At 64.0% G+C, this 56103-nt stretch carries 53 protein-coding genes (2 of these 53 only partly in view); 23 read left to right on the top strand and 30 right to left on the bottom strand.

Going from position 1 to position 56103, the window contains the following annotated elements:
* Nucleotides 1–18, bottom strand: partial view of a DUF3509 domain-containing protein gene (locus tag ACIPZC_RS20705; RefSeq protein ID WP_400629225.1) — the start only. Its footprint begins 273 nt before the window's first position; only the first 18 of its 291 coding nucleotides appear in the window; its start codon is at nt 16–18; its stop codon lies off the left edge, out of view.
* Between the two features lie 173 nt (nt 19–191).
* Here ACIPZC_RS20705 and ACIPZC_RS20710 point away from each other — a divergent pair, with 173 nt between their 5' ends.
* The gene (locus ACIPZC_RS20710; RefSeq protein ID WP_400629227.1) at nt 192–2147 is read left to right on the top strand and encodes a pilus assembly protein TadG-related protein; all 1956 of its coding nucleotides are present in this window, start codon (nt 192–194) and stop codon (nt 2145–2147) included.
* Here ACIPZC_RS20710 and ACIPZC_RS20715 read toward each other — a convergent pair.
* Together ACIPZC_RS20715 and ACIPZC_RS20720 are read right to left on the bottom strand one after the other, a co-directional pair.
* A complete protein-coding gene (locus ACIPZC_RS20715; RefSeq protein ID WP_400629229.1) occupies nt 2132–4777 on the bottom strand; it encodes an ATP-binding protein in 2646 nt (881 codons plus the stop codon). The two genes, ACIPZC_RS20710 and ACIPZC_RS20715, sit on opposite strands and share 16 nt — an antisense overlap.
* On the bottom strand, nt 4774–5214 hold the full coding sequence (locus ACIPZC_RS20720) for a TadE/TadG family type IV pilus assembly protein (protein WP_241806575.1): 441 nt from the start codon (nt 5212–5214) through the stop codon (nt 4774–4776). Before ACIPZC_RS20720 ends, ACIPZC_RS20715 begins: the two co-directional genes overlap by 4 nt.
* A gap of 75 nt (nt 5215–5289) precedes the next feature.
* Here ACIPZC_RS20720 and ACIPZC_RS20725 point away from each other — a divergent pair, with 75 nt between their 5' ends.
* The gene (locus tag ACIPZC_RS20725; RefSeq protein WP_400629309.1) at nt 5290–5724 is read left to right on the top strand and encodes a prepilin peptidase; all 435 of its coding nucleotides are present in this window, start codon (nt 5290–5292) and stop codon (nt 5722–5724) included.
* Nucleotides 5725–5740: 16 nt separating this feature from the next.
* Here ACIPZC_RS20725 and ACIPZC_RS20730 read toward each other — a convergent pair whose 3' ends face one another.
* Genes ACIPZC_RS20730 through cpaB form a run of 8 tightly spaced genes read right to left on the bottom strand, consistent with a single transcriptional unit; the run spans nt 5741 to nt 13164 of the window.
* Nucleotides 5741–6004 (bottom strand): DUF3613 domain-containing protein, encoded by a 264-nt coding sequence (locus ACIPZC_RS20730; protein ID WP_241806576.1) that lies wholly within the window; start codon nt 6002–6004, stop codon nt 5741–5743.
* A gap of 15 nt (nt 6005–6019) precedes the next feature.
* Complete coding sequence (locus tag ACIPZC_RS20735) at nt 6020–6721, bottom strand: tetratricopeptide repeat protein (RefSeq protein WP_400629232.1); 702 nt, start codon at nt 6719–6721, stop codon at nt 6020–6022.
* Between the two features lie 10 nt (nt 6722–6731).
* Complete coding sequence (locus ACIPZC_RS20740) at nt 6732–7619, bottom strand: type II secretion system F family protein (RefSeq protein WP_400629234.1); 888 nt, start codon at nt 7617–7619, stop codon at nt 6732–6734.
* A 2-nt stretch (nt 7620–7621) separates the two neighbouring features.
* On the bottom strand, nt 7622–8503 hold the full coding sequence (locus tag ACIPZC_RS20745; RefSeq protein WP_400629236.1) for a type II secretion system F family protein: 882 nt from the start codon (nt 8501–8503) through the stop codon (nt 7622–7624).
* Entirely contained in the window at nt 8500–9756 is a 1257-nt protein-coding gene (locus ACIPZC_RS20750) for a CpaF family protein (RefSeq protein ID WP_267821012.1), read from the bottom strand. The genes ACIPZC_RS20745 and ACIPZC_RS20750 overlap by 4 nt, the downstream gene beginning before the upstream one ends.
* Nucleotides 9753–10943, bottom strand: coding sequence for a pilus assembly protein (locus ACIPZC_RS20755; RefSeq protein ID WP_400629238.1), 1191 nt, complete (start codon nt 10941–10943; stop codon nt 9753–9755). The genes ACIPZC_RS20750 and ACIPZC_RS20755 overlap by 4 nt, the downstream gene beginning before the upstream one ends.
* Nucleotides 10940–12199 carry a type II and III secretion system protein family protein gene (locus ACIPZC_RS20760; RefSeq protein WP_400629240.1) on the bottom strand — a complete coding sequence of 420 codons (1260 nt, stop codon included), beginning with the start codon at nt 12197–12199 and terminating at the stop codon, nt 10940–10942. Before ACIPZC_RS20760 ends, ACIPZC_RS20755 begins: the two co-directional genes overlap by 4 nt.
* A gap of 17 nt (nt 12200–12216) precedes the next feature.
* Entirely contained in the window at nt 12217–13164 is a 948-nt protein-coding gene (cpaB, locus tag ACIPZC_RS20765) for a Flp pilus assembly protein CpaB (protein WP_400629242.1), read from the bottom strand.
* A 295-nt stretch (nt 13165–13459) separates the two neighbouring features.
* Between cpaB and ACIPZC_RS20770 the strand changes: the two genes are divergently transcribed.
* Nucleotides 13460–13636, top strand: a complete 177-nt coding sequence (locus ACIPZC_RS20770; protein ID WP_241806583.1) for a Flp family type IVb pilin — start codon at nt 13460–13462, stop codon at nt 13634–13636.
* 55 nt (nt 13637–13691) lie between these two features.
* The gene (locus ACIPZC_RS20775; protein WP_267821020.1) at nt 13692–14102 is read left to right on the top strand and encodes a response regulator; all 411 of its coding nucleotides are present in this window, start codon (nt 13692–13694) and stop codon (nt 14100–14102) included.
* A gap of 68 nt (nt 14103–14170) precedes the next feature.
* On the opposite strand, the gene ACIPZC_RS20780 is transcribed toward ACIPZC_RS20775, so the two are convergent.
* Nucleotides 14171–14518 carry an HPF/RaiA family ribosome-associated protein gene (locus ACIPZC_RS20780; RefSeq protein ID WP_241806585.1) on the bottom strand — a complete coding sequence of 116 codons (348 nt, stop codon included), beginning with the start codon at nt 14516–14518 and terminating at the stop codon, nt 14171–14173.
* A 274-nt stretch (nt 14519–14792) separates the two neighbouring features.
* On the opposite strand from ACIPZC_RS20780, the gene ACIPZC_RS20785 reads away from it, so the two are divergent.
* The 6 genes from ACIPZC_RS20785 (at nt 14793) to ACIPZC_RS20810 (ending at nt 21033) form a co-directional block, all read left to right on the top strand.
* Nucleotides 14793–15098, top strand: a complete 306-nt coding sequence (locus ACIPZC_RS20785; RefSeq protein WP_241806586.1) for a DUF3649 domain-containing protein — start codon at nt 14793–14795, stop codon at nt 15096–15098.
* Nucleotides 15095–16675: a PepSY-associated TM helix domain-containing protein gene (locus ACIPZC_RS20790; protein ID WP_400629245.1), complete on the top strand. Its 1581-nt coding sequence runs from the start codon at nt 15095–15097 to the stop codon at nt 16673–16675. The genes ACIPZC_RS20785 and ACIPZC_RS20790 overlap by 4 nt, the downstream gene beginning before the upstream one ends.
* Nucleotides 16669–16995 (top strand): DUF3325 domain-containing protein, encoded by a 327-nt coding sequence (locus tag ACIPZC_RS20795; protein WP_400629247.1) that lies wholly within the window; start codon nt 16669–16671, stop codon nt 16993–16995. Before ACIPZC_RS20790 ends, ACIPZC_RS20795 begins: the two co-directional genes overlap by 7 nt.
* Before the next feature lie 55 nt (nt 16996–17050).
* Nucleotides 17051–17548 carry an RNA polymerase sigma factor gene (locus ACIPZC_RS20800; RefSeq protein ID WP_400629311.1) on the top strand — a complete coding sequence of 166 codons (498 nt, stop codon included), beginning with the start codon at nt 17051–17053 and terminating at the stop codon, nt 17546–17548.
* Entirely contained in the window at nt 17545–18546 is a 1002-nt protein-coding gene (locus ACIPZC_RS20805) for a FecR family protein (protein WP_400629249.1), read from the top strand. Before ACIPZC_RS20800 ends, ACIPZC_RS20805 begins: the two co-directional genes overlap by 4 nt.
* Nucleotides 18547–18642: 96 nt before the next feature.
* Entirely contained in the window at nt 18643–21033 is a 2391-nt protein-coding gene (locus tag ACIPZC_RS20810; protein WP_400629251.1) for a TonB-dependent siderophore receptor, read from the top strand.
* Here the strand turns inward: ACIPZC_RS20810 and ACIPZC_RS20815 are convergent.
* On the bottom strand, nt 21030–21905 hold the full coding sequence (locus tag ACIPZC_RS20815) for a helix-turn-helix domain-containing protein (RefSeq protein ID WP_400629253.1): 876 nt from the start codon (nt 21903–21905) through the stop codon (nt 21030–21032). The genes ACIPZC_RS20810 and ACIPZC_RS20815 overlap by 4 nt on opposite strands.
* A gap of 263 nt (nt 21906–22168) precedes the next feature.
* Between ACIPZC_RS20815 and ACIPZC_RS20820 the strand changes: the two genes are divergently transcribed.
* The 4 genes from ACIPZC_RS20820 to ACIPZC_RS20835 all read left to right on the top strand — a co-directional run bounded on the left by ACIPZC_RS20820 (nt 22169) and on the right by ACIPZC_RS20835 (nt 25946).
* Nucleotides 22169–23092, top strand: coding sequence for a DMT family transporter (locus tag ACIPZC_RS20820; protein WP_400629255.1), 924 nt, complete (start codon nt 22169–22171; stop codon nt 23090–23092).
* 123 nt (nt 23093–23215) lie between these two features.
* The gene (locus ACIPZC_RS20825) at nt 23216–24649 is read left to right on the top strand and encodes a glucosyltransferase domain-containing protein (protein ID WP_400629257.1); all 1434 of its coding nucleotides are present in this window, start codon (nt 23216–23218) and stop codon (nt 24647–24649) included.
* Nucleotides 24650–24651: 2 nt separating this feature from the next.
* The gene (locus ACIPZC_RS20830) at nt 24652–25011 is read left to right on the top strand and encodes a GtrA family protein (RefSeq protein WP_400629259.1); all 360 of its coding nucleotides are present in this window, start codon (nt 24652–24654) and stop codon (nt 25009–25011) included.
* Nucleotides 25008–25946: a glycosyltransferase family 2 protein gene (locus ACIPZC_RS20835; RefSeq protein WP_400629261.1), complete on the top strand. Its 939-nt coding sequence runs from the start codon at nt 25008–25010 to the stop codon at nt 25944–25946. The genes ACIPZC_RS20830 and ACIPZC_RS20835 overlap by 4 nt, the downstream gene beginning before the upstream one ends.
* 40 nt (nt 25947–25986) lie before the next feature.
* Here the strand turns inward: ACIPZC_RS20835 and ACIPZC_RS20840 are convergent, their stop codons facing one another.
* Together ACIPZC_RS20840 and ACIPZC_RS20845 are read right to left on the bottom strand one after the other, a co-directional pair.
* On the bottom strand, nt 25987–26961 hold the full coding sequence (locus ACIPZC_RS20840) for a D-glycerate dehydrogenase (protein ID WP_241806596.1): 975 nt from the start codon (nt 26959–26961) through the stop codon (nt 25987–25989).
* A 113-nt stretch (nt 26962–27074) separates the two neighbouring features.
* Nucleotides 27075–28022: a LysR family transcriptional regulator gene (locus ACIPZC_RS20845; RefSeq protein WP_241806597.1), complete on the bottom strand. Its 948-nt coding sequence runs from the start codon at nt 28020–28022 to the stop codon at nt 27075–27077.
* A gap of 178 nt (nt 28023–28200) precedes the next feature.
* Here ACIPZC_RS20845 and ACIPZC_RS20850 point away from each other — a divergent pair, with 178 nt between their 5' ends.
* The 4 genes from ACIPZC_RS20850 to ACIPZC_RS20865 are packed head-to-tail and all read left to right on the top strand — an operon-like array spanning nt 28201 to nt 32980.
* Nucleotides 28201–29730, top strand: a complete 1530-nt coding sequence (locus tag ACIPZC_RS20850) for an efflux transporter outer membrane subunit (RefSeq protein ID WP_400629264.1) — start codon at nt 28201–28203, stop codon at nt 29728–29730.
* Nucleotides 29727–31904, top strand: coding sequence for an FUSC family protein (locus ACIPZC_RS20855; RefSeq protein ID WP_349976355.1), 2178 nt, complete (start codon nt 29727–29729; stop codon nt 31902–31904). The genes ACIPZC_RS20850 and ACIPZC_RS20855 overlap by 4 nt, the downstream gene beginning before the upstream one ends.
* A gap of 4 nt (nt 31905–31908) precedes the next feature.
* Nucleotides 31909–32109 carry a DUF1656 domain-containing protein gene (locus ACIPZC_RS20860; RefSeq protein WP_241806649.1) on the top strand — a complete coding sequence of 67 codons (201 nt, stop codon included), beginning with the start codon at nt 31909–31911 and terminating at the stop codon, nt 32107–32109.
* A gap of 10 nt (nt 32110–32119) precedes the next feature.
* The gene (locus ACIPZC_RS20865; RefSeq protein ID WP_241806600.1) at nt 32120–32980 is read left to right on the top strand and encodes an HlyD family secretion protein; all 861 of its coding nucleotides are present in this window, start codon (nt 32120–32122) and stop codon (nt 32978–32980) included.
* 19 nt (nt 32981–32999) lie between these two features.
* On the opposite strand, the gene ACIPZC_RS20870 is transcribed toward ACIPZC_RS20865, so the two are convergent.
* Nucleotides 33000–33449, bottom strand: coding sequence for a universal stress protein (locus tag ACIPZC_RS20870; RefSeq protein WP_400629267.1), 450 nt, complete (start codon nt 33447–33449; stop codon nt 33000–33002).
* A gap of 295 nt (nt 33450–33744) precedes the next feature.
* On the opposite strand from ACIPZC_RS20870, the gene ACIPZC_RS20875 reads away from it, so the two are divergent.
* From ACIPZC_RS20875 to ACIPZC_RS20895, 5 genes are all read left to right on the top strand, one after another.
* Nucleotides 33745–34653: a LysR family transcriptional regulator gene (locus ACIPZC_RS20875; RefSeq protein WP_267821050.1), complete on the top strand. Its 909-nt coding sequence runs from the start codon at nt 33745–33747 to the stop codon at nt 34651–34653.
* Between the two features lie 135 nt (nt 34654–34788).
* Nucleotides 34789–36330, top strand: coding sequence for an MFS transporter (locus ACIPZC_RS20880; protein WP_400629269.1), 1542 nt, complete (start codon nt 34789–34791; stop codon nt 36328–36330).
* Nucleotides 36331–36357: 27 nt separating this feature from the next.
* Complete coding sequence (locus ACIPZC_RS20885) at nt 36358–37419, top strand: HlyD family secretion protein (protein WP_400629314.1); 1062 nt, start codon at nt 36358–36360, stop codon at nt 37417–37419.
* Complete coding sequence (locus ACIPZC_RS20890; RefSeq protein ID WP_400629271.1) at nt 37416–38867, top strand: efflux transporter outer membrane subunit; 1452 nt, start codon at nt 37416–37418, stop codon at nt 38865–38867. Before ACIPZC_RS20885 ends, ACIPZC_RS20890 begins: the two co-directional genes overlap by 4 nt.
* Before the next feature lie 16 nt (nt 38868–38883).
* On the top strand, nt 38884–39294 hold the full coding sequence (locus ACIPZC_RS20895; protein WP_241806605.1) for an SDR family NAD(P)-dependent oxidoreductase: 411 nt from the start codon (nt 38884–38886) through the stop codon (nt 39292–39294).
* Here ACIPZC_RS20895 and ACIPZC_RS20900 read toward each other — a convergent pair.
* The 14 genes from ACIPZC_RS20900 to ACIPZC_RS20965 all read right to left on the bottom strand — a co-directional run.
* On the bottom strand, nt 39244–40068 hold the full coding sequence (locus ACIPZC_RS20900) for an SDR family oxidoreductase (RefSeq protein ID WP_349976349.1): 825 nt from the start codon (nt 40066–40068) through the stop codon (nt 39244–39246). The genes ACIPZC_RS20895 and ACIPZC_RS20900 overlap by 51 nt on opposite strands.
* Before the next feature lie 52 nt (nt 40069–40120).
* The gene (locus tag ACIPZC_RS20905) at nt 40121–40585 is read right to left on the bottom strand and encodes a multidrug transporter (RefSeq protein WP_241806607.1); all 465 of its coding nucleotides are present in this window, start codon (nt 40583–40585) and stop codon (nt 40121–40123) included.
* 367 nt (nt 40586–40952) lie between these two features.
* On the bottom strand, nt 40953–42407 hold the full coding sequence (locus ACIPZC_RS20910; RefSeq protein WP_241806608.1) for a mannose-1-phosphate guanylyltransferase/mannose-6-phosphate isomerase: 1455 nt from the start codon (nt 42405–42407) through the stop codon (nt 40953–40955).
* Between the two features lie 37 nt (nt 42408–42444).
* Nucleotides 42445–43092: an alginate O-acetyltransferase AlgF gene (locus tag ACIPZC_RS20915; protein WP_267821065.1), complete on the bottom strand. Its 648-nt coding sequence runs from the start codon at nt 43090–43092 to the stop codon at nt 42445–42447.
* Between the two features lie 21 nt (nt 43093–43113).
* Complete coding sequence (locus ACIPZC_RS20920; protein WP_400629275.1) at nt 43114–44271, bottom strand: alginate O-acetyltransferase; 1158 nt, start codon at nt 44269–44271, stop codon at nt 43114–43116.
* 11 nt (nt 44272–44282) lie between these two features.
* Nucleotides 44283–45743, bottom strand: a complete 1461-nt coding sequence (locus tag ACIPZC_RS20925) for an MBOAT family protein (RefSeq protein ID WP_241806611.1) — start codon at nt 45741–45743, stop codon at nt 44283–44285.
* A gap of 132 nt (nt 45744–45875) precedes the next feature.
* Entirely contained in the window at nt 45876–46979 is a 1104-nt protein-coding gene (locus ACIPZC_RS20930; protein WP_400629277.1) for a mannuronate-specific alginate lyase, read from the bottom strand.
* Nucleotides 46980–46986: 7 nt separating this feature from the next.
* A complete protein-coding gene (locus ACIPZC_RS20935) occupies nt 46987–48426 on the bottom strand; it encodes an alginate O-acetyltransferase (protein ID WP_400629279.1) in 1440 nt (479 codons plus the stop codon).
* A 13-nt stretch (nt 48427–48439) separates the two neighbouring features.
* Entirely contained in the window at nt 48440–49999 is a 1560-nt protein-coding gene (gene algG, locus ACIPZC_RS20940) for a mannuronan 5-epimerase AlgG (protein WP_241806614.1), read from the bottom strand.
* A 19-nt stretch (nt 50000–50018) separates the two neighbouring features.
* Nucleotides 50019–51497 (bottom strand): alginate export family protein, encoded by a 1479-nt coding sequence (locus ACIPZC_RS20945; protein WP_400629281.1) that lies wholly within the window; start codon nt 51495–51497, stop codon nt 50019–50021.
* Nucleotides 51494–52921, bottom strand: coding sequence for an alginate biosynthesis TPR repeat lipoprotein AlgK (algK, locus tag ACIPZC_RS20950; protein ID WP_400629283.1), 1428 nt, complete (start codon nt 52919–52921; stop codon nt 51494–51496). Before algK ends, ACIPZC_RS20945 begins: the two co-directional genes overlap by 4 nt.
* Nucleotides 52922–52933: 12 nt before the next feature.
* Nucleotides 52934–54100 carry a PilZ domain-containing protein gene (locus tag ACIPZC_RS20955; protein ID WP_267821078.1) on the bottom strand — a complete coding sequence of 389 codons (1167 nt, stop codon included), beginning with the start codon at nt 54098–54100 and terminating at the stop codon, nt 52934–52936.
* Between the two features lie 37 nt (nt 54101–54137).
* Nucleotides 54138–55619, bottom strand: coding sequence for a glycosyltransferase family 2 protein (locus ACIPZC_RS20960; RefSeq protein ID WP_267821080.1), 1482 nt, complete (start codon nt 55617–55619; stop codon nt 54138–54140).
* Between the two features lie 67 nt (nt 55620–55686).
* Nucleotides 55687–56103 carry the end of a nucleotide sugar dehydrogenase gene (locus ACIPZC_RS20965; RefSeq protein ID WP_241806619.1) on the bottom strand. 900 nt of this gene lie beyond the right edge of the window, so only the last 417 of its 1317 coding nucleotides appear in the window; its start codon lies beyond the right edge, outside the window; the stop codon is at nt 55687–55689.

A 56103-nucleotide genomic window follows, 5' to 3' on the forward strand; every position in this document is an offset into this window, starting at 1 on the left:
CTCGAATGGATTGTTCATGGTCTGGGCCTGCAATAGGTGATTGCAGGAATTGACCGGATAGGTGCCGGGTTGGTTCAGGGCATTTGATCGGTAGCCTGGCATCAACAGGGCAAGGCAATTAGCCACTAGTGTGGCTACACTCTTTTGACCAAAGCCGCGATGGCTGGCCTCTGGCCTGCAAAGGAGTGCCCGTGGTTCCCTCTTCCGCTGCCCGGCAGCGTGGCGCGATCGGCCTGATGGCGGTTACCACGCTGGCGCTGGCCTTGCTGTTCATGCTGGTAGCGGTGGACAGCGGCCGTCTTTACCTTGAACAGCGCAAGTTGCAACGTATCGCTGACATGGCCGCGCTGGAGGCTGCTGGCCAGTCTGCCGTGTGCACCGGCAATGGCCCACAGGCCACGGCCATTGCCAGCATCGCCGCGGCCCGCAACGGCCACACGCCCGGCAGCCCGGTGGTGGCCAGCTGCGGTTACCTGCAGACCGGTGCCAACAGCCTGCGCACCTTCACCCATGACAACACCCGTAACGAAGCGATAAGGGTCGATGTCAGCAACACCGTCACCACCAGTTTCGCCGCCGGCATCTACCTCCTGACCCAAGGGGGGGAGGTGCCGCTGACCACGACCTTGCAGGCCCATGCTGTGGCATCGAAACCCTCGCCGCCACAGGCCATGCTGAGCATTCGCACTACGTTGGCTACGGTGAACTCGCAACAGTCGGTGTTGCTCGATGGCTTGCTCGGCGCCTTGGGTGGCAACGTGCAGCTTGGCCTGGCGGGCTGGAACGGCATCGCCGCAACCGACCTCAACCTGCTCGATTACCTCGACCAGTTGGCTGTCGACCTGCAATTGACCGTCGGCGACTACCAGCAGCTAGTCAATGCCGACGCCACCGCCACACAATTGCTGGAAGCGGCGGTCAAGGTGCTTGAGCAAAGCGGCGCCGCCGCCGATGTCGTCACCAACCTGGGCAAGGTCGCCCTGGGTGCCGGCAACAGCACCTTGCTGCAACTGGGCGAGATTCTCGATATTCAGAACGGTACTGCCCAAGCAGGGCTGGACGCCAGCATCCAGCTGCTGCAGCTGGTGCAGGGGGTGATCCAGCTGGCGGCGAGCGAAAGCGCAGCCACTGCCGACTTGCCGCTCAGCGTGCTCGGCCTGGTCAACGGTCGGGTGCGGCTGAAGGTGATCGAGCCGCAACAGGTCTCGGCGGTCGGCGACCCGCGTACGGATGAACTGAGGGTTCACACGGCTCAGGTACGGGCGATGATTTCCCTCGACCTGCCGCTGCTCAGCACGGTCTTCGGCTTGGCCAATGCGGTGCTCGACCTTGTCTCGCCGCTGACCAACGTGCTCAATAACCTGCTCAGCCTGAACCTGGCGTCGACACTGGAGTCGGTGCTGTGTCTGCTGGGTGTGCCGTGCACTGTCACCGACATCGTGCTCGTGCCAGACAGGCTTGAGCTCGACATTGGCCTTGAGGTCGCCGAAGCCACGGCGCGCCTCGACCCGCAGTCCCCTGACACGTTCAGGTGCTCGCCCAAGCGTTTGACCGTTCAGGCTCAGAGCGCTGCCGCCAAGCTGGCGGTGGGCCGCTTCGAATCCGCGGATGCGTTCTTCACCTCCGGCACGACCGCAGTCAAGGCCCTGCCATTGGTCGATATCGGCACCAAGCGCTGCACCAAGTTGCTGATACTCGGCACCTGCCAAAGCCGAATACCTTACGCCGGTGGTGGCCTTGGCCTGCGGGTCGACAGCAAACTGCTGGGCAGTGGCCCGGTAGAGCACCCGTTGCTGTTCCAGGGGCCGGGCAGCGAACCGCCCAATATCGGCCAGCCCGCGGCCTACATGAACATGCGCCCCGCCAATGACAATGTGGTCGGCAGCCTCAGCGATACCTTGCTGGGCGTCCAGCTCCAGGCCTTCAAACCCACTGCCAACAGTGGCCTTGGCGAGGTGCTGGTGATTGCCGGCAATGTGCTCGGTACGGTCAAAGGCATCATCGAACCGTTGATAAGGGGGTTGCTCAGCCCGCTGCTCGACCCCTTGGTCAATGTGCTGTTGAAGGTGCTGGGCATCGACCTGGTCAATACCGACGTCGGCGCCAACCTCAGTTGCGCCACCGGCCGAGCTCAGTTGATGTTGTAGATGGGCAGCAATACCCGGAAGCAGGCGCCGTCAGCCCCATTGAGCGCTTCGAGCCTGCCACCCATGGCCTCGACGATGCCGAAGCTCACCGACAACCCCAGCCCGGTACCCACGCCAGCAGGCTTGGTGGTGAAGAACGGCTCGAAGATGCGCGCGATCAGACGCGGGTCGATACCCCCGGCGTTGTCGTCCACCTGCAGGCACAGTTGCCCTTGCTCGATACGCTGGCAGATGCCGATTCGGGGGCTGACCACCTGACGCTCGAGCAACGCATCCCGGGCGTTGACCATCAGGTTGATCAGCACCTGCTCGAGCTGGTCCTCATGCCCTTGCACCTCCGGGCAGAAGTCCGGCGCTTCGATCTGCAAGGCGACACCTTTGCCGCGCAACCCTTCAGCCAGCAACGCTACTGCGCCATCCACCGCAGTCCACGCCGCAAACACCTGGTGCTCAAGCGCAGAGCGCCGCCCATAGGTGCGCATATGCTCCACCAGCCTGGCCACACGCCCCACCTGTGCATCGATGCGCTGCAGCTTGCCTTGCAGGTATTCGACGTCGAGCGCTCCGCTTTCCACGCGCTTGAGGGTATTGGCGATGGCCAGTCGCATCACGTTCAGCGGCTGGTTGATTTCATGCACCAGCCCTGTCGCCAACTCACCGAGCGTGGCCATCTTCGCGCCCTGCATCAGTTGTTGCTGGCTTTGCCTGACCTGCGTGTTGTCGCGCCCCACTGCCTGCACTTCCAGCAGCCGGCCCTGCTCATCGAACAACCCACGCTCGGCCCACACCCACCAGGCATGCCTGTGCCCTGGCAGTTGCAGGCAGATCTCCGCGCTGCCCAGCGGCTGCTCGGGGGTCAGCGCGGCCAGGCGCTGCAGGAATGCAAGGCGCTGGGCTTCTGACATCCATTGGCCCAGGTTCATCTCGCGCAATTGCTCAGGGGCGCACTCCAGCTGTTCGGCGAGCGGCCGGTTGCCGAACAGCAATTGCAGGTCCGGGGTGTAGCGGCAGATCATCGCGGGTGAATCCTCCACCAGTACCCGGTAGCGTTCCTCACTCTGGCGCACACGCTCGGCAGCTTCGGTCGCTTCGCTGACATCGAGCCACAGGCCGACCACCTCGACCGGCTGGCCGAGGTCGTCACGCAACAGGCGGGCTTCGTCCAGCACCCAGTGGTAGCCACCCAGATGATCGCGCAGGCGATAGCGACTGCGTACCTGGCCATCGCGCAGCAGCGTACGTGTTCGTTCAAGCCACAGTGCCTGGTCGTGCGGGTGTACCGCCTGGCCTGGCTGGCGCGCCAGTTCGCTATCTTTGGGCCAGCCCAGCATCGGCGTCAGGCTGGCGCTGAAAAATTCGCTGTGCAGCGCGCCCTCGCTACAGCGCTGGATATAGATCACCGCAGGCGAGCTGGCGATCAGGTTCTCCAGCCGGGCGCGCGCGGCGCTGGCCTGAAGTTCCTGGGCTTTCAGTGCGCTGATGTCGAGCACAAAGCCTTGCCCCTGCCCGCCGTGCAACTGCCCGACCCAGTGCAGCCAGCGCGGCGCGGCAGCACTGTCGGCTGCGAGCAGGCGCACGTTCAGGCTCAATGCAGCACCGTGGCGCAGTTGCTCCAGGGCCATTTGCGCAGCCTCCCGATCAGCCGGATGCAGGCGCGCCAGCCATTGCTCGAGGCTTACCGTAGCAGGCAGGTCAAGGCTGGCGGCCAGGGCCGGATCGAACTGCAGCAGCCCTTGCCCGGGCCATTGCCACCAGCCTGCGCCCAGTTGCTGTTGCAACTCGTCCAGATGGCGCGAGCGCTGCTGCAACTGGTGTTGGCGCAGGCGCGCCAGCAGCGGTTCGAGCAAGGCTTGCAACAGCGCCTTGGTCGCCTCTGGCGCAGGTACCGACGGCGCGCCCGCACACAGCAACCAGGCCTGAATTTCATGGCCGTGGCTGTAAGGCACAAGGAACAGCGGTAACCCAGCGCACGTCGCTCGCCAGTGCGGCAAGTCCGGCGCGACCTGCTGAAAGTGGGCGGGAAGCGCCTGCAGCCACGGCTGCAGGCGTTGGTCATCGGGCCAAGGCCAGTCGTTTTCGCTGCAGCTATAGGCGCGCCAGCGCGCTTGGTCCGCCAACATCAGGCGTACCGAACCGGCGTGCCAGTGCTCGGCCAGGCGCAGCAGTTGCTCGGCGGTCGTCTGCGTCAGCCACGCTTCGCTGCAGTCACGCACGGCCTGGCCTACCTCTGCGGCCAGCTGGCGCTGGGTCAGCCACTGCTCCTGCTGAGCGCCTTGGCGCAGCAGGTCGCTGATATCGAACAGCTGCAGCATCCAGCCGATCGCCTGGTGTTGCAGCCAGCCGCGGGTCTGCAGGGCGTGGCCGTGCACGGTGTGAAAATCCAGGTCCAGCGCTTGCCCTTGCCAATCGGCAGGCACACCTTCGAGGGCCAGCCAGCTGTGCCGATACAGGTAGTCGTGTATTCGCGCCTGGGCGTGGCCAGGTACGGCCAGCAGCGTGCGCAAGGGCCCGGCCAGGCGCAGCACGTGCCCGTGGTCGTCCAGCCACACCTGCAGGCCCACCGCCTGCGGCATCTGCGCGGCAGGCTCTGCAGCAGGGCTGCCCAGCCAGCGATCGAACAGGCCGCTCACAGTTGCAGGCTCGCTTCGGCCCGCAAGCTCTCAGGCAAGCGGGGCACTTCGCCAATCAGCGGTATCACCAGCATCGGCAATACGTTGTGCAGTTTCCTTTTCGGATAATTGATCGTCACTTTCAGCAGCTTGTCATCATCCACGCTCACCTGTGCATCGGCCGGCTGGAAGTCCAATGCCTCGGGCATCCAGGCCAACTGCTCACGGATCACGGCGTGGGCAAGCGCCTGCACATCGTCGTCATAGCTTTCGCTGCTCGGGTCCAGGGCCACGCAGCGGCGTACGGCCTCGCTGCTGGCCTGGTTGAACGACTGCAGCATCAGCATTGGCAGGGTGTAGCTGACCAGGCCGTAGAACACGGTGAAAAAGATCATGAAGACGGCGACGAACTCGATGGCTGCTGCGCCTTTTTGCCGTGCTGGCGGGCCTGCTTGCATGATTGCGTCTACCCTGACGAGGAGTCCTGAGTTACAGCATAGAAGCCTTCGACGAACAGGGATGGCCAATTGCCAATATCCAGTATCGCCTTGCTGCTGTGGCTTGCCGTGTGCAGCGGGCAAGATGTCCGCGAACGGCAGATTTCCAACCTTCTGACCCTGGGGGTGGCAGCCTGTGCGCTGGTATGGCTGGTGGCTACCGGGCACAGCTGGATCGGCGCCCGGGCCAGTGATGCCGGCTGGGCACTGGCGATCGTGTTGCTGCTCACATTGCCTGGCTACATGATGGGGCGTTTCGGTGCCGGTGACGTCAAGTTGCTCGGCGCGCTGGGGTTGGCCACCAGCCAGGCCTACGTGCTCGGTACGTTCATCGGTGCCGGGGGCTCCATGCTTATCTGGGCGCTGTTGCGACGCGGGACGCGGCGCAGGGCAGGGCAGGCGCCTGAAACGCAGCCATTTGCGCCCTTTGTGCTGGTGGGCTTTTTGCTGGCCTGCGTGTGCCTGCACTGAGCGTGCCCTGGCCTGGTCAGTTGTTGGACTCGGTCACCTTGGTCCAGCGATAGAAATCCGGAATGGCGTACTTGTAGGTTTCCAGCCAGCGCTGCTTGGACAGGTCGCGCTCGCGCGCCGTCTGCACCTGCAGGCGGTTGGACGCCTGTTCGCCACTGGACTGCACCCGCAGCAGCGCTTCGGTCGCCGTTTGCGCAGGCGGTTGCTGGCGTGGGTAATCCTCTGCCCAGGCCGTGGAGAAACCGGTGCAGCAGGCCAGCAGCATCACATACCTGATCATGACCTTCTCCTTCGCTCAGTTGACCATCACACGTTCGCCACCGGCCGAGGCTATCGGCCCGCGCCCGGTGGCTTTGATCTGGCTGGCGCGTGCCTGGGCCTGGGTGAACTGCGCCGGCTTGAGCCGCAGGCGGCCGACCAGGTCGGTGGCTTGCTGCCAGTTGTCTTGCAGCAGCGCCAAGGTCACCAGGTTGACGGCGGGCAGCGCGTTGCCCTCCTTGAGCTCGATGGCGGTCAGGAATTCGAAGCGTGCCTGTTCATACCTGCCCAGGTTCATCAGCACTACACCCAGGTCATTGCGAATGCGCTCATCGGTCGGTGCCAGCCGTGCCGCGCGCTGCAGGTTCTGCAAGGCCTGCACGTCATCGCCGCGGGCCGAGGCGAGTTGGCCCAGGCCATGCTCACCCTCGGCCGCGAGGCAGCCGCCGAGCAAGCTGCGGTACAGCGGTTCTGCTTCGCTGCGCCCCAGCAGGCGCGAGACCCTGGCCTTGCGCAAGCGTACCTGGTCAAGGGTGTTGGGCAACTGCTCCAGGTGCGCCAGGCTGGCGTGCGGGCGGCCATCGTTGAGCATCTCGTCCGCCAGGTTCAGTGCCAGTTGCTGGTCGGCGTCCGGCTTAGCGCAGCTTGAGGTGCCGAACCACTGCCCGAGCCCGCCAGGCTGCTGGCCGGCGCAGCCCGTCAGCACTAGCAGGCCGGTGAACAACAGGGTCGCTTTCATCCGTTACTCCCTAGGGCCCCAAGGCCCGCGTCAAGGCGGAAAAACCCGGCCCGGCCAGGACGATGAGCAGTGCCGGGAAGAGAAATACCATCATCACCGCCGACATCTTTGCCGACATCTTCGAAACCCGCTCCTGCATGCGTGTCAGGCGCCGGTCGTCGAGCAGATCCTTGAGTGCGAGCAGCGACTTCATCGCGCCGCTGCCCTGTACCAGCAACTGCTGAAGGATTACGCAGGTATCGATGAATTCATCCACGGCCAACAGGCGTGCGGTCTTGTCCAGTTCCGGGCCGAGCGCCAGGCCCGAGTCCACCCGTTGCAGCACCAGGCGTAGCTCTTCGCTGATTTCCGGTAGCAGCGCCTGGCCTTCCTGGCTCAGCACACGCAACGCCTGCTCTACGGCCAGGCCTGTCTCGAACAGAATACGCAGCAGCGGAATCATCAGGCTGACTTCCAGGGCGATCCGTTGCTGGCGCTGCCGGGCGGCCATGGCCAGCAAGCGTTTGGGCAACAGGTAGCTGGCACCCAAGGCAAACAGCGGCCAGACCAGCCAGTGTGTGCCCGCACCGCCCAGTGCGGCGTGCTGCAGGATCAAGGTCAGGACGACCGCCACCAGCGGCAGCCCCAGTTGCACGGCAGCGAACAGCGCCCGCTGGCGGCTGCGGCGCCAGCCGACCCGGTCGAGCAAGGCCTGGGTTTCACCGTCGAGTTTCTGCAGGCGCTGCCCCAAGGGGCTGTTGCCCAGCCAGTGCAGCCAGTTCCCCAGGCGCTCCTCGCGCGCCAGACGCCCCTGCAGCCTGCGCGTCACCAGGTAACGGGCACGCAGCTGACGGGCCGCCTGCAAGCCCAGCAAGCCGGCGGCGATGAACAGGCACACGGCACAAAGCAACAAGGCCATGGTCAGAGGCTCCTCATCATGCGCCACAGCACCAGGCAGCCGACCACCTGCAGGGCGAAGGCGAGCAGCAACATCATCTGGCCGCTGCTGTCTTGCCACAGGGTCAGCAGGTACTGCGGGTTGGCCATCAGGAAGTAGCCGACCATGCACAGCGGCAAGGCGCCGAGGATCATCGCTGTGATGCGCGTTTCGCCGGTCATCGCCTTGAGCTGGCGGCTGCCTTGTTCGCGCTCGCGGATCAGCTTGATCAGGTTCTCCATCAGCTCACTGGTGTTGCCGCCGTAGCGCTGGTTGATGCGCAGCCCCATGGCGAACAGACGCAACTCATCCTGGTTGTAGAGCTCGGCCAGTTCGTTGACCGCATCGTCCAGCGGTACGCCCAGCTGCACGCTGCGCCGTACCCGGGTCATGGTCGAGCGCAGCGGCTCGCGCGAGCCGTCGATACCACCGAGTAGCGCATCATTGAGGGTTCGCCCGGCCTTGAGGCTGCGCACGCTGTAGTCCAGCAGTGCGGGCAGTTGCGCGACAAGCTGCTGCACACGCCGCCGGCATAGCCAGCTGAGGGTGAAATAGCCGAGCAGCGGCAGGCTCACCAGCACCATCAGCCCGGCCACCCACCCGGCGCCCAGCAGCGCCACCAGCGCCAGGCCCAGCCAGGCCAGCAGCCAGCGCTGCGGTTGCCAGTCGGTGGCGCCAAGCCCGGCCCGTTGCAAGAGCGGCTCGAGCCAGTCGCGCCGTGCGTTGGCGCTGCGGGCCAACTCAAAGGCCCGCCCCAGGCGCTGGAGAATGCGCTGTTCGCTGCGCTTGTACAGGCCCAGGCGAAACAGCATCAGGGAGACGCCCAGCAACAGGGGCGCCAGCGCCAGCAGCAAGGGGCCGGTCATTGCACACCTTCATGGCGCAGTTTGCTCCCCGCAGGGTTCGGCGCCTCCCGTAGAAACACGTCGCCACCGCGGCGGTCGAGGCGGAACAGTGTGCTGGTCACGTACACGTCATCACGCACGCCGACCACTTCCAGGATTTCACTGACGCAGCGGCGCCCGTCGGGCAGGCGCGCCAGCTGGATCACCACGTCCAGTGCCGCGCAGATCATCTGCCGCAAGGTCTTCTCGGCGATTTGCCGCCCGCTCAGGCCAACCAGGGTTTCCAGGCGCAGCAAGGCGTCCTGCGCGGTGTTGGCGTGCACCGTACTCATCGAGCCATCGTGGCCGGTGTTCATCGCCGTGAGTACATCCAGCACCTCGGTACCGCGGATTTCACCGAGGATGATACGGTCCGGGCGCATGCGCAGGGCATTGCGGATCAGCTCGCTGGCCTTGATCTCGCCATGCCCCTCGGCATTTGGCGGGCGGGTTTCCAGGCGTACCACGTGGGGATGGTGCAGTTGCAGTTCGGCGACGTCTTCGATGGTCACCAGGCGCTCGCGTGGGGCGATCATCTGGCTGAGGATGTTCAGCAGGGTGGTCTTGCCGGTGCCGGTGCCGCCGCTGACCAGGATGTTGCAGCGCCGGCCCACGGCGCGTTCGAGGAAGTCGAAGATAGGTTGGTCGATGGCACGGGTGGCGAGCAGGTCGGCGCTTTTGAGCATGTCCTGGCGGAATTTGCGGATCGACAGGCATGGGCCGTCCAAGGCCACCGGTGGAATGATCGCATTGACCCGGCTGCCGTCGGGCAGGCGCGCGTCGACCATCGGCGACGATTCATCCAGGCGCCTTCCGAGCGGTGCGAGGATGCGCTGCATGACGCGCTCGACGTGGTGGGCATCGATGAAACGCAGGTCAGTCTGTTGCAGTTGCCCGCCGCGCTCGACGAACACCCTGTGCGGTCCGTTGACCAGGATTTCGGTGACACTGGCATCACGCAGCAGCACCTCCAGCGGCCCGAACCCGGTCAGCTCATCGACCAGTTCTTCGGCCAGGCGCTCCATTTCATAGCGTGACATCGCCAGGCGCAGGCGGGCTACGTAATCGCCCACCTGCTCCAGGACAAATTGCGTCAGTGCCGGGCGCGCGCCTTCGAGCAGGTTGCGGCCGCTGTCTTCGATGGCATCGATGGCAAAACGGTGCAGTGCACGCTTGAGCGCATACGGGTCGCCCGAGGCATGGTGAGGGCCGCCGAAGGGTTGGTCGCCGTTCATTTGCTACCCCATAGCCGGCGCAGCCAGGTAAAGGCCGGTGGCGCAAGGTTCTCCGAGCGCTGCGCCAAGCGCTCACCCAGGCCGCGCAGGGCCTGGGTCAGGTTTTCCCGCGGTGCCAGCTCGAACAGGCTCAGGCCCTGGTTTTTCACGTTCAGCCGTACTTCGGGGCTGTCAGGCATGACTTTGAGCAGGGGCAGGCCGTAGCGCTTGGCCAGGCTCTCGGCATCCGGCGCGACATTGCTCAGGTAGCGGTCGACCAGCAGGCTGGCATGCTCCAGTTTGATGCCATGATCGCGCCACAGCTCCAGCACTTCGAGGTTGCGCCGGCAGTCGAGGATGTTCTGGTCGGTATAGATGATGAGCTTGTCGCAATGGCTGATGATGGTGCGCAGGGCCTCGCTGTCGGCATGCCCGGTCAGGTTCACGACGATGTGCTGAAAGTGCTGGCGCAGTGCGCTGAGCAGCATGTACAGCTCGGCGGCACTGGTCTTGCGCAGAGATTCGTCATCTTCGGCGAAGGTCAGCAGGCGCAGGCCTTTCTTGTCGCGGGTGAAAGCGCTGTCGATCAGGGTGGTGTCGAGCCGGCGCAGGTGGCGCAGGGCATCGCCGAAGTAAAACGACGCCTCCAGCCCCAGTAGCGCCAGGCTGTCGCCACGTGGCATGCCCAGGTCCAGCAGCAGGGTCTGTTGGCCGCTTTCCTGGACCACCCGCGCCAGATGCGTGGTCAGCAGCGCACCGTCGGCACCGGTCTGCACGCCGTACAGCACGGTCAGGCCGCCCAGGCTGGGGTTGTTGGTGACGGTGGGCATGCGTTTGCCCAGGCGCCGGACCAGCCCGGCCACTTCACTGGCCCGCGATCCGTAGGCGACGAAATCGCGGGCGCCGGCACGCATGGCGTGCAGCACCAGCTGATTGTCCATGCCATCACCCAGGGCGACGATCGCAAGCAGCGGCTTGGCCTCGAGCACGCCTTCGATCAGTGCGCACTGGTTGACCAGTTGCTCACGGTCCAGGCCGATGAACACCAAGGTGCTGAACGTCGCATTGATCAGCGCCAGCAGCTCGTCGAGGCTGCCGCCACTGGCACCGATCACCTGGCCTTGGGGTGCCAGCGCGCTCTGCAGCCACTGCAGGTCTTCTTCGTTGCGGGTGATGCCCAAAAAGGTCTGGTTGAGGCTCTCGTTCATCGTGATAACCCGCTTTGGCCATCGAAGTTGCCGTTTTCCATGAAGAACAGCCGGCCCCAGCTGGGGTCGTAGGTGCGCAACCCTTCACCGGGCAGTTCCGGCAGGCGGGCATTGGCCGCCAGCGGTTGAACCAGATGCGGGGTGACGATCATCAGTAACTCGGTTTCCTCACGTACCAGGGCCGATTGCCGGAAGAACGCGCCAAGGATCGGCAGGTTGCCCAGCCCGGGGAGCTTGTCCACCGCCGAACGGGTGTTGTTGCCGACCAGGCCGCTGATGATGAAACTCTCGCCATCGGCCAGGGAAATGCTGGTATCGGTGCGCCGTATGCTCAGCCCCGGTACGCTCGTGCCGGCAATGGTCACCGCGTTGGTGTAATCCAGCTCGCTGACCTCAGGCGCTACCTTCAGGGTGATGCGGTCGCGGCTGATCACGGTCGGCGTCAGGGCCAGGCGCACACCGAACTCCTTGTACTCGATCGAGACGTTGTCGCTGCCGGCGCTGGGTACCGGGATCGGTATCTCGCCACCGGCCAGAAAGCTTGCCGTCAGGCCGCTGAGCACGGTGAGGCTGGGGCGCGCCAGGGTGTAGGCGAAGCCGCTGTTCTCCAGTGCATTGATGGCTGCCAGGAAACGGCTGCTGCCGCCGCCCCAGACAATGTTGAACACGCCGTCGTCGAGCGGGATCTGCGGCGAGGTGACAGGCACGGCGCCCGGCGTCACCGATGTGCCTGGCACGGTGCCCGGCGACCCGATCAGGCTGTTGTTCGAGCCGCTGAAGAACAGGCGGGCGCCGGCTTCCTTGTACTTGGTGCGGCGCACCTCGACGAAGCGGATATCGGCCTGCACCTGGCTCGGCAACGCCGGATCCAGCGACGGTGGCAGGCCCGTTTCGGCCATGGCGGCGCTGGCCTGGCCGTTGACGAACAGCATGGCCCGGTGTGGCGCGGGGGCGCAGGCCGTCCACAGCATGAGCGTGGTATTGCCCTGGCCCACGGCGGTCACCAGTACGGCGCGGTCACCGCTGGGTTGCACATCGGCAACGTTGGGGTCGCCGACGGCAGCCCGGGTGATCGCCAGCGGCAAGCGCAATTCTTGCTGCAGGCCTTGATCGATTTCGATCACTGAAGGCAGTTGGGCAAAGGCTTCGCAGCCTTTGCTGGCGCCATCGGCGTTCGGCAACAGCGCCATCATGAGCAAGGCCAGGCATGTGTGGCTGGCGAACCGTTTTGCACTGCAACGCTCGGAACTGCGCATACTGCATCCTTGCCTTGTCAGGGGGTCTTGTTGGCGTCCGCGGCCTGTGCGCCACGGATGATCTGCATGCTCGCAACGGCTGCAGCGGTTGAGGCGGTTTTGGCCAACGGGGCCTGAGAAAGCTGGCTGAACCGATAGAGTTCGCGGTTGATGGTTTCTGCCTGAGGCTTGCTATCCGCTTCGGCCCAGTAGCGGGCCAGCCGCTGCTCGGCGGCGCTGCGCACGGCCAGGCGCAGGGTGCCTACCTGGGCTGCCAGCATCAGGCGGCTGGCCAAGGCTTCAGGAACGGCCAGCACCACGGTGTGGGTGCTGGCCGGGTTGCTTGGGCGCGCCTGTTCGCGTCGGGCCTTGAGTTCCTCGGCGGTCAGTGCCGGGCGGCCGTCATTGGTAACGCCCATCTGTTCGCCGACGCTCAGCACGCGCAGGGCCGGCAACACCACCTGGGCGGAGGATTGTGGGTTGTTGGCCTCTTCGCGCAGGTACAGCAGCACGTCGACAAAATCACCTGGGTACAGTTGCCCGGCTGCGCCGACCACTTCGTCCACGCCGACCGCCACGGCCCGTTCGTGGGCACGGATCATCCGTGCCAGCGGTCCGCCAGGCTGGAAGCTCGATTCGTCCAGCCAGCTACCTGCCGCCAGTGGCCTGGCGCTGCTGCGTCCGATCACCTGGTCTACGTGCTGGAAGGCCCCGTCAGGCACCACCTGCAAGCGCTCGAGCAGCACGTCGTCTGCAGTCAGAGGCGTATTGGCCGGCAGCGCCTTGCGCAGCACGACGATAGGGAAGCGCTGGGGCTCGGGCGGTTTTGGGGTGGGCGCGGCAACCACGGCTGCCGGCTGTTCGGCGACAGGGGCGACTGGCTGGGGTGGTGCAGCAGGGCGGCTGAGCACCACGCCCCAATAGCCTGCCAGCAGTGCGCCGATCAGGAAAAGTGCAGCCAGAATCATGGTCAAGCGACTGCTCATGTCTGGCCTCCGTGCACATGGTCGGGTGGTGGCAAAAAGTTACTATTTCGCTATTGCACGGTAGCCCACCCATCGCCATTCGCCATTAGACGCAGGCGTTTTTTTCACGCCCGAATGTAAAACCAATTAAAACAATCAGTTGATGAAATCGACGGCTTTAATGCTTTTGGATTATCACCTGTTAACTAATGCTTTTTTATATTTGCGGACGGCGCCAGCTTGGCAATCCTTTGATGGCAAACAGGCGTCACTTTGACACCATTGTCGCCGGCGATGTCGCCGCAAGGAGCTGGTCATGTTGCTGAAACAGGTCATCCTTCACTGCAAACAATTCCTGCGTCGCAAAGACGGCGCTTCGGGCATCGAGTACGCGGTCATCGCGGCAATGGTGGCGGTAGTGCTGGCGGGTTTCGTCACGCCCATCTCGACCCAGATCACGGCGATGTTCACCGCGATCCAGGGAGCTCTTTAATCCCTAACCCAATGATGTTCAACGCCTCACCGGGCCAGGTGTCCAGGAGCCGCACATGCAGAACTCGCCCTCGCGTCAGCAGATTCTTCTGGTCGATGACGAGCAAGAGCATCTACTTGAGTTGGCCGAACTCCTCGAGAGCGAGGGGTACTACTGCCATACGGCAGGCTCGGTGAAAGCCGCACTGCAACTGCTCACCCAGTATCCGGACGTTGCCTTGGTCATCACTGATCTGCGCATGCCGGAGGAAAGCGGCATCGATTTGATCCAGCGCTTGCGCGACCATACGGCCCGCCAGCATTTGCCGGTGATCGTCATGTCGGGCCACGCCGGTGCAGACGACCTCAGCGACCTGCTGCGCCTGCAGGTGCTGGATTTCTTCCGCAAGCCCATCTATTACGCACGGTTGCTGGAGACACTGGACAACCTGTTTCCGCAACCGTTGTTGCAGGTTGCCAAGTACTGACTCCACGCAGCGAAAGCAGAAACGAAAACGCCCGGCACATGGCCGGGCGTTCTGGTTACTGGCAAGGATCAGGCGTCTGGGTCATTGAGCTCCAGTACACCGCGCTTGCTGCGCAGCTTGCCGTAGAAATGATCCAGCGCATTGTTCAGCTTGCTGGCTGCCCCATCCACGGCCTGGTCCAGCGAAGCGGCGGTATGGGTCACGGAAATCGGTTGATGGCCTTTGGGGCGAGCCTCCATCTGGCAGCGTTTGTCATGCGGCCCGGGCTTGGCGCCGTTCTCGTCGCGCAGGTGCACCTCGATGCGGGTGAGGTCCTCCTCGTAACGTTCGAGCGTGGTTTGCAGCGTACTGCGGACCCACTCGTTGAGACGGATGTTGCCTTCGATATGGTTGCTGCTGTTGACCTGGATTTGCATGATTCAATCCTTATTCAGCTTGCTCGCATGGAGGCGTGCCTAGGCCCTTGAGGCCCTTGGTAATTCTTCGCCTCTTGACTCTAAGGTCAGGCAACCGAAGCCTGAATTCAAGCCCTTCGTGAAAATAAATGTTCTGTTGCAATTGGCATCGCAAAGGCAACTGGGCTGCCCTTGACGAGCGAAGGCCTGCTCAAAACCCTGTGGCCTTTCAGACTTTGCTTATGCGAATTGAAATCATTACTATTGCGACCCCAACGTTTCCCGGACCACCGCCATGAAGCGCAATGCCGCCGGACTGCCCCTGAGTTACCGCCTGGCCGTGACCTCACGCTGCCTGGCTGCGGTGCTGGGCGGATACCTGCTGGCGTCCATGGCCAGCGTCTGCATCACCCTGCTGGCGCCGTTGCCGCAAGTCGACGCGGCCATGACCGGCATGATGTTGTCGTTCGTCTTCTACCTGCTGGCCTTCATCTGGTGTTTCGCCTGTCGCAGCGCCGCGCTTGCCTGGCTGGGCGTGTTGCTGCCGAGCCTGCTGCTGGCGCTGATCAGCGGGTTCGCCTACTGGCTGAGAAACCCATGAAGGACGGTTTCCGCCAGGCGATGGCCTGGTTGCACACCTGGACCGGGCTTATTTTCGGCTGGCTGCTATTCGCTATCTTCCTGACCGGCACGCTGTCGTATTTCAAGGAAGAGATCAGCCACTGGACACAGCCTGAAGTCCGCCGCCACGCACTCGACCCGGTGGCGAGCCTGGGCCTGGCTCAGCGCTACCTGGAGGCCAACGCGGCACATTCGGGCAACTGGATGATCCGCTTGCCCAGCGAGCGCAAAGCCGCGTTGAGCGTCGGTTGGCGTGACCCAGATGGCGGGCGCCGTGGCTTTGTCAGCAAGCAACTCGACGCCCAGACCGGGCAGCCCGTAGAGGCCCGCGACAGCCGCGGCGGCGAATTCTTCTACCGCTTCCACTTCCAACTGCAGATGCCCCACCCCTGGGGGCGCTGGCTGGCGACCTTCTGCGCCTTCATCATGTTGCTCGGCCTTGTCACCGGGATCATCACCCACAAGAAGATCTTCAAGGAGTTCTTCACCTTCCGCCCCGGCAAAGGCCAGCGCTCGTGGCTGGACGGGCATAACGCCATCGGCGTGCTGGTGTTGCCGTTCCACCTGATGATCAGTTACAGCAGCCTGGTGATCTTCATGTACATGGTGATGCCGGCCAGCATCATGGCCAGCTATGGGGGCAATACCAACGGCTATTTCAACGACCTGTTCGGCCGTGAGGACGTGCCCAAGGTGGCCAACGTCGCTGCGCCACTGGTGCCGTTGGCCAGCTTGTATGCCAAGGTTCAGACGCAGGCCCCCGGAGCCCGCATGGGGTACATCCAGGTCCACAACCCGGGCGACCGCAACGCTCGCGTGAGCTTCGCCCAGGCTTCGGCCGACAGCATCGCCTACAAGCGCAGCGCCAACTGGATGTTCGACGGCAGCACGGGCGAACTGCTGAGCCAAGGGGCACCGGAAAGCGCTGCAATGATGACCTCGTTCAGTTTCGTCGGCCTGCACATGGGCAACTTCGCCGGGCCCTGGTTGCGCTGGCTGTACTTCGTGTTCGGGGTGGCCGGTACTGCGGTGATCGGCACGGGCCTGGTGATGTGGCTTGGCAAGCGCCAGCTCAAGCATGCCAAGCGCGAACGCATGCCCGCCGAGCTGCGCCTGGTCGAGGTGCTCAACATTGCCAGCATCAGTGGCCTGCTGCTCGCGGTGGCCGGCTTTTTCTGGGCCAACCGCTTGCTGCCTGCCGCGCTGCAAGGCCGGGCGGACTGGGAGGTGAACACGTTCTTCGTGGTCTGGCTGTTGTCGCTGGTACATGCCGTGCTGCGTCCCGGGCGTCGCGCCTGGGCCGAGCAGTTGGGGCTTGGGGCGCTGGCCTTTGCCCTGCTGCCGTTGCTCAATGCACTGACCACCGGCCAGGGCCTGAACCATAGCCTGGCCGCTGGCGACTGGGCCATGGCCGGGCTGGACCTCACGGCACTGGGCACCGGTCTGTTCCTGGCCTGGGCCGCAGGCAAGATGCTACGTGCCCCGAAGGCTGTGGCCAAGCGTGAGCCCCGGGTGGCCAAGGCAACGGCTGAAACGGTCGAGGTGAACGGATGCTGAGCGTCGCCCTGATCGGTTTCGCCGGCTTCGCTGCCTTGTGCCTGGCGATGGAAAGGCACTTCAACGACCTGCTCGGGCGCAAGCCTGCTGCTGGCCAGTTGCGTGGCCTGCGCGTGGCGGGTTGGTCGTTGCTGCTGGCATCGCTGGCGCTGTCAGTGCACCTGCGTGGGTGGGCGCATGGCGTGGTGGAGTGGGTCGCTGTGTCGATGGCCGGGGTGACCCTGTGGGTCTTCGCCTTGCCTTACCAGCCGCGCGTGCTGCTGGGGCTGGCGGCGATCAGCCTGATAGTGGGCCCGCTATTGATCCTGTCTGGCGGATGATGCCTTGATCGAGCCTGACAGCGACGGCACTCGCGCGCGTTTCGTGCAGGTCTTCATGGCCCAGCGCGCACGCATGGAAGCCTTGGTCAGCCGTCGAGTGGGCTGCCGCGCCACGGCATCGGACCTGGTCCAGGAGCTGTTCTTGCGCTTTTGGCGGCGCCCCGAGGTCAAGGTAGAGGCGCTGGACACCTACCTGCTGCGCTGCGCCGGGAATCTGGCCATCGACCACCTGCGCAGTGAAGGCAGCCGCGAGCGTATCGCCGAAGCGTCGCTGCCCCTGGATGACTGCCTGGCCCAGGCACCGGAGCAGGCCCTGGAGGTCAACCATGACCTGCAGCGCATCGAAGCGGCGCTGCGCGCATTGCCTGAGCGCACCCGGCAGATCTTTTTGCTCAACCGTATACACGGCTGCACATATGGCGAGATCGCAAAGGCCATGCAGCTGTCCCAGAGTGCCGTGGAAAAGCATATGATGCGCGCCCTCCAAGCGTGCAAGGCCAGTGTTGCCGAGCCCGCGCCCCCGATCCCCAGGCCAGGGAGCGCCCGTCGATGAACCGTTCAGACTTGACCACTGCTGACCCGTCGCAAGCAGCGCTGCGTTGGCTGGCCACGATCAACGAGCAGCCTGAGGTTGCGCAGAGTGTGGCGTTCAAGCGCTGGTTGCTGGCCGACCCCAGGCACCGTGAAGCCTATGCCCAGGCCCAGGCGCTGTGGCACAAGACTGCGGCACCGGCGGCACGCCTGGCCGAGGAAGAACACGCAGACCTGCAGCGATACCTGGATGCCATGGCCAAGGCGCCTGTCCCGGCGCGCTGGCGCCGCGCCCGCGCCCTGGCTATGGCGGCATGCCTGGTGCTGGCCGTGGGTGTTGCGGGGGGCTGGCACCCGGGGTACTGGCTGCAGGACCTGCAGGCCGATTTCAGCAGCACGGACGCCATCCGTCAGGTGACGCTGGCTGACCAGTCGCAGGTGACGCTGGACGCGGGCAGTGCCATTGCTGTCGATTTCCAGCACGGGCAGCGCCAGGTGCGGCTGTTGCATGGCGCTGCATTCTTCAAGGTCACGCACACCGGTGAGCCCTTCGTGGTACAGGCGGCGGGGGGCCAGGTGCGGGTGCTGGGCACGGAGTTCGAAGTGCGGGAGCAGGCCGAGGGTGCACAGGTCACGGTGCGCAACGGTCGAGTGGCGGTCACGCCGGCTCAAGGGCAAGCCGCCCGTGAGCTGACGGCCAACCAGCAACTGGCCTATGCCCGAGGCCTGGCGGGTGAGACTGCGCGTGTGGACAGCGACAGCCGTCTGGCCTGGCGCCAAGGCTGGGTCAACTACTACCAGGCGCCCTTGGCGCAGGTGATCGAAGACCTGGGGCGCTATTACCCGGGGCGGATCGTGCTGCTCGACAACGAGTTGGGGCAGCGCAAGGTCAGCGGCAGTTTCCCGGTGCGCGAGCCACTGGCGGCGCTGGACTCGCTGGGCAAGGTGATGGGGTTCTCGCGGCAGACGCTTCTCGGCCGGTTGACGGTCATCCGGCAAGTGTCGGTAGCGGGAAAATAATTTTCAAAAGCGGGTGAGGTAACAGGACGTGACGTCCGTGTAATGAGTGGAAGTGCGATTCATTCGCAGTCATTACCCTCTCACAGGTCAGCGTCCATGAAGTTCACCCACCGTTGCGTCCCCCTCTGGCTTGGTCTTTCTGCGCTTTCTGCCCTGGCTGCTGCCCCTGGTATCTCCGCCGCCGAACAGCTCGAACTGCACAGGTTCGCCCAGCCGAGCCAGCCCTTGCCCCTGGCGCTCAGTGCCTTCAGCCGCGCCACCGGCCAGAGCGTGGTCTACACCTTGGAACTGCCTGCCGTGCAGGCACCGGCCCTGCAGGGTACGTTCAGTGCCGAACAGGCGCTGCAGCAGTTGCTGGGCAACGCTGGCCTGACGTGGCGCCGGGTCGACGCCCGCACGCTGACGCTCGAACCTGTGGACACCTCCGGTGCGCTCAACCTGCAGGCCACCACGGTGACCTCGCAGATGGACACCTACAGCTACCAGCCGCCGGCCAGCGCCTCGATCATGCGTGGCCAGGGCCCGTCCCAGGATATCCCCCAAGCCATCAACGTGGTCCCGGCCCAGGTCATTCGCGACCAGGCCCCGCGCAACCTGGATGATGCCCTGGCGAACGTCAGCGGCATCACCCAGGGCAACAATTTCGGTGGCACCTCCGACACGGTGATGAAGCGCGGCTTCGGCGACAACCGCGACGGCTCGATCATGCGCGACGGCATGCCCGTGGTGCAGGGGCGTAGCCTCAATGCGAGCACCGAACGGGTCGAGGTACTCAAGGGGCCGGCCTCGCTGCTTTATGGCATCCAGGACCCGGGCGGGGTGATCAACGTGGTCAGCAAGCGCCCGCAATTGCAGCAGTACAACGCCCTGAACGTGCGCGGCTCGACCTACGGCAGCGGCAAGAATGGCAGCGGCGGCGGTTTCGACAGCACCGGGGCACTGGGCGAGAGCAACTTCGCCTACCGCTTGATCGTCGACCATGAAGACGAGGATTACTGGCGTAACTATGGCGTGCACCGCGAATCGCTGGTGGCGCCGTCGCTGGCCTGGCTTGGCGAGGACACCCAGGTGGTGCTGGCCTACGAGCACCGTGAATTTCTCTACCCGTTCGACCGGGGCACCGCCTTCGGCAGCAACGGTCACCCGCTGGACATTCCGGCCACGCGCCGCCTGGATGAACCCTTCAACGACATGGAAGGCCGCTCCGACCTGTATCGCCTGGAGGTCGATCACCAGTTGGCCGACGATTGGAAGCTGCACGTTGGCTACAGCTTCAACCGCGAGACTTACGACGCCAGCCAGGTGCGCGTGACCGGTGTCAACGAAACCAAGGGCACGCTCACACGCAGCATCGATGGCACCCACAACGCCATGAGTCGCGACCAGTTCGCCACCCTCAGCCTCACTGGCAACCTGGAGCTGGCCGGTATGCAGCATGATCTGCTGATGGGCATCGATCACGAAGACCGCAAGGTCTTTCGCGGCGACCTGATTCGGCAGAGCGCGCAGTCCTCCTTCAGCTATGTGAACCCGGTCTACGGCCAGGAAGTGGAGGGGAGCACGGTGCGCGCCAGCGACAGTGACCAGACCGACAAGCTGCGCACCGACGCGCTGTTCCTGCAGGACGCAGTGCACCTGGATGAGCACTGGATACTGGTGGCCGGCGCACGCTTTCAGCAGTACGACCAATACGCTGGCCGCGGCCGGCCGTTCAAGGCCAATACCGACACCCGTGGCCAGGCCTGGGTACCGCATGCGGGCATCGTCTACAAGGTCGATGAACAGTTGTCGTTCTATGGCAGTTACAGCGAGTCGTTCAAGCCCAACTCCAGCATTGCCCCGCTGACCGGCGGCGTGGTGCTGGATTCGTCGATTGCGCCCGAAGAGGGCAAATCGTGGGAGCTGGGGGCCAAGCTCGACATGCCCGGCAGCCTGACCGGCACCCTGGCGCTGTTCGACATCACCAAACGCAACGTGCTGGTCGCCAACTTCGACAGCGGTACCGGCGATACGGTCTACAGCAATGCGGGCGAGGTCAGTTCCAGAGGCGTGGAGCTCGACCTCACCGGGCAGCTCAGTGAGCGTTGGAGCCTGATCGGCAGTTATGCCTACTCCGACGCCAAGGTGACCAAGGACCCAGACCTCGAGGGTAACCGCCTGCAGAACGTGGCCAGGCACAGTGGCTCGTTGTCGGCGGTGTACGACTTCGGCAGCCTGTTCGGCGGCGACCGTTTGCGTTTCGGTGCCGGAGCCCGTTATGTCGGCGAGCGCCCGGGCAACTCGACCAATACCTTCGACTTGCCCAGCTACACCGTGGCCGATGCCTTCGCCACCTATGAGACCAAGCTGGACGAGCACAACGTGCGCCTGCAGTTGAACGTGAAGAACCTGTTCGACAAGGTGTACTACAGCTCGGCGGTCAACCAGTACTTCGTCGCCATAGGGGATGCACGCCAGGTGAGCCTGTCGAGTACGTTTGAGTTCTAGTGGCTGAAGGCGGCGCGATAATCGCCAGGTGTCGCGCCGACTGCCTGGCGAAAGCGATTGCTGAAATGGCTGGCACTGGCAAACCCGCACAGCAACGCAACGTCTCCCAACGGCAACTGCCCCAGGCGCAGCAGCTGGCAGGCCCGATACAAACGGCGGGCCAGCAGATACTGGTGCGGTGGCACGCCGAAGCTGGTGCGAAACATGCGTGCGAAGTGATACTCGGAGAGGTTGCAACGCACGGCCAACTCACCGAGGGTGATGGGCTGATCCAGGTGTGCCTCGATGTAGTCCACCAGTTGCCGGCGCAGGTTCGGTGCCAACCCGCCTTTGAGGCGTAACCCCTGGCGCGGCCCCACCTGGCTGAGCACGGCGTGATCGACGATCTCGTGTGCCAGGCTGCTGGCCAGCAAGCGCTCGCCTGGCTCCTCCCAGGCCAGGCTGATCAACTGGCGAAAACGCATGGACTGCCGTGGGTCGTCGAGAAACGTCGCTTCCTGCAGTTGCATCTCCCGCGGTTCCCGGTCGAGCAGGCGCACGCAGCCCAGGGCGAACTGCACCTCGCTGATGTACAGGTGCGCCAGGCGCAGTTGCCCATTGACCACCCAGTTGGACTCGTGGCCGGCCGGCATGATGCACAGTTTGCCCGGCGCCCCTTTGGCGGCGGGGCGTTGGCGGCGAAAGGTGCCCGTGCCGTGGGCGATGTAGCACGACAGCGTGTGGTGACTGGGCGCCTGGTAGTCGCGGGCGTCGTCACGGTTGCTCCACAGTGCCGCAGCCAGCCCATCGCCCAGGTGCGCGCTCAGTTCCAGCCTGGCGTGGGGCGAGGCATGCATGGCGTTGAATACGTGCAGCTGGTTCAGTGGGGTCATGGGCGATTCCTCTGTTGCCATCGTACTGCCGATGCGCCGAGGTGGCAGCTCCCTGGGCGTTGAAAAGCGCAAGTTTGTGCAAGCGCACAGCACTGGCCGAAGCGAACACTGATGGCTCTGGCGAGGGCTGCGCCCTCGATCGCCGGGAGGCAGCGCTCACAGGTGCCGCTTTCAAGTACGCAGCCGAACCTGTGGAGGCCGACCTGCCGGCGATGGGCCGCATGGTGCCCCCGCTATGAAGGTCGTATGCCTAAGGAACCGCCATGAACCTTTCCCTGTACCTGCTCACCGTCCTGATCTGGGGTACCACCTGGCTCGCGCTGAAACTGCAATTGGGCGAAGTCGCCATCCCGGTGTCGATCGTCTACCGCTTTGCCTTGGCTGGCCTGATCCTGTTCGCCATCCTGCTGTTTACCCGCCGCCTGCAGCCGATGAATCGGCGCGGTCACCTGTTGTGTCTGGCGCAGGGCGTGTGCCTGTTCTGCGTCAATTTCATGTGTTTCCTCACCGCCAGCCAGTGGATCGCCAGTGGCCTGATCGCCGTGGTGTTCTCCACTGCCACATTGTGGAATGCGCTGAACGCACGGATCTTCTTCGGGCAGAGGGTCGCCAGCAACGTACTCGCTGGCGGCGCGCTTGGCCTTTTGGGGTTGGGCCTGCTGTTCTGGCCGGAGTTGTCGCACCATGCGGCAAGCCGCGAAACGCTTTATGGCCTCGGCCTGGCCTTGCTCGGTACGCTGTGTTTCTCGGCAGGCAACATGTTGTCGAGCATGCAGCAGAAAGCCGGCCTCAAGCCCATGACCACCAATGCGTGGGGGATGGTCTATGGCGCCGCTTTGTTGTCCGTGTATTGCCTGATCAGCGGTATTCCCTTTGCGATGGAGTGGAACACGCGCTATGTCGGCTCGCTGCTGTATCTGGTGATACCGGGTTCGGTGATCGGCTTCACCGCCTACCTGACGTTGGTCGGGCGCATGGGCCCGGAGCGGGCGGCATATTGCACGGTGCTGTTCCCGCTGGTGGCGCTGAATGTGTCGGCGTTTGCCGAAGGCTATCAATGGACAGCCCCTGCGTTGCTCGGGATGGTCGCGGTGATGGCGGGTAACGTGCTGGTGTTTCGCAAGCCAAGGCCCGTGGCTGCTGGCGTGTTGCATGTTGGCGGGGGCATTGGCAACTGTCAGAAATGACAGGTGCGCGTATTTGCAGCATGGCTAAGACTAGGCCGCAAATCGCTGGGGAAACCAATGCCGTCCTCCTTCAGAACACTGTCCTCTACACAGCTTTGGCTGACGTGTTCAGCAGCGTTGCTGTTGCATATCGTCCCGCTGCTGATGGCCGACATGTCAGTGCTGGACGATTACGCGCGCCAATACCTGGCACGCAATGACTGGGTGCAAGACGGTCGGCCGCTGGCCGCCTTGCTCAATGCCGTACTGAGTTTCGGCCCCGCTGCTGTGAACCTTTACCCATTGCCGTTGCTGCTTGCCGTGCTGATTACCGCACACGCGCTGGCCAACCTGGTGCAGCACTGGTTCACGCTACCGACGGTGAGTGCCGTGCTGGTGGTGTTGCCGTTGTGGATGCAGCCGTTCTTCCTGCAGAACCTTTCCTATCAATATGATGGGGCGTCGATGGCCTTGTCGCTGGCGTGTAGCGTCTGGGCGATCACCCTTGGCTGCCAATGGTCGAAACCATGGCTCGGCGGCACGTTGCTGGTGGCCGCCAGCGCTGCGCTCTACCAACCCGGCCTGAACGTATTCGCGGGTTTGTGTTGCCTGGAAATCATGCGCTTGGTCATGAACGGCAGCCGGTTTGCAATGGTTTGCAAGGTTGCAGCGGTGCGCTTGGGGCAGTTGCTGGTTGGCGTGGGGCTTTTCTATGTGTCCTGCGCCTGGATGGTGCGCAGTGGGCGTACGGCGCTGCTTGCTATCGACGGGCTGTGGCTGACTGAAATGTCCCAGCGCCTTGCGGCTACGGTGGACGTTGTCAGCGTGTTGGTCACACCTTGGGTGTTCTGGGGTGCCCTCGGTTTGTGCCTGTTGGCGGCATTCTCATTGGGCCGCAAGCTGCAAGCACTGTGGCGTCGTCCCTACGCCTTGAGCGAGCGGCTGGGGTTGGTCGCGGCATTACTGTTACCGGTTGCCCTGATACTGCTATGCATTCCAGGCCTCATTCTGTTCCTGGAGCACTTCGACCCCACCGCGCGGGTACTGATGGGCCTGGGTGCCGCGCTGACCATGTTGCTTTACGTGGTGCACGACGCCTTGGCAGCGGTGCCCCGTGTGCGCCTGGTCGTTCTGGCCACCTCGATCGTGTTCATGCTCTCCATGGCCTTTGCGTACGGCCGGGTGCTGATGCTGCAGAAGGCCTTGCACCAAGCAGTCGCCCAGTCCGTTGCCCATGACCTCTCGTCCCAGCCGGAGCTGGCCGCAGCCAGGCATTACTACCTGCTCGGCTATTGGCAGTCCAGGCTTTGGGTGCCTGCTGCCAAAGGTACCTTGGCGCATATGCCAGCGATCGAAGTCATCGATGCGAACCGGTATGTGATGCTGCCAGAAATGCTCCCGCGGGTGGGTATCGACGACCCTCGCACGTTCTACCAGTCGCCGCCGCTGACCCGTCGGGAGGTACTGGCCCGCAGTCCCTCGCCACGGGTCGTGAGCAGGTTCTATGACATCCATTTGGTGGGTGATGCCGCTTATGTGCTGATCAAGCTGCCGCAGGCAACCGGACAGGAGCACTGACCATGGGTCGTTTCGCTCGCTATGGCCTGGTTGGCATCGGTAACACCGCCTTGCACGGGTTGGTGTTCTGGGGGGCGCTGGCGCTGGGGTTGAATCAGGGGCAGAGCAACCTGCTGGCCTTCGCCGTGGCGGCAACGGTGTCCTATCACATCAATGCCCGCTTTACCTTTGCCGTCAGGCCAGCGGGGTCGCACTACCTGGTGTTCATGGCCGGCATGGGTGGCATCAGCCTAGTGCTCGGGGCCATCGCCGATTGGGCGCAGTTGTCGCCCTGGTTGACCGTGCTTACGTTTTCAGCCATCAGCCTGATCGTCGGCTACAGCTACTCGCACGCGGTGGTTTTCAAGCGGAGGGAGGCATGAACATTACCCTGGTCGCGCCCCTGTACAACGAGCAGGACACCCTTGAACGCTTTTATCATGCGGTACGCAGCGAGCCGACGCTGCAGGGGGTGACGGTCGAGATCCTGCTGGTCAACGATGGCAGCAGCGATGCCAGCGAGCAGATTTGCACCGAGTTGGCGGCGCGCGATGAATGGGTCACGGTGGTCAACTTCTCGCGCAATTTCGGCAAGGAGTCCGCCCTGTTCGCGGGCCTCGAATACGCCAATGGCGATGCCGTGGTGCCGATCGACGTCGACCTGCAGGACCCTGTAGAGCTGATCGCACAGATGATCGAGCTGTGGCAGCAGGGGGCCGACGTCGTGCTGGCCAAGCGCCGTAGCCGTGCGACCGACACCCGGCTCAAGCGTTGGACTGCACGCCTGTATTACCGCTTGCACAACCGCATCGCCTCGACCCGGATCGAGGAAAACGTCGGTGATTTTCGCCTGTTGGACCGCAAGGTGGTGGCCGCCATCCGCCAGTTGCCGGAGCAGCAGTTGTTCATGAAAGGTGTGTTGTCCTGGGTGGGTTTTCGTACCGAAATCGTCGAGTACGACCGGCCCGAACGTACGGCGGGTACTAGCAAATTCAGCTTCTGGCGGCTATGGAACCTGGCCCTGGATGGCATTACCTCGTTCAGCACGGTGCCTTTGCGGCTATGGAGTTACGTGGGAGGAGGGGTATCGCTGTCGGCGTTCGTGTTTGCGATGTACATGGTGATCGACAAAATGCTGTTCGGAAACGATGTGCCGGGCTATCCGTCGTTGATGACGGCAGTGCTGTTCCTGGGCGGGGTGCAGTTGATCGGTATCGGAATATTGGGCGAATACATAGGGCGGATCTACCAGGAGACCAAGCATCGGCCCCGGTACGTGGTGCGCAAGGTACTGAGGCGGCACAGGCAACCCATGTGAAGGTTGCCTGTGCTGGCCTCTTCGCGGCGAATACGCGTTGTCAGCCCTTCCACACCTGTGGATTCACCAAATCCCGCGGCCGCTCGCCCAGCAGCGCAGCGCGCAGGTTGTCCATTGCCCGGTTGGCCATGGCCTCACGGGTTTCGGCGGTGGCCGAACCGATGTGCGGCAGCGTCAGGGCATTGGGCAGTTTGAACAGCGGCGACTCGCTCAGCGGCTCCTTTTCGTAGACATCCAGGCCCGCGCCGCGAATGGTGCCGTTTTGCAGCGCCTCGACCAGCGCTGCTTCGTCGACCACCGGGCCACGGGCGATGTTGATCAGGAAGGCGCTCGGCTTCATCAGCTTCAGCTCGCGAGCGCCGATCAGCTTGCGGGTGGCGTCGGACAGCGGCACCACGATGCAGACGAAATCGGATTCTGCCAGCAGTTGCTCAAGGCTGCGGTATTGGGCCCCGAGCTCCTGCTCCAGTGCTGGTTTGCGGCTGTTGCCGGCATACAGCACCGGCATGTTGAAGCCGAAGCGGCCACGGCGGGCGACGGCCGCGCCGATGTTGCCCAGGCCGACGATGCCCAGCGTCTTGCCGTGCACGTCGCTGCCGAAGTGCGCTGGGCCGACGGTGGCCTGCCATTGGCCGGCCTTGGTCCAGGCGTCCAGTTCGGCCGTGCGCCGTGCGCAGCCCATGATCAGCGAGAAGCCCAGGTCGGCGGTGCTTTCGGTCAGCACGTCAGGCGTGTTGGTCAGGGCGATGCCGCGCTCGTTGAAGTAGTCGACGTCGTAGTTGTCGTAGCCCACCGACACGCTGGACACCACTTCCAGTTTGGCGGCCCCTTCGAGTTGCGCGCGGCCGAGCTTGCGACCGGCGCCGATCAGGCCGTGGGCTTCGGGCAAGGCTTCATTGAACTGGGCACTGATGTCGCCGAGCTTGGGGTTGGGCACGATCACGTTGAAATCTTGCTGCAGGCGCTCGGCCATGGCCGGGGTTATGCGGCTGAAGGCCAGGACGGTCTTTTTCATCGGGCTACTTCCGGGCAAAAGGTAGAAGCTACAAGTTGCAAGCTACAAGCTGCAAGAGAAAGCAGCGCGTGCACGGCTCTGCTGTTGCTTGCAGCTTGCAGCTTGCAGCTGCTTCAGTTCGCGATGAGCAACTCGTGGGTTTTCAGGTCCGCTTCGTGGGCTGCGAGAATCTCAGGCAGGGAATTGCGCAGGTACTCCACCCAGGTCTTGATTTTCGCATCCAGATACTGGCGCGACGGGTAGATCGCATACAGGTTCAGCTCCTGCAGCCTGTAGTCCGGCATCACCCGCACCAGGCTGCCATCCCGCAAACCCTCGATGGCCGAATAGATCGGCAGCACGCCCATGCCCATGCCGCTGCGAATCGCGGTTTTCATCGCGTCGGCAGAATTGACCTGGAACGGCGAACTGGTGATGTTGACCAGCTCCTGGCCCTCCGGGCCGTCGAACAACCACTTTTCCAGCGGGATCACCGGGCTGACCATGCGCAGGCAGGCATGCTGCAGCAGGTCGACCGGCTTGTGCGCGAAGCCGTGCCTGGCCACATAGTCGGGCGAGGCGCAGACGATGCTGTAGGTAATGCCCAGACGCTGCGACACGAAGCCCGAGTCCGGCAGCTCGGTGGCCAGCACGATGGACACGTCATAGCCTTCGTCGAGCAGGTCGGGCACGCGGTTGGCCATGGTCAGGTCGAACGTCACGTCCGGGTGCGACTCGCGGTAGCGGGCGATGGCATCGACCACGAAGTGCTGGCCGACCCCGGTCATCGAGTGCACCTTCAATTGCCCGGCAGGGCGGGCATGCGCATCGCTCGCCTCGGCTTCGGCCTCTTCGACATAGGTCAGGATCTGTTCACAGCGCATCAGGTAACGCTTGCCCGCCTCGGTCAGGGCGATGCGCCGCGTGGTTCGGTTCAGCAGCCGGGTTTGCAGATGGGCTTCCAGGTTGGAGACCGCCCGCGACACGTTCGCGGTGGTCGTATCCAGTTGCGCCGCAGCAGCCGTGAAACTGCCAAGCTGGGCTACGCAACTGAAAGCACGCATGTTTTGCAGGGTGTCCATGGGTCACTCTCAAGGTAGAGGGCAAATTGTGTCACGAAGTAAGTTGCATGTGCCTTCGACCAAAGCCGGATTATCGCTGTTTTGGTAACAAAGATTCGCAGGAATCCACGCTTATCGCCAGTGCGGCCGCCCCCTAGAATTGCCCAGCCCTCCACCTCTTCCTCGGGAAATCGCAGCTGTGCCGCGTCGCATCATCAGAACGCTTCAGGCGTTCAGTGCCTGTGCCATTAGCCTCACCTTGAGCGGCTGTATCGGAACCTGGGGCATTGCCCCACAAAGCAAGACCCTCCAAGCCAATACCTTGACCACCGACGCAGCCATCCGTGCAGCCGCCAGCGATGCCCACTGGCCCGACCAGCAGTGGTGGCGTGCCTACCATGACCCGCAACTGAACCATTGGCTGGACCTGGCCGTGGCGGGTAGCCCGAGCCTGGCCATGGCCGCAGCGCGGGTGCGCGCAGCCAAGGCCATGGCCGGCGTGGTCGAGTCGGCAGAACAGCTGCAGGCCAACGGCCAGGCGTCGCTCAAGCGCCACAACTGGCCTGAAGACCCGTTCTACGGCCCTGGCGCACTGTCGGGTGCCAACACCTGGGACAACAACGCCGCCATCGGCTTCAGCTATGCCCTGGACCTTTGGGGGCGCGAACGCAACGCCAGCGAACAGGCCGTGGACCAGGCACACATGAGCGTGGCCGAGGCCCGCCAGGCGCAACTGGAACTGCAGAACAACGTGGTGCGTGCCTACATTCAGTTGAGCCTGCACTTCGCCCAGCGTGACATCGTCCAGGCCGAGCTCAAGCAGCAGGAGCAGATTCTGGCTTTGGCCAAGCGCCGCCTGGACGGCGGTATCGGTACCCATCTGGAGGTCAGCCAGGCCGAAGCCCCGCTGCCCGAAACCCATCGCCAACTGGACAGCCTCGACGAAGAAATCGCGCTTACCCGCAACCAGCTGGCTGCGCTGGCGGGCAAGGGGCCAGGGGAGGGCGCGCAGATCCAGCGCCCCAGCCTGACCCTCGCCGCCCCTGTGCCGCTGCCGTCTGCGCTGCCGGCCGAGCTGGTCGGCCAGCGCCCCGACGTGGTTGCCAGCCGCTGGCAGGTGGCCGCCCAGGCGCGTGGCATCGACGTCGCTCACGCTGGCTTCTTCCCTAACGTCGACTTGGTCGGCAGCCTGGGCTTCATGGCCACCGGTGGCGGGCCGCTGGAATTTCTCAGCGGGCGCAAGTTCAACTACAACGTCGGGCCGGCCATCAGCCTGCCCATCTTCGACGGCGGCCGCTTGCGCTCGCAGCTGGGGGTGGCTGCGGCGGGCTATGACGTGGCCGTGGCGCGCTACAACCAGACGGTCATTGGCGCGTTGAGGCACATTTCCGACCAGTTGATCCGCCGTGAGTCGATGCAGGAACAGGCGCATTTCGCCGCTGAATCCGTGGCCGCTGCACAGAAGACCTACGACATCGCCATGATCGCCTTTCAGCGGGGCCTGACCGACTACCTCAACGTGCTCAATGCCCAGACCTTGCTGCTGCGCCAGCAGAATGTGCAGCAGCAGGTGCTGGCCGCGCGCCTGATCGCCCATGCCGAGCTGGTGACCGCCCTGGGCGGTGGCCTGCAGGCCGGCAAGGACGTGCCTGAGCAGGAGCGCCAGGCAGCGCCGACCACCCCAGCCAGCCTGGCTGTTTTCGACCGCAAACCGGACCACGCCGAATGAGTGCATCGAGCTTGCCCCTGCGCTGGCTGCACAGCCTGGAATGGCGCCGGGGTTTCTTTGCCTGGGCGCGTACCGACGGGGTGACGTGGGTCTACATCTGCAAGGTGCTGGCCGCTGCGTTCATCACCCTGTGGCTGGCCATGCGCCTGGAGCTGCCACAGCCGCGCACGGCGATGATCACCGTGTTCATCGTCATGCAGCCGCAGAGCGGCCATGTCTTCGCCAAGAGTTTCTACCGGGTGCTCGGCACCCTGGCCGGCTCGGCGATGATGGTGGCGCTGATTGCCCTGTTCGCGCAGAACACTGAGCTGTTCCTGCCAAGCCTGGCGCTGTGGGTGGGCCTGTGTTCGGCGGGCGCCATGCGCTACCGCACCTTTCGCGCCTATGGTTTCGTGCTGGCCGGCTACACCGCAGCCATGACCGGCCTGCCGGTGCTGGAACACCCAGACCAAGCGTTCATGGCGGCCGTGTGGCGGGTGCTGGAGATTGGCTTGGGCATCCTCGTTTCGACCTTCGTCAGCGCCGCGGTCCTGCCGCAGTCGGCCAGCGCCGCCATGCGCAATGCGCTGTACCAGCGTTTTGGTGTGTTCGCCGGGGTCGTGGTCGAGGCCTTGCGTGGTGACAGCCAGCGAGACCGTTTCGAAACCAGCAACGTCAGGTTCGTCGCCGAGGCGGTCGGCCTGGAAAGCCTGCGCAACGTCACTGCCTTCGAAGACCCGCACATGCGCAGGCGCTCTGGCCGCCTGGTGCGCATGAACAGCGAGTTCATGGCCATCACCACGCGCTTCAACGCCCTGCACCGGTTGCTTGAACGCCTGCGCGCCCGTGGCCCGCTCACCATCGTCGGGGCCATCGAGCCGGGTTTGAACACCTTGGTCGAGCTGCTTGAGCCCTATGTCGGGCGCGCGCTGACCGATGCCGATGCGCTGCGCCTGACGCTGGAGCTGGCGGCCTACAAAGAGGGCCTGCAGGCTCAGGTACGTGGCCTGCGCGCCGAATACCTGCTGACCGACCCCAGCGAGTCCGACCAGCTCGATTTCCATACCGCTTTCGAGCTGCTCTATCGCTTCGTCGACGAGATGTACAGCTACGCCGAAACCCACGCCTCTCTGGCCGCGCACACGCATGAGCGCGAGCAGTGGGATGAGCCTTACGTGGCCCAGACCAGCTGGCTGGTATCGCTGGCCGCCGGCGTGCGCGCCTCGGCGGTGTTGTTGCTGCTGGGCAGCTACTGGCTGCTCAGCGACTGGCCTAGTGGGGGCATGATGACCTTGATCGCCACCGTCACCGTAGGCCTGTCGGCGGCTTCGCCGAACCCCAAGCGCATGTCGTTCCAAATGGCCTGCGGCACGGCGATCGGGGCGTTCATCGGCTTCTTCGAAACCTTCTTCGTGTTCCCTTGGATCGACGGCTTCGCGCTGCTGTGCATGGTGCTGGCGCCGGTATTCACGCTGGGTGCCTTCCTGTCTTCGCGGCCTGCCTACGCGGGTTACGGCATAGGCCTGCTGGTGTTCTTCGCCATCGGCTCAGTGCCTAACAACCTGACCGTGTACGACCCTTACACCTTCATCAACGACTACATCGGCATGGTCATCGGTATGTTCGTCTGCGCTGCGGCGGGGGCGATCATCCTGCCGCCCAACAGCCGCTGGTTGTGGAGCCGCCTGGAGCAGGAACTGCGTGAGCAGGTGCTGTTCGCCATCAGCGGTCGCCTGCGCGGCCTGGGCTCGGCGTTCGAAAGCCGCACCCGTGACCTGTTGCACCAGGCCTATGGCCTGGCCGCCGGCAAGCCGCAGGTACAAAGCGAGCTGATGGGCTGGATGTTGACGGTGCTGGAAATCGGCCATGCGGTCATCGAGCTGCGCAAGGAGCAGGCCCGCGCACCCGTCCACCCGGCGTATGCCGAGTCGCAGCCTTGGCGCCAGGCAATTCGTGTCATGGGCCGGGCGCTGGCGCGGCTGTTCCTGCAGCCCAGCGCCAGCAACCACGAGCGCGCGCTGGTGGCCGTCGACCACGCCATCAGCCGTGTGCAGGCCACCGACGAACCCTTCGCCCGGCACTTCGACACCTCGGTGTTGCGCCGCGTGCAGAGCTACCTGCACTTCATCCGTTCCTCCCTGCTCGACCCACAGTCGCCGTTGGCTACGGCGAAAGGATTGCACGATGCTCCGTGAACTCATGCCCCGTGAGATCGCCTTCCATGGCGTGTACATGCCCACCATGACCTTGATGTTCCTGTTCGCCCTGGGCCTGGCCTGGGGCTTGGACCGCTTCATCGCCAGCCATGATGGCTACCGCTTCTTCTGGCACCCGGCGCTGTTGCGCCTAAGCCTGTTCGTCTGCCTGTTCGGCGCCCTGGCGCTGTCGCTCTACCGGTGAGAATCCTTCGATGAAAAAGTTCTTCAGCCTGATTGCCACCTTGTTGGTGCTGACTGCTGCCGTGGTGATCGGTCGCCAGTTGTGGCTGCACTACATGACGACGCCCTGGACCCGCGACGGGCGCGTGCGGGCCGACATCATCAATGTCGCCGCCGACGTGCCCGGTTATGTGGTGGATGTACCGGTCAAGGATAACCAGCGGGTGAAGAAGGGCGACCTGCTGATCCGGATCGACCCCGAGCACTACCAGTTGGCCGTCGACCAGGCCAAGGCGCTGGTCGCCTCGCGCAAGGCCACCTGGGAGATGCGCAAGGTCAACGCCCGGCGCCGTGCCGACATGGACAACCTGGTGATCTCCAAGGAAAACCGCGACGACGCCAGCAACATCGCCAACGCCGCGCTGGCCGACTATCAACAGGCTCAGGCAGCCCTGGCAGCGGCCGAGCTGAACCTCACACGCACCCGCATCGTTGCCACGGTCGATGGCTACGTGACCAACCTGAATATCCACAAAGGTGACTATGCGCGTACCGGTGAGGCGGTGATGGCGGTGGTCGATGAACACTCGTTCTGGGTTTACGGCTTCTTTGAGGAAACCAAGCTGCCGCACGTGAAGGTGGGTGACCAGGCTGAGCTGCAGATGATGAGCGGCGAACGGCTCAAGGGCCATGTGCAGAGCATCGCCCGGGGCATCTACGACCGCGATAACCCGCAGAGCCGCGAGCTGATCGCCGACGTGAACCCGACCTTCAACTGGGTGCGCCTGGCCCAGCGGGTGCCGGTGCGGATACACATCGATGAAGTGCCGGACGGGTTTCTGCTGGCGGCAGGGACGACGTGCACCGTGGTGGTGACGCCGAGCGATGGGTGAACGGGGGCCTGTGCGATGTCTAGACTGCCGCCCCGACCAAGACCGGCACTGTGACCCGGTCAATCACCTTCGCACTGACTGACGGGTCCAGCATCCGCCCCAGGCGCGACAGGTGGCGGTGGCCCATGATGATCAGCTCGCACTTGATTTCCTGCGCCTTGGCGACGATGGCCTCGACCGGTTGCCCTGCGACCATGCAGCCTTGGCTGCTGAAGCCGGCCTGCTTGAGCGATGCCACGGCTTCGGCCACGGCACGGTCGCCCAGGCGTTGTTCCTCACAGGCGGCAGGGTATTGCTCCAGTTCCTCGGCGGTGTAAGGCGCAGGCTTGTCGTGCACGGCGAACGTCGAGTCGATGGCCAGCAATACGTGCAGTTCGTGTTCGTCGGGCCGGCAGTAGCGGCGGGCGAGGGTGAGCAGGGCGGTCGAGGCAGGGGAGGCGTCGATGGCGATCAGGACGGGGCTGGGCATAAGGATCCTCGCTGAAACTGGCTGGTCGGTTGCCTGTACTGGCCCCATCGCCGGCAAGCCGGCGCCCACAAGTTTGGCCTGCCCCCGGGTAGTTGGACACCCATCCAATGTCCCGGGGCAGTCCCCACCCCTGTGGGAGCCGGCTTGCCGGCGATAGGGCCGGTACAGCCACAGCCTTACTTATGGCTCATCAGGCCATGGAAATAAATGCGCTCCCACGCACGAGCACATTGCGTCTGGTGCAATCGTGCGACCTGCTAACATCGCTTTCCCACAACCGCCATGGAAATCGGCCATGCCACTCCCGGACATGAACCTGCTCGTCGCCCTCGACGCCCTGCTCGATGAAGGCAGTGTGGTTGGCGCGGCGCAGCGCATGAACCTCAGCCCGGCGGCAATGAGCCGGACCCTCGGGCGTATCCGCGATGCCCTGGGCGATCCGATCCTGGTGCGCGCCGGCCGTGGCCTGGTACCGACACCTCGGGCGCTGGCCCTGCGCGAGCAGGTGGCGGCGCTGGTGGAGCAGGCCGGTGAGGTGTTCCGCAGTGCTGCAGAGGTGGATCTACCCAAGCTCGACCGAGCCTTCAACATCCGCACCAATGACCTGTTCATCGCCCTGTATGGTGCCCTGCTGTTGCGCCGCATGCACGAGCAGGCCCCGCGCACGGTACTGCGCTTCGTGCCGGAGAGCCCCGGTGGTGATGACGACAGCATCCTGCGCGATGGGCGCACCGACCTGATCATCAGCTCGACCGTCGACCTGGGCCCGGAAATCAAGGTGCAGAGCCTGTTCCAGACTTACTACGTGGGGTTGGCGCGGCGCGACCATCCGATCTTCGACCAGCCGATCACCGCGCAGAGTTTTGCCAGTTATCCACAGATCAGCGTGTCCCGGCGTGGCCGCGCTAACGGGCCGATCGATGTCGAGTTGGCCAACTTCAAGGTGCAACGGCGGGTGGCGCTGATTACCCCGAGCTTCCACTCGGCGTTGTTCTCGCTGCCCGATTCGGACCTGATCCTGCCGATGCCCGCCAATATTCTCAACAGTGTGCACAAGCTCGGCTTGCCGTTGCGCTCGTTCGAGATTCCGGTGCCGCTGGAACGGGTGACCGTGCTGCAGGCCTGGCACCCGCGTTATCACAACGATCCGGCGCACCGCTGGTTGCGGCAGATCTTGAAAGCCTGTTGCAGTGTTGATCCGTAAACCCGCAGCGTTTTGTGGCGCTTCGCGTGGATTGCGTCACACGCAATATAGAACTGCCGATAAGTCAGTTTTCGTAAGCATTCGACTTTCTTAGACTTGCTCCAGCCATAAAATTGTTGCTGGAGTTGTCTACCCATGAGTTCCCTGTCCGCCCCTGCCACCGCGATCGCCGCCGCCCCCGCGCCGGCTGCGCCCGTGCAGTCGGCGTTCGGCCTGCGCGTGGTGGTCGGGCTGTTCGGCGTGTTGCTGGCGGTGCTGTGCGCCGGTCTCAACGAATCGGTGACCAAGATCTCCCTGGCTGATATCCGCGGGGCCATGGGCATCGGCGCCGACGAGGGCGCCTGGCTGCTGGCGGCTTACAGCGCCGCCTCGGTCTCGGCCATGGCCTTCGCGCCCTGGCTGGCCACTACCTTCTCCTTGCGCCGCTTCACCATGAGCGCGGTTGGGATGTTCGCGCTGCTTGGATTGCTGCAGCCCTTCGCCCCCAACCTGCACAGCCTCATGCTGCTGCGTATCCTTCAGGGCTTTGCATCGGGCGCCTTGCCACCGATGCTCATGAGCGTGGCGCTGCGTTTCCTGCCGCCGGGCATCAAGGTGTACGGGTTGGCCTGCTATGCCCTGACCGCCACCTTCGGCCCGAACCTTGGCACGCCGTTGGCCGGGCTGTGGACCGAATATGTCGGTTGGCAGTGGGCGTTCTGGCAGATCATCTTGCCCTCGGCACTGGCCATGTTCTGTGTCGGCTGGGGCTTGCCCCAAGACCCGCTGCGCCTTGAGCGCTTCAAGCAGTTCGATTGGCGCGGGGTGCTGCTGGGGCTGCCGGCCATCAGCTGCATGGTCCTGGGCCTGTCGCTTGGGGACCGCTGGGGCTGGTTCGATTCGCCGCTGATCTGCTGGCTGCTGGGCGGGGGTGCGCTGTTGCTGGTGCTGTTCCTGTACAACGAATGGTCCGAGCCGTTGCCGTTCTTCCAGTTGCGCATGCTGTCGCGGCGCAACCTGAGCTTCGCCCTGGTCACCTTGGCCGGCGTGCTGGTGGTGCTGTCCGGCGTGGGCAGCATCCCCTCCGCGTACCTTGCACAAATCCAAGGGTATCGCCCGGCGCAAACCAGCCCGCTGATGATGCTGGTGGCCATGCCGCAACTGATTGCACTGCCGCTGACGGCGGCACTGTGCAACCTGCGCGCAGTGGACTGCCGCTGGGTGCTGGCCACGGGGCTGGCGCTGCTGGCGCTGTCGTGCATCGGTAGCAGCCTGCTGACCGGCCAATGGATACGCGGTGATTTCTACCCGTTCTACCTGCTTCAGGTGTTCGGCCAACCGATGGCGGTACTGCCGCTGCTGATGCTCTCCACCAATGGCATGAGCCCGCAGGAAGGCCCATTCGCTTCCGCCTGGTTCAACACCGTCAAAGGGCTCGCCGCAGTGATCGCCGGTGGCCTGCTCGACGCCCTCGGCACGCTGCGCCGGCACTTTCATTCCAACCACCTGGTGGACAGCCTGGGCAACGCCCCGCTGATCGATGACAACGCTGCGGGCCTTGCCAAGCGTATTCATGACCAGGCGCTGGTGCTGACTTCGGCCGACCTTTACCTGGTCATGGCCGGTATCGCCGTGGCGCTGATCTGCCTGATTCCTTTCGTGCCTACCCGGGTCTACCCACCGCGCGCGGTGGCCTGAGCCCGGATGAATTCGAGATCGCTGAAAATGACCAACAAGCGCAAGACAATCGTGATCGGCTCGGTACTCGCCGTGGCCGTGCTGGCGGGTATCGTCGGCCCCTGGGTGCTCGGCAGTGACCACCGGCAACGTACCAACGACGCCTACGTGATCGCCGATTACACCGTGGTGGCACCCAAGGTGGCCGGCTTCATCAAGCAGGTGCTGGTCGAAGACAACCAGCAGGTGCAGGCCGGCCAGTTGCTGGCGACCATCGATGCACGGGACTACCAGGCCGCACTGGATGCCGCGCAGGCCCAGCTGCTGGTGGCCAAGGCGCAAAGTGCCGATGCGCGTGCCACCTTGGAACGCCAGGCGGCATTGATTGCCCAGGCTGAGGCGGCGGTGAAGGCGGCGCAGGCCGAAGCATCGTTCGCCGACCACGAGGTCAAACGCTACAGCCGCCTCGCCGAGCAGGGCGCCGGCACCGTGCAGAATGCCCAGCAGGCGCGCAGCCGGGTCGACCAGGCCCGCGCACGGCTGGCCAATACTCAGGCTGCATTGGTCGCCGCGCGCAAGCAGGTGGACATCCTCAGCGCTCAGGTCGCCAGCGCCGACGGGCAGTTGAAGCGTGCCGAAGCGGGCCTTGAAAAAGCTCAGCTGGACCTGTCCTACACCCGCATTACCGCGCCGGTGGATGGCATGGTCGGTGAGCGTGCCCTGCGCGTGGGTGCCTTCGTCAACCCGGGCGCGCGCCTGCTGTCGGTGGTGCCCTTGCAGCAGGCCTATGTGGTGGGCAACTTCCAGGAAACCCAGTTGACCCATGTGCAGCCGGGGCAGCCGGTCAGTATCAGCGTCGATACCTTTGCCGGTGAAACCCTCAAAGGCCATGTGCAAAGCATTGCCCCCGCCACGGGCGTGACCTTCGCGGCAGTGAAACCCGACAACGCCACAGGCAACTTCACCAAGGTGGTGCAGCGTATCCCGGTGAAAATCGTCTTCGATGACGGCCAGCCGTTACTCGCGCGCTTGCGTGTGGGCATGTCGGTGGAAGCGACCATCGACACCCGTGGTGACAGGCTCAGTGGCAAAGAGGTAAGTGCACGATGAAACCGGCATTACGCTTGAGCCCTTTGCTGCTGGCCGTGCTGATGGCTGGCTGCACCCTTGGCCCGGACTTCGAGCGCCCGGACAGCCAGGCCCCTCAACAATGGCCATCGCTGCAGGGCCAGGCGGCACCCAGCCAGGCGCAGGCAGAACCGCTTGAACTTCGTTGGTGGGAGACCTTCCACGATGCACGCCTGAGTGCGCTGATCCAGCAGGTGGCCGAGCGTAACCTGGACCTGCAGATCGCCAGTGCGCGGCTGCTGCAAAGCCGCGCCTTGCGCAGCACGGTGGCTGCCGACCAGGCGCCGTCGGTCGATGTGGATGCCGGCTACAGCCGCGCCCGTAACAGTGCCGAAGGCCTCAACGACCCGTCTGGCAATGCCGGCAAGTCGGCGTTCAACCTGTGGCAGGGCGACCTGGTCGCCGGTTGGGAACTGGACCTCTGGGGCCGGGTGCGCCGGCAGGTGGAGGCTGCCGACGCCACGGTGCAAGTGGCCGAGAACGACCGGCGCGGTGTGCTCCTGGCGCTGTTGTCGGAAACCGCAGGCAACTACATCCAGTTGCGTGCCGTGCAGCACACGCTCGATGTCACCCGTGACAACCTGAAGGTCGCCCAGCACAGCCTGAAGCTGTCCCAGGACCGTCAGGCCGAGGGTGTCGCCACCCGGCTCGACGTGGCCCAGGCCAGCGCCCTGGTAGCCTCGATCGAGGCCCGTCTGCCCAGCCTCGAGGCCCGGCGCGATGACCTGATCAACGCGCTGAGCCTGCTGGCGGCCGAACCGCCACGCAGTTTGCAGGCACAGTTGCTTGAGGGGGGGGAGCTGCCTGCGCCGCAGCAGCAATTCGCGATCGGTTTGCCGTCCGAGCTGGCCGAGCGCCGTCCAGACATCCGTCAGGCCGAGGCCCGGCTGCATGCGGCCACTGCCAGCATTGGCGTGGCCAAGGCGGATTTCTACCCCAGCATCCGGCTGTCCGGCAGCGTCGGCTTCCAGGCCATGCAACTGTCGGAGTTCGGCGCCTGGGACTCGCGCCGCTTTGCCTTCGGCCCGCAGCTGTCGTTGCCGATCTTCGAGGGTGGCCGGCTCAAGGGCACCCTGGCGCTGCGTGAGGCGCAGCAGCAGGAGGCGGCGCTCAACTACCGCAAGGTGGTGCTCGGTGCCTGGCATGAGATCGACGATGTGCTGCGCCTGTACAACGCCAGCCAACTGCGCCGTGATCACGTGGCCGAAGCGGTGCGGCAGAACCGCATCGCCCTGGAAACCGCCCAGCGCCAGTACGTGGAAGGCGCGGTGGACTTTCTCAATGTGCTGACGGTGCAGAGTGCGTTGCTTGCCAGTGAAGAGCAGTGGATCGACAGTTCGGCGGCGGTATCGCAGGCGTTGGTCGGGCTGTACAAGGCTTTGGGTGGTGGCTGGCAGGCGTTCGACGGGCAGCCGACGAACAAGGTGTGATCAAGCGGAGGCAGCCATGCACCTCTCCCTCAATGGCAAGCGCGCACTCATCAGTGGTTCCATGGCCGGGCAGGGCGTGTCTACCGCCATCGACCTTGCCGCCGCCGGCGCCGAGGTCGTGCTCAACGACCGCACCCAGGCGCTGGTCGACGCTGCGCTCAAAGCGGTGCGCGAGCGTTTGCCCAAGGCGCGGATCATTGGCGTTGCCGCTGACCTGGGCACCGAACAGGGTGTGCAGACCTTGCTCCAGCAGGTGCCGCACACCGATATCCTGGTCAATAACGGCACGCAGGACGTTGCCCTGCGGCTACAGCGGCATTACGCCCGCGGCATGGCCGAGCGCAAGTGGGGGCAGGTGATCCACCTGGGCAGTGGATCAGAGCGGTCGCAGCAGCCCGAAGCGTTTACGCAGTACCCAGTCCAGTAAACGTCGTGGCAGCCAGCGTGCCACTAGCGGCAACGCCGTACTGCCATTGCCCAGCCGCACCACCGCTGGCACAGGCGATTTGCGCGTGGCAGCCAGCAGCCCTTGGGCAAATTGCGCGGCGCAGGTGGGCCGGTCTTGCGAGGCGCGGGCCCGCGCCTGGATATGCTCGCGCAGCGGCCACCATGGCGACTGCGCTGCCACCACCTGATCGGCCTGGCGCTGGGCATTGCTGGCGAATTGTGAGGCGATCGCTCCCGGTTGCACTTCCATGACCTGAATGCCGAAAGGCGCCAGCTCCAGGCGCAGGGCGTCGCTCAAGGCATGCACAGCAGCCTTTGAGGCGCAGTAGGCGCCGGCGAACGGCGTGACCAGTATGCCCGATACACTGCCGATGTTGACCACCAGGCCACGCGCACGGCGCAGCAGCGGGAACAGCGCGCGGGTGGCGCCGATCACGGCGAACACATTGGTTTCGAACTGCTGACGCATGGCCTCTACACCGCCATCGAGCAAGGGGCCCATGGCACCGTAGCCAGCGTTGTTGACCAGGATGTCGAGGCGGCCGTGGCCTGTTTCCAGCTCGTCGGCGAGGCGCATCAGGGCCTCGGCGTCGTTGACGTCAAGCTGCCGGGCGGTGAAGCCGGCTGCGGCCAGGTGTTCGACGTCTTCGGTTTTACGGGCGGTGGCCCATACGTCGTGGCCAGCATCGCGGAAGGCTTCGGCCAGGGCGCGGCCGATGCCGCTGGAACAACCGGTGATCAGGACGGTGGGCATTGGGCAGGCCTGTGCTCAGAGTAGGTCATGTAGAGGCCGAACCGGCCCTGTGTCAGTTGGCGAATGTACCCTGTAGATGTTCGGCGCGAAACTCCAGTGTCTGCGGCCGGTACCCAGCGCGCAGTGGCGGCAGTGGCAGGCAATCGGTCCATTCGGCCCCAGGCTGCAGTTCGCCCGGCCCACGATAGCGCGGTGCGCTGTAGGTATTTTCGGCCAGGTTGATGGTATCGCCCGGGGCATAGGCAGCGACCCGCCAGCGCAGCTCGGTCAGCGGAGCCTTGTTGCCGTTTTTCATATGTACCTTCAAGGCACGGTCGGCAGGGCATTGATCCGGTGCGTAGGTCAGGCGCAGGTCAAGCCGCGCCAGTTGCGAAGCTTCGCGTGTGTCCTGCCAGACGACGAACAGTGCCACCAGCCCCAGGCCGCAGACGGCGGCCAGCGAGATCGGCAGGGCCTTGCCCGGGTAACGCAGGAGCAGTACCAGCCAGGTGAGGATGAGGAAGGCGCCGATGATCATGTGGTCCGAATCCCGTTCGAGTCTCCGGACATCTTGGAGCGGCTAGCTGGAAGCTTCAAGCTCCAAGCTGCAAGCTGCAAGAGAAAAGCGGGCCGGCGGTGCCCCCACATCAAGTAGGAACACCACCGCCCCGCTTTGTCTTGCCGCTTGCAGCTCGAAGCTTGAAGCTTGAAGCTGCAAGAGAAAAGCGGGCCGGCGGTGCCCCCACATCAAGTAGGAACACCACCGCCCCGCTTTGTCTTGCCGCTTGCAGCTCGAAGCTCGAAGCTTGAAGCTGCAAGAGAAAAGCGGGCCGGCGGTGCTCCACATCAAGTAGGAACACCACCGCCCCGCTTTTTCTTGCCGCTTGCAGCTCGAAGCTTGCAGCTTACTGAGCGATGGTCTTCACCGACACGCCCCGGTCGACGGGCGTGGAGGTGCGCCCATACACATCCTCGAAGCGCTCGATATCATCCTCGCCCAGGTAACTACCGGACTGCACTTCGATGATCTCCAGCGGGATCTTGCCCGGGTTGCGCAGGCGGTGGACCGAGGCGATCGGGATGTAGGTCGACTGGTTTTCGGTCAGCAGGAACACATTTTCATCGCACGTCACCTCAGCAGTGCCCGAGACCACGATCCAGTGCTCGGCACGGTGGTGGTGCATCTGCAGCGACAGGCTGGCGCCCGGCTTGACGGTGATGTGCTTGACCTGGAAGCGGCCGCCCATGTCCACCGAATCGTAAGAGCCCCACGGGCGGTACACTTCGAGGTGGTTCTGGGTTTCGCTGCGGCCTTGCTCGTCGAGGGTCTTGACCATCTGCTTGACGCCCTGGACCTTGTCCTTGTGGGCAATCATCATCGCGTCCTTGGTCTCGACCACGACGATGTTTTCCAGGCCGATCACCGACACCAGCTTGCCGTTGCCATGGATCATGCAGTTGTGGCTGTCCTGCACCACCACATCACCCTTGGTGACGTTGCCATTGGCGTCCTTGTCATGCACTTCCCACAGCGACGACCAGCAGCCAACGTCGCTCCAGCCAGCCGACATCGGCACCACGCAGGCGCGCTGGGTCTTTTCCATCACCGCATAGTCGATGGAGTTGTCCGGGCAGCAGGCGAAGGTCGCTTCGTCGATGCTCAGCACATCATCTGTTTCGTCGCTGCGCTCCAGGGCCAGCACGCAGGTGTCATAGATGTCAGGGTCGTGCTTTTTCAGCTCTTCCAGGAAGCGGCTGGCGCGGAACAGGAACATACCGCTGTTCCAGAAGTAGCCACCGGACTGGACGAACTCGGTAGCGCGCTTCTCGTCGGGTTTTTCGACGAACTGCGCCACGCGGGCCACCCCTTCGGGCAGCAGGGCGTCCTGGCTGGAGCGGATGTAGCCATAACCGGTCTCGGGCTTGGTCGCCGGGACACCGAACAGCACCATTTCGCCACGCTCGGCAGCTACGGTGGCCAGGGCCAAGGCACGCTGCAGGGCTTTCTGGTCGTCGATCACGTGGTCGGCCGGCAGCACCAGCATCAAGTCATCGCGCCCCTCGCTGGTCAGCTTCATGGCGGCCATCGCCACCGCAGGGGCGGTGTTGCGGCCGAAGGGTTCCATGAGGATGCCCTGGGTTTGCAGTTTCAGCGCCGCGAGCTGTTCCTGAACGATGAACTTGTGGTCCTTGTTGCAGACCACGATCGGCGCGTCCATGCCTTCGAACACCAGGCGCTCGAGGGTTTGCTGGAACAGCGTGTGCTCACCGGTCAGGGCGAGGAACTGCTTGGGGAACTGCTTGCGCGACAAAGGCCACAGACGCGAACCGCTACCACCAGAAAGAATTACCGGGATCATGTTGTTTCTCCAATAAGGTCGTTAAAGAGGCAGAGGATCAGTTGGTGGACACTGGGCGGGTGACCCAGACCGGCGACAGGCTGCTGCCCGAGCCAGTGACGTACAGCACGGCGGCTTCACCGCGCTCCAGGGCGACGGGTTTGACGTCGCTGACTTTCTTGTCTCCTGCAAACAGGGCCAGGTTGACCTTGACCGGGTTGATCTCACGCTCGCCACGGCCTTTGGCTGCCACTGGCTTGACCACCTCGGTCTTGCCGTCGGCGGTCTTCAGGGCCAGCGGCTGGTCGCTCAGGTTCTGTACACGTACCAGGGCTTTCTGCTTGTTCTTGAACGGTGGTTCTTCGATCAGCTGCGGGTTGCCGCTGCCGTTGTTGACCAGGGTGTAGTACTTGTCAGCGGCCAGCTTGACCGGGACGCTCTTGCCAGCGACCTGCGCGGTGTAGTCACCGCCCGGGAGGAAGCTGAAGTCGCTGCTGGCCTGGGCACCGACCTGTTTGATCTGGGTGTTGCCAACGCTCGCGGCAGCGGGTGCAGGGGCGGCGTTGTACAGGCGCACGAAGGTCGAGCCTTTCGGTGCGGTAGGGCCATACAGGGCAGCGTCGGCGCCGGCGAATGCCTGCATCGAAGCCAACGACAGGCCTGCTGCGAGGGTGAGGGCTTTGGCAATGGAAGTCTTGGTAGTCATGTGCGTGTTCCTCTCTATCTATCAGTGGTCCGTCCGGTTGGACGACAGGGCCAGGTTTTCTTCGGATTTACGGGTGTTCTTCAGTTGCGCGATCCACTGCGGATCGAAGCTGCTGAGGTCGTTTTTCATTGGCAGATAACGTTCGGGGAATTCCCACACCACAACCTGTGGCGCGGCGTTCTTGAAGGCATCGCTTTGCAGGTACTTGAGCATTGGCAGCAGTGGGCCGTGACCGTCTTCGGCATAGTTGGCGACATCGCTATGCAAGGCCTGCTGCAGCGCACCGAGGAAGTTCCAGTGCGGGTTGGCGCTGTAGCTGGTGCCGACCAGCGCGACCGGGATCTGGCTGTCGGCGAACAGGGCATCGCCGCTATCACCTGGGGCCTCGACGGGGTGGGTGCTGCGTTGCTGCAGGGTGTCCGGGCTGGGCAGCAGATTGCTGAACAGCGGGTCCAGTGGCAGGAAGTTGGTCAGGTCGCCTTTGTACGGGGCGGTGTTGCCAGCCTCGGTGATGAACGCCTGTGGGTCGCCATTGAGCAGGCTCTGGCGGTTGACCGCCTCGGCCACTGCCTGGGCGGCGACTTCAGCGCCCATTGGCGTCCAGTGAGTATCGGTACGCAGGAATACCTGGCCGCGGGCCTTGGCCTGTTCCATCGGGGCCATCAGGTCAGGGGCGAAGACGTTGGCCTGACGGACCTGGGCATGGAACTGGTTGTACAGGTCCTCATGCAGGCTGGCAGGCGCCTCCTTGCCCACATACTCCGAATAGACCCGCGCCTTGGCCGGCACGATCGCCAGCACCAGCTGGCTACCGTGCTGTTGCAGGGTGTCGCGCACACCGCGGATCAGCGCCAGGTTTTCCTGCATGAGCTGGTCGGCACCGGCAGTCGGCTTGAATTCTTCATCGCTGAACAGCCACTGGTCACGGCCCAGCACCACGCCGGGGCGGCCCTCGTTGAACAGCTTGTAATCCAGGGCTGCCCAAAGGTTGGTGCCCAGGCGCTTGATCGGGAACTCATCGTCGTAGTGCGTTTCGGCGGCCTTGGCCAGCTTGCCGTTGAGCAGGGTCATCTGCTCGGTGCGCTGGAAGCTTTGCAGGCCGCCGGTGGACCAGGCGCCCATGCCCACCAGCAGGCCGATGAACGACAGGGAATAGGTGATGCGTAATGTCCGGGTCATGGTCATCAACCTCAGAACTGGAAGTAAAGGAACGGCGAGTAGCTCTGCGCCGAAAGCTTGAGGATCGAGGCCACGAACAGCAGCAGGATCAGGGCACGGGTCATCACCCGGGTCCAGTCCAGGCCAAGCGAACCGTCGGCATTGACCTGCGCCGGCGTGCGGATTGCTGCCGGCGGGGTGGCATTGCGGTAGAAGTCGCGCAGGCCGAAGAACGCCAGGGTGACGTAGGCAATGACCAAGGTCGCAACCTGCAGCCCGGTGAGCTGGGCGCGGTTGAGTTCGGACAGCTGCCACTCGCCGAAGCTGAACATGGCGCCGTACATGCGGCCGGCCACTTCCAGGTTTTCAGCGCGGAAGATCACCCAGCCGACCACCACCAGCAGGAAGGTGAACGCCCACTTGACCGGGTTGAAGCGCTGCGGGTTGGTGTCCAGGCCCAGTGCGCGCTCGATTGCCAGCCACATGCCGTGCCAGGCACCCCAGATGATGTAAGTGAAGTTGGCGCCGTGCCACAGGCCGCCCAGCAGCATGGTCAGGAACAGGTTGCGGTAGGTGTTGAAGGTGCCTTTACGGTTGCCGCCCAGGGTGATGTACAGGTAGTCGCGCAGCCAGGTCGACAGGCTGATGTGCCAGCGGCGCCAGAACTCGGTGATCGACTGGCTGATGTACGGCTGCTTGAAGTTCTCCATGAAGCGGAAGCCCATCATCAGCCCCAGGCCGATGGCCATGTCGCTGTAGCCGGAGAAGTCGAAGTACAGCTGTGCGGTGTAGGCCAGCGCACCGAGCCAGGCGTCACCGGTGGTCGGGTTCTGCAGGGCGAAGCAATGGTCGGCGACCACCGCCAGGGTGTCGGCGATGAACACTTTCTTGATGAAGCCCTGCATGAAGCGGGTGCAGCCTTCGGAGAACTTGTCCAGGGTGTGGGTGCGGTTGTTGAACTGGTCGACCAGGTCCTTGAAGCGCAGCACGGGGCCGGCGATCAGGTGCGGGAAGATCGCCACGAACGCCGCGAAGTCGATCAGGTTGCGAGTAGCCGGGGTGTCGCCGCGGTACACGTCGATGATGTAGCTGATCGATTCGAAGATGTAGAACGAGATACCGATCGGCAGCAGCACGTGGGTGAGGATGAAGGGCTCGAGGCCGAACGAGCTGATGATCGCGTTGAGGCTGTCGACGCCGAAGTTGGCGTACTTGAAATAGCCGAGGATCGCCAGGTCCACGCCTACGCCCAGCAGCAGCCAACGCTGTGCAGGCTTGGTGCGTACGCCGGCGGCACCCACTTTCAGGCCGATCCAGTAGTTCCACAGGGTGACACCGGCGAACAGGGCGAGGAAGTCCACCCGCCACCAGGCGTAGAAGATGTAGCTGGCGACCAGCAGCAGCAGGTTGCGATAGCGTTGCCCGCTCAGGTAGTACAGGCCGAGGAATATCGGCAAGAACAGGAACAGGAACACGTTGGACGAGAAGACCATCCCGGTTCTCCTAAATGGTTCACAGCATCCAGGGCAAAGCGCCCCCCAAACCCCCCAGCCCAAAAACCGGAAGGCACCTCGTATTCCTGTGGCAGCTGGCTTGGCGACAAGCCGGCTCCACAGGGTTTCGCGTTATTTCTTCGAAGCCGCGCTCGGGTCATAGACCCGGGTCAGGTTGCCGCCAAGGCGGAAGCTGTCGAACGGCTGCATCTCGTGTTTGCGCTCAAGGGTGTCGCCCACGCACTGGTACAGCGCGCACCAAGGCTCGAGCCAGGCGTACTTGCCGTCGACCTTGAGGTCCTTCATGTCCTGTTTCTCACCCGCACGTTCGGCGAAGTGGCGCGGGTCGCGGGCGCCGTACAGCACGCCTTCGCCCAGGCGCTGCAGGGCAAAGTTGTTTTCGCTGCGCAGGTCCACGCCGTTGGCCTTGGCAAAGCTTGCGATCATCGCCAGTGGCGGCAGGGCGTAGTTGTGGTACGCCAGGGCACGCTGCTTGCGTTTGATTTCGTTGGGCAGGAAGCCCTGGTCGTCGATCTGGTTGGCGCCGACCTTGTATTCCTTCACTGCCCAGTCGAACAGGTCTCGGCGGTCGGTGGCCACGGCGGTGGCCATCACCGACCAGGCCGCCCAATAGCTATGGTTGTTGATCTTCTCCAGCGGCAGGTTGCTCCAGTCGCGCACGGTCTGCTCGGCCAGGCGGGCGAACCACTTCTCGATCAGCTCGGCCTCGGCCTGGTGTGCGGCCAGTGGCTGCGAGTTGGAGAATTTCAGGCGCAGCCACGAGCCACTCATGCTGCCCAGCGCCCATTTGCGCATGGACTTGCCGGTGTGGTTGTAGTTGGTGGACATCAGCGCATCGGCGCGCGCCCAGGTGCCCAGCCATGTAAGGGTGCAGTCCAGTTGTGCCGGACGGCCGTCACGCATGTACTGGTTGACCATCTTGGCGACACCACGCTCCAGGGTGGTGATGTCTTTGGTGGAGTCGCGGAAGGCTTGTTCCGACTCCTTGTTCAGGGTCGCCCGAGCCTTGTCAGAGCCTTCGTACTTACTGCGAAACTGCAGCGCGCCGGTGTAGGGTTTGGGCGCAGATTCGCAGCGGAAGTTGCCGTCACTGGTCTTGAGCTTTTCAATCCCCTCGTAATAACCCTGAGGGGGTACCAGCGCGGCATGCGCGGTACCGCCGGTCAGGGCCAGCACGAGCAGGGCGGGGCTGAAGAGTCGCTTGAATGCAGTCATGGTCGCCTCACTGGCCGGCCTGCGCGGTTTGCGCGGGCACGGCGTAGTTGTTGCGTTTGCAGAGCTTGGCCTCGACTTTCTGGGTACCGTTTTCCGGCCCCTGGACCTCGAGTGCCAACAGGTTCTGGCTGGCCCAGTCCTCGTCTTCACGCATCTGGAAGACGAAGCGGCCATTGGTGTCAGAGGTTTCCGGCTTCTCGATCTTGATGTCCTCGTGGCGCCCGTTGAGGTACCAGAGAGTGGCTTGCAGCACCTTCACCGAAGGGTCTTCGAACTTGATGTCCATCTGCAGGTTGCGGTTGATCAGGTCCTTGATCACGCCGCCCTTGCCGTTGACCATCAGCTCGTTCTTGCCGGGCTTGAGGGTGCTGCTGGCGCTCATCAGTGCCGGGCGCGCGTCACAGCCATCGTCGAGCAGCGCGAGGATCTGCCGCCAGATGGTTTCCTGGTCCAGGCGATACAGGGGCGAGAATTCCCAGATGAGGATCTTCGGTGGATTGTTCTGGAATTCCTCACTGCCCAGGTACTCGATCATCGAGCCTTCCAGGCCGCCACCAGGGAAGGCGACGTTGAGCACGTCGGCACCGATGTACTGCTCCAGGAAACCGGAGAAGTTGTAGTTCTTGCCGCTGTGGCTGGTGCCGACCAGGGTGATCTGGGCGTTACCGCTGTCACCGAACAGATCGTCGCCGCCGCTGGCACCTTTCGGTTCGGTGGCGAACTGGTCCATGTACTGCACGGCGTAGCTGGTGCCGCACAGTTGCCCGGCAACGTTGTGCAGGGTGCCGGTCTTGCCCATGCGCCCGGACTTGTGGGTCTCGAATTCCTTGCGTGGGATACCTTCGAAGGCCGGCATCTTGTGGACGGTGTCGGCCACGATCTTGGCTGCACGCTCAGCGCCGTAAGGCGTCCAGTGCTGGTCACCACGGAAGTAGAAGTCCTTGCCCTGGTCGGCGGCCGCCAGCTGTTCGTTGGTCAGCGGCGACAGGTCCGGCACGTTGTAGCCCATGCTGGCGAAGCGCTTGAGCATGGCCTGGTAGTTGCCAAGGGCCTTCTGGTAATCGAAGGCGGCTTTCTCGGCCGGGTTGAGCATGTTGCGGTTCACCAGGCCTCGGGTGGGCTGGTACACCATCACCAGTTCAACGCCGCGCTTCTTGAACGCGTCGTGCACTTGCTGCAGGCGTTTGTAGCCTGCCGGAGTGGTGTTGAACTCGGTACGCAGGTCTTCGCGGGTACGGAACAGCCAGTCGCCCTTGGCCTGTACCAGCGTGGTGAAGTTCTGCTGGTAGCGGGTGGTGTAGCGACTGGCGTCGTGTGCTTCGGGGCACAGCTGGCAGCAAGGCTCGGCGGTGAAGGTCGGCGCCTTGACCTCGTCGGCGCGCACGCCCTGGCTGACGGCCAGGAGGGCGGCGGACAGGCCCAGCAATTTCATCAAGTGTGGGGTCATGGTCTGGGCTTCCTTAATCGATCATTTCGGTCTGGCGTTCGACCGGGTCGATCAGCACGGCCTTCTGCTGGCGCACCAGCAGGTCGAGGATTTCGTCCTGGCGCTCACCGAGGATGCCGTTGAGGCTGATGCCGCTGGCCTTGCGCGGGGCGAGCATGGAGACTTTGTACAGCTCCACCGAGAGCGGTGAGTCGATCGAAAGAGGCCCAGAACCATTGGCCGCGAGCTCACCGCCGACCACGATCAGGGACACCTTGGTGTCGAACGGGTCGAGGGCGATGTCACGGTCGGTATCGGACAAGTCCTTGATGTGCCCGTAGACACCCACCAGGCCGTTGGCCACGGCGACGTTTTCATACAGGCGGATGTTCACGCTGTTGCGCACGCGGATGCCGTGGCGACGGTTGTTGATCAGCTTGTTGCCCCAGATCAGGTTGTCGCCGCTCTCGTACAACGTGATGCCATCGGTGTGGTTGCGGTAGATCTCGTTGTAGGCGATGAGGTTGTTGACGCTGTTACGGTCGATCACCACGCCCGAGAGCTTGTTGTCGTAGCTCTTGTTGTTGATGATCCAGCTGTCGTTGACCTCACGCGATACGATGATCCCGTGCTTTTTCTTGGTGCCATACACCGTGTTGCCGGCGATGATCAGGCGGTGCGAACGGTCGTGCGGGTCGATGCCGTAGACGATGTTGTCGCGGTAGGTGCTGTCCTTGACCACGAAGTCCTGGGTCTCGTAGCAGTAGAACCCGTACCACATGTCGCTGAATTCCGAGCCGATGATCCAGCCGGTGGGCTCCGGGCGGCCCATGCGCTTGGCCATGTTCGGGGTGTACTGCGAGATGCTCACACCGTACGACTTGGACTTGGCATAGCCAAAGCTGGCCATCTTGGTGTTGACGATGTACGTCTCGGTACCGCCCCACGACAGCAGGAACGGGCGGAATTCCTTGGGCGAGCGGAAGGTCGCCGGACCGTTGTCCTTCTCGCGCCAGCCAGTGACCTGGGTGTCGCTGACAAACAGTTTGCCGTCATTGACCAGGAACGCGCCGCCCTCCTGGGACAGGCGCAGTTGCTTGACCTTGCCGTCGATCTCGAGGATGCCCTTGTGCCCAACCACGATCGGTAGGCGCGCCAGGTAAACCCCTGGCTCGACTTCGCTGAGGTACTGTTTGGGCACCTTTTTGCTCAGCTCGACCAGGTCGACATGGCCATCATCGACAAAGATCGCCTGGGGGATGCCGTGCTGGCGTTGTACCCACTCGGCAGCCTTGTTGTCGCCGCCGATGAATTCCTTGAGCGATTCTTCTTGCAGCATGCGGCGCACGCTGACCTTGCCCTTGTGGCTGCGGTCGATCTTTTTCTGCACGGCGGCAGCGGTGTAACCGCTCAGATCGGGCAGCTTGGGCGGGTCCATGTGCAGCGGCTCGGTCGGGGCGCTGGACACGGTGTAGGTCTTGGCCTGCTGCAGTTCCTTGGCAATCACCGCAGGTTCTGCGGCGACGGCCAGGCCTGTGGCCAGCAGCAAAGCGCTGGCCAGAAGGCTGTGACGTATGTGCGGGTGAAGGTTCATTGCAGGTCCTCTACCGGCCTCAGAAGCGCCAGATCACGTCGACGAAGGCGCGGTGCATGTAAGAATCCGCTTCCTTGCCATAGGCATCGCCGGGTTTGAACACACCGGCACGCAGGCGCACCAGCGCGGACGGCTCGTCGATCGCCTGGCTCATCGAAGCGGGCAGCAGGCCCTGCTTGAAGTACTTGGTGACGACCACGTCCATTTCCTGGCCCAGGTCTTTCTCGCCGTTGACCAGCGGGCGGTTCACGCCGTTGTCGTTGACCGCGGCGTTGATGCCGCTGGAGCCGATGTTCTGCGAGCCATCGACACGCCAGAACTTGTGGTAGATGAAGCTGGCGTCGTAGTCCTCGCGCAGTTGCCAGGAGGCGAACAGCGTGGCCGCCTGCAGGTTGCCCAGCTCGCCACGGAAGGCCTCGCCGAAGCGGTGTACGCGTGAGCGGGTACCGGTGAAGTTGGAGCGGTTGCTCTCAAGGCCAGTCTGCTCGAAGTTGTTCGAACCGTCGTCGCCACCGCCGCCGCTGCCGCGGGCATAGGCCGCGCCGACCTGCCAGTTCGGGTCCAGACGCAGGCGGATGCCCAGGTCGGTGGCCCAGGCGTTGACGTCGCCGCTCTGCTTGCCGGTGACGACCTGGTCATCACCGACCAGCTGGCTGTTGAGCTTGTCGCGATCACCGGTCAGCCAGGTCAGGCTGCCCCAGTAGTTGACGGTGTGGTCGTTGCGCCAGTTGTAGGCGTCGCTGTTGGCTTCCAGGCCCAGCCAGGTGAGGTCGCCGGTGCGGGTCTTGTCCAGTGCGTCGATGGTTTCGCCCGGGCGTTTCAGGCTGCCACTGTCATGGGTGTGATGGGCGCGCAGGCCGACCCAGTGGCCCGGTGTCCACTGCGTGGCGATATTACCGTAGAGGTGCGTACGGTCTTCGTCTTCCGGGGCCAGCTCGGTCAGGTCGGTGCGGTACTCGCTGAAGCGCTGGGCCACACCCAGGTCCGCCTTGAGCAAGGTGGTGTCGAAGGTCCAGTTCAACGCTTCGATGTTGGTGTCGCGCCACATCCCGTCGTCGCTGCGCAGGCGTTGGCGACCCAGGCGCAGCTGCTCGCCGGGGTACGCGGTGAGGCCACTGTAGCCAACCCAGAACTCGCGCATGGCCAGGTAGCTCTTGTCGGGTTGACGGCTGTCGTCACCGGTGTCGGTGGTGGTGCCGTCGTCGTTCTGGCGCAAGGTGTCGGTTTCGATGGTGTCGGTGGCGGCAACGGCCTGGCCCATGGCATAGGCACTCCAGTTGCCACGCTCGCCGTACACCCAAGGGCGCAGGTCCAGGCCCAGGCCGTTGACGTCACCGCCGGAGCGGGTGCCCAGGTCGCGATCGTCTTCCGACTGGCCGGTGATCTTCACATCCAGGCCGAAGTTCTTCTGGGCAGTCATGTCGGCCAGGGTCGGGCAGGACCACAGCAGGGCGAAGCTCAGGCCGATACCGGCTTTCACGAAGGGATTGAGCGTCATAGCGAGTCCTCACCGTCTACTTCTTTTTCGTCGTCTTGCAGGGCCTCGAGGGCCAGGGTGCTGGCGCCGCCTTGGGCCATGCTGCCGCGAGCCTGCCTTTCCTGCGCCAGCAGGCTCTGCGCCTGGCTGCGCTGGTCAGGCGTGAGTTGTTGGTCGAGTTGCTGCAGCAGTTCGGTGGCCTGCGGCGTCGGGTTGGCCTGCGCAAGCTGGGCGAATACCCAGGCGTCGCCCGGTTGAGGGCGAATGCCATGGCCTTCGCTGAACAGCTGGGCAAGGGCGTAGTCGGCACTGTTCTGGCCACCGCGGGCGGCGCTGAGCAGGTGGTCGACGGCCTTTTGCGGCTCGACGTTGCCCAGGTAGCCACGGCGATACAGCTGGCCAAGGTAGTAGTGGGCGCTGACTTCGCCGGCCTCGGCAGCGGCCTGCAGGTGGCGTTCGGCCTTTTCGGCATCCGCGGGCAAGGTCTTGCCTTCGTAGTACAGGCGGCCCAGCAGCAGTTCGGCGCGCGGCTGTTCGGCTTCGCGGCCCTTGTCGATGTAGGCCATCAACTGGTCGGTGTCGCCCAGTTCCGGGAAGTCGTAGACCAGTTGCGCCAGGCTCACCCAAGAAGCCGGATTGGCCTCAGCGACCTGTTCCAGCAGCGCCTTGGCGGTTTTCTCGTCGGTCTGGCCCAGGCTGCGGTCGGCCAGTACACGGGCAACGCTGTCGACCCGAGTGGCAGGCACCGACCCGCGGGTATAGGCGGATTTGAGCTGGCCGATCAGGGCAGCCTGCTGGTCGGCCTGGCCGCGTTTCTGGTACACGGTGGCCAGTTCCACATAGCAGATGTCGTTGGTGTTCAGCGCAGCCTTGCAGATGTCCTCGACCTCAGCCAGGTGCTGGTCGTAGGTCCCCTGGGTGCGATACAGCAGCACCTGGGCCAGGCCCGCTTCCGGGTTGCCGGCCGCGCGCCACTGGTCGATCTGCTGCTGGGCATTGATGTCGGGGAAGCTCTGCGGGTAGGTCAGGTAGAGCATCGCCAGCGGGATCAGGGTGTTGCCTTGGCCCTGCTTGGCGGCGAGCTTGAGCAGGGCCTGGGCTTCTTCGCGTTCTGCCTGGGTGCTGTCGGGCTTGGCCACCAGCAGGCGGCCGAGGCGTGCCTGGGCGCGTGGCGAAGTGGCCGCCGCAGCGCGATAAGTGGCCTCGGCTTCCTTGAGCTGATCGGGGTCACGGGTAGCGACCTTGATGTCGGCCAGGCCGACTTGTGCCTCGCTGTAGCCCAGGTCCGCCAGCGCCTTGTAGTTGCGCTCGGCCAGCGCGGTGTCACCGCGCTTGAGGGCTTCGTTGGCCAGGCGCTGGTCGGGCAGGCCGGCACAGCCTGCCAGGGCGATGGCCGCGGCCACGGCGCAGAGGCCCAGGCTTGCGCTCTTCTTGTGGGGCATCATGCGTTGATCCTCTTACAGCCCACGGGCCGCGGCTTTGTCGATCAGCCAGTTGAGCGAAGGGCCACGGTCACTGCTGACCGATGCCGGGCGCCCGGCGAGCTCGGCAGGCAGGCCGCCGTCTGGTTTGATCTGCACGCGGATGTCGGAAGCCAGGTTTTCGCTGTTGAGGCTGGTGCTGCTGACGATCTGCCCGGTGCGCACTTCGTTTTCGCCAGCCACCTGGAAGTTGACGCGGGTACCTGGCTTGACTTCATCGAACTGGCGGTAGCTGAAGCGTGCTTCGACCATCGGGTTGCTGGTCCGCGGGATCAGCTGGAAGATCGGCTGGCCTTTGGCGGCGTACTGGCCGTCGTCCACCAGTTGGCGGGCGACCACGCAATCGCAGGGGCTGGTGAGGGTGCCGGAGAGTTGCTTGCCGAACAGTTCCTCGACCTTGGCCGGTTCCAGCTGCGAGTCGTCCAGGTGGCCCTTGAGCATGTCCAGCATGCTGGTACTGAAACTTGCCAGCGGCGCGCCTTTGACTACCATGCCGCCGGGCTCGACCAGGCTGTTGACGGTGCCGTCGCGCGGCATGGTGATGCTGGTGGTCGGCACCGCGACCACGCCGGCTTCGGCGTGGCTGACGAAGTACATGCCGTACAGCGATTTGGCGACGAAGCCGAAGGCGGCAACACCGACCACAAACACGCCCAGGGTGACAGTCACTGCCTTGAACCGGCCGAAGGCGGACAGGCCAGAGCCGCCGTCCTTCTGTTTGCGCGCCTTGGTGAAGTTGTCGCGCTGCAGGGTGCTGAGCACGTCGCCGACGCTGATCAGCTCACCTGAAAGGTGGCTGGTGATGATGTGGCGCAGGGTGGCGATGTCGCGCGGTTCGAGGTTCTGGAACTGTGCACCGGTGCGGCCGTCGCTCGGGTTGCAGGAGCGCACCTGAAACTCGATGTCCATCGACAGGCCCAGGTTGTCGACCACGAACTGCAAGCGCCCGCGCAGTACCTGGCCGACCTGCAGCGGCTGCTTGGCGAAGAAGCTCAAGCCGCCAGCGGACAGGTCTTCGACCTTGACCTCATGGGTCTGGCGTTCGCCATCGAGGTAGCGCAGCTTGGCTGGGATGCGCACCCGGGCGTGCTGGCGCTGGGCTTCGGACTCATGCACGACATTGACGTTCACGGCGGTATTCATGGTGATTTGTTCCTGTTAGTTCCGATCCGGGTTTGGCTCACACGACCATGAACAGCACAGCGACGAAGATGCTGGCAGCCGAGAAGGTCATGGTCCGCGAGGACCAGGTGTTGAACCATTGTTGAAAACTGGCGAGGTCGCGTTTCAGGGCAGTCGGTTGGCGGGTCCAGGACTGCTTGTCGAGGCGGAAGAACACGTAGATCTTCATCATTGCCCCGACGATCTGGTTGTAATAGAGGATCAGCGGATAGGCCGGGCCGACGTTGTGCCCCGAGCACAGCAGCATGATGGTGAGGATCAGGCGGGTGATGCCGATCCACAGCAGGTACACCAGCAGGAAGCCCAGGCCGAACTTGAGGCTGGCGATCACGGCCACGGTCAGGCCCAGGAGGCTGGTCCACATCGACACACGCTGGTCGAACAGCACGATGCTGGTGAACAGCCCCAGGCGGCGCAGGCCCAAGCCCAGCGCGCGGGAGTTCTGGCGCAGGTTGTTGCCGTACCAGCGGTACATCAGTTTGCGGCTGGCCTTGAGGAAGCTTTTCTCCGGCGGGTGTTCGACCGTGTTGATGGCGGCGTCCGGCACGTAGAAGGTGTCGTAGCCAAGGCGCATCAGGCTGAACCAGCTGGACTTGTCGTCACCGGTGAGGAACTTGAAGCGGCCCAGGCGCCAGTGCATCAGCGAGTCGCTTTCGACGTCGGCGATGAACTCGGGGTTGGTCACCACGCTGGCACGGAACATCGACATGCGCCCGGTCATGGTCAGCACGCGCTTGCTCAGTGCCATCGAGCACATGTTGATATGGCGCTGGGCGAAGCGCAGCTTGTGCCACTCGCTCATGATGTAGCCACCGCGCACTTCGCAGAACTCGTTGGTGGTCAGGCCACCCACGTTCGGGTACAGCTTGAACCACGGTACGGTCTTGCGAACCACGCCTTCGGCCAGCACGGTATCGCCGTCGATCACCGCGACAACGGCGTTTTCATCCGGCAGCATGCGCGAGATGGCGCGGAAACCGTACGCCAGGCCATCACGCTTGCCGGTCCCGGCGATGCGCACGATGTCCAGCTTCACGTGGGCGGGCGGGTTGTATTTGGCCCACAGGCTCTTTACCAGCAGTTCATCGGACATTTCCACCAGCGAACAGACCACGGTGGTGGGGAAACCACAATCGATCGCTTCACGGATCACCGAGCTGTACACCTGCGCGGTGGTCAACGCTTCGATGCGGAAACTGGTGACCATCAGGTACACGTGCGACGGGTCGGCTGCAGCGCCCATCTTCTGCACCTTGCGGCGCAGGTAGGGGTACACGCCGTAGAGGAAGATCATGCCGCGGATGAAATGGGTGGCGCCCATGGAGTAGCGCCAGATGCCGACTGCGCCGACCAGGAAGATGAAGTGCTTGGACTGCGAGTCGAAGATGTCGGCCGGCAAGGCCAGGGCGATCAACATGAGCAGGCTCATGTAGAGCAGCCAACCGGCGCACTGCAACAGCACTGTCTGTAGCCTTTGCATGTTCAGCATCCGTTGAGAATTCTGGGAAAAGGGCAGCGCAGGAGGCCTGCGCTGCCTGGCCGCTGGCTTACCAGCAGATGCCTTCGGTGCCGCGGGTAGTGCAGGTTGGCTTGCTCATGAAACCGACCAGGTCGATCACTTGCTTGCCAGCCGGTGCCTGGTCGGCAAGGGCGCGGAACTGCTCGTCACGGTTGCCCAGGACGATGATCTCGGCGTTGTCGATGACCTTCTGGAAGTCGGCGTTGAGCAGCGACGAGACGTGGGGGATCTTCGACTCGATGTACTCCTTGTTCGCACCGTGAACCCGGGCGTACTCGACGTTCTCGTCGTAGATGTCCAGTTGGTAGCCTTTGCCGATCAGGCGCTCGGCCAACTCCACCAGCGGGCTTTCACGCAGGTCGTCGGTACCGGCCTTGAAGCTCAGGCCCAGCAAGGCGACCTTGCGCTTGTCGTGGGCTTCGATCAGTTCAAAGGCGTTCTGCAC

The organism is Pseudomonas sp. NPDC089743 (assembly GCF_044748785.1).
GTDB classification, from domain to species: Bacteria; Pseudomonadota; Gammaproteobacteria; order Pseudomonadales; family Pseudomonadaceae; genus Aquipseudomonas; species Aquipseudomonas putida_X.

Bases quoted from the DNA above. Each gene is read 5' to 3' on its own strand.
- ACIPZC_RS20720 (WP_241806575.1), bottom strand. From the start codon at position 5,214: ATGCAAGCAGGCCCGCCAGCACGGCAAAAAGGCGCAGCAGCCATCGAG.
- ACIPZC_RS20730 (WP_241806576.1), bottom strand. From the start codon at position 6,004: ATGATCAGGTATGTGATGCTGCTGGCCTGCTGCACCGGTTTCTCCACG.
- ACIPZC_RS20735 (WP_400629232.1), bottom strand. From the start codon at position 6,721: ATGAAAGCGACCCTGTTGTTCACCGGCCTGCTAGTGCTGACGGGCTGC.
- ACIPZC_RS20740 (WP_400629234.1), bottom strand. From the start codon at position 7,619: ATGGCCTTGTTGCTTTGTGCCGTGTGCCTGTTCATCGCCGCCGGCTTG.
- ACIPZC_RS20745 (WP_400629236.1), bottom strand. From the start codon at position 8,503: ATGACCGGCCCCTTGCTGCTGGCGCTGGCGCCCCTGTTGCTGGGCGTC.
- ACIPZC_RS20750 (WP_267821012.1), bottom strand. From the start codon at position 9,756: ATGAACGGCGACCAACCCTTCGGCGGCCCTCACCATGCCTCGGGCGAC.
- ACIPZC_RS20755 (WP_400629238.1), bottom strand. From the start codon at position 10,943: ATGAACGAGAGCCTCAACCAGACCTTTTTGGGCATCACCCGCAACGAA.
- ACIPZC_RS20760 (WP_400629240.1), bottom strand. From the start codon at position 12,199: ATGCGCAGTTCCGAGCGTTGCAGTGCAAAACGGTTCGCCAGCCACACA.
- cpaB (WP_400629242.1), bottom strand. From the start codon at position 13,164: ATGAGCAGTCGCTTGACCATGATTCTGGCTGCACTTTTCCTGATCGGC.
- ACIPZC_RS20770 (WP_241806583.1), top strand. From the start codon at position 13,460: ATGTTGCTGAAACAGGTCATCCTTCACTGCAAACAATTCCTGCGTCGC.
- ACIPZC_RS20775 (WP_267821020.1), top strand. From the start codon at position 13,692: ATGCAGAACTCGCCCTCGCGTCAGCAGATTCTTCTGGTCGATGACGAG.
- ACIPZC_RS20780 (WP_241806585.1), bottom strand. From the start codon at position 14,518: ATGCAAATCCAGGTCAACAGCAGCAACCATATCGAAGGCAACATCCGT.
- ACIPZC_RS20785 (WP_241806586.1), top strand. From the start codon at position 14,793: ATGAAGCGCAATGCCGCCGGACTGCCCCTGAGTTACCGCCTGGCCGTG.
- ACIPZC_RS20790 (WP_400629245.1), top strand. From the start codon at position 15,095: ATGAAGGACGGTTTCCGCCAGGCGATGGCCTGGTTGCACACCTGGACC.
- ACIPZC_RS20795 (WP_400629247.1), top strand. From the start codon at position 16,669: ATGCTGAGCGTCGCCCTGATCGGTTTCGCCGGCTTCGCTGCCTTGTGC.
- ACIPZC_RS20800 (WP_400629311.1), top strand. From the start codon at position 17,051: ATGGCCCAGCGCGCACGCATGGAAGCCTTGGTCAGCCGTCGAGTGGGC.
- ACIPZC_RS20805 (WP_400629249.1), top strand. From the start codon at position 17,545: ATGAACCGTTCAGACTTGACCACTGCTGACCCGTCGCAAGCAGCGCTG.
- ACIPZC_RS20810 (WP_400629251.1), top strand. From the start codon at position 18,643: ATGAAGTTCACCCACCGTTGCGTCCCCCTCTGGCTTGGTCTTTCTGCG.
- ACIPZC_RS20815 (WP_400629253.1), bottom strand. From the start codon at position 21,905: ATGACCCCACTGAACCAGCTGCACGTATTCAACGCCATGCATGCCTCG.
- ACIPZC_RS20820 (WP_400629255.1), top strand. From the start codon at position 22,169: ATGAACCTTTCCCTGTACCTGCTCACCGTCCTGATCTGGGGTACCACC.
- ACIPZC_RS20830 (WP_400629259.1), top strand. From the start codon at position 24,652: ATGGGTCGTTTCGCTCGCTATGGCCTGGTTGGCATCGGTAACACCGCC.
- ACIPZC_RS20835 (WP_400629261.1), top strand. From the start codon at position 25,008: ATGAACATTACCCTGGTCGCGCCCCTGTACAACGAGCAGGACACCCTT.
- ACIPZC_RS20840 (WP_241806596.1), bottom strand. From the start codon at position 26,961: ATGAAAAAGACCGTCCTGGCCTTCAGCCGCATAACCCCGGCCATGGCC.
- ACIPZC_RS20845 (WP_241806597.1), bottom strand. From the start codon at position 28,022: ATGGACACCCTGCAAAACATGCGTGCTTTCAGTTGCGTAGCCCAGCTT.
- ACIPZC_RS20855 (WP_349976355.1), top strand. From the start codon at position 29,727: ATGAGTGCATCGAGCTTGCCCCTGCGCTGGCTGCACAGCCTGGAATGG.
- ACIPZC_RS20860 (WP_241806649.1), top strand. From the start codon at position 31,909: ATGCCCCGTGAGATCGCCTTCCATGGCGTGTACATGCCCACCATGACC.
- ACIPZC_RS20865 (WP_241806600.1), top strand. From the start codon at position 32,120: ATGAAAAAGTTCTTCAGCCTGATTGCCACCTTGTTGGTGCTGACTGCT.
- ACIPZC_RS20870 (WP_400629267.1), bottom strand. From the start codon at position 33,449: ATGCCCAGCCCCGTCCTGATCGCCATCGACGCCTCCCCTGCCTCGACC.
- ACIPZC_RS20875 (WP_267821050.1), top strand. From the start codon at position 33,745: ATGCCACTCCCGGACATGAACCTGCTCGTCGCCCTCGACGCCCTGCTC.
- ACIPZC_RS20880 (WP_400629269.1), top strand. From the start codon at position 34,789: ATGAGTTCCCTGTCCGCCCCTGCCACCGCGATCGCCGCCGCCCCCGCG.
- ACIPZC_RS20885 (WP_400629314.1), top strand. From the start codon at position 36,358: ATGACCAACAAGCGCAAGACAATCGTGATCGGCTCGGTACTCGCCGTG.
- ACIPZC_RS20890 (WP_400629271.1), top strand. From the start codon at position 37,416: ATGAAACCGGCATTACGCTTGAGCCCTTTGCTGCTGGCCGTGCTGATG.
- ACIPZC_RS20895 (WP_241806605.1), top strand. From the start codon at position 38,884: ATGCACCTCTCCCTCAATGGCAAGCGCGCACTCATCAGTGGTTCCATG.
- ACIPZC_RS20900 (WP_349976349.1), bottom strand. From the start codon at position 40,068: ATGCCCACCGTCCTGATCACCGGTTGTTCCAGCGGCATCGGCCGCGCC.
- ACIPZC_RS20905 (WP_241806607.1), bottom strand. From the start codon at position 40,585: ATGATCATCGGCGCCTTCCTCATCCTCACCTGGCTGGTACTGCTCCTG.
- ACIPZC_RS20910 (WP_241806608.1), bottom strand. From the start codon at position 42,407: ATGATCCCGGTAATTCTTTCTGGTGGTAGCGGTTCGCGTCTGTGGCCT.
- ACIPZC_RS20915 (WP_267821065.1), bottom strand. From the start codon at position 43,092: ATGACTACCAAGACTTCCATTGCCAAAGCCCTCACCCTCGCAGCAGGC.
- ACIPZC_RS20920 (WP_400629275.1), bottom strand. From the start codon at position 44,271: ATGACCCGGACATTACGCATCACCTATTCCCTGTCGTTCATCGGCCTG.
- ACIPZC_RS20925 (WP_241806611.1), bottom strand. From the start codon at position 45,743: ATGGTCTTCTCGTCCAACGTGTTCCTGTTCCTGTTCTTGCCGATATTC.
- ACIPZC_RS20930 (WP_400629277.1), bottom strand. From the start codon at position 46,979: ATGACTGCATTCAAGCGACTCTTCAGCCCCGCCCTGCTCGTGCTGGCC.
- ACIPZC_RS20935 (WP_400629279.1), bottom strand. From the start codon at position 48,426: ATGACCCCACACTTGATGAAATTGCTGGGCCTGTCCGCCGCCCTCCTG.
- algG (WP_241806614.1), bottom strand. From the start codon at position 49,999: ATGAACCTTCACCCGCACATACGTCACAGCCTTCTGGCCAGCGCTTTG.
- ACIPZC_RS20945 (WP_400629281.1), bottom strand. From the start codon at position 51,497: ATGACGCTCAATCCCTTCGTGAAAGCCGGTATCGGCCTGAGCTTCGCC.
- algK (WP_400629283.1), bottom strand. From the start codon at position 52,921: ATGATGCCCCACAAGAAGAGCGCAAGCCTGGGCCTCTGCGCCGTGGCC.
- ACIPZC_RS20955 (WP_267821078.1), bottom strand. From the start codon at position 54,100: ATGAATACCGCCGTGAACGTCAATGTCGTGCATGAGTCCGAAGCCCAG.
- ACIPZC_RS20960 (WP_267821080.1), bottom strand. From the start codon at position 55,619: ATGCAAAGGCTACAGACAGTGCTGTTGCAGTGCGCCGGTTGGCTGCTC.